46 protein-coding genes and 11 pseudogenes (1 of these 57 only partly in view) are annotated in these 57,363 nt (G+C 75.0%); 26 read left to right on the top strand and 31 right to left on the bottom strand.

The window, feature by feature from the left end; genetic code table 11:
* Positions 1-805, bottom strand: a pseudogene (locus BJF88_RS21020) (alpha/beta hydrolase domain-containing protein); it reaches 1,117 nt to the left of the window's first position.
* Positions 806-997: 192 nt separating this feature from the next.
* Here BJF88_RS21020 and BJF88_RS02640 point away from each other — a divergent pair.
* A complete protein-coding gene (locus BJF88_RS02640) occupies positions 998-1,387 on the top strand; it encodes a phage holin family protein (RefSeq protein WP_075827650.1) in 390 nt (129 codons plus the stop codon).
* A 135-nt stretch (positions 1,388-1,522) separates the two neighbouring features.
* Here BJF88_RS02640 and BJF88_RS02635 read toward each other — a convergent pair whose 3' ends face one another.
* Together BJF88_RS02635 and BJF88_RS02630 are read right to left on the bottom strand one after the other, a co-directional pair.
* Positions 1,523-2,248 carry a hypothetical protein gene (locus tag BJF88_RS02635; RefSeq protein WP_075827649.1) on the bottom strand — a complete coding sequence of 242 codons (726 nt, stop codon included), beginning with the start codon at positions 2,246-2,248 and terminating at the stop codon, positions 1,523-1,525.
* An 861-nt stretch (positions 2,249-3,109) separates the two neighbouring features.
* Positions 3,110-3,421 (bottom strand): hypothetical protein, encoded by a 312-nt coding sequence (locus BJF88_RS02630; protein ID WP_075827648.1) that lies wholly within the window; start codon positions 3,419-3,421, stop codon positions 3,110-3,112.
* A gap of 186 nt (positions 3,422-3,607) precedes the next feature.
* Between BJF88_RS02630 and purB the strand changes: the two are divergent.
* Positions 3,608-5,097: pseudogene (gene purB, locus BJF88_RS02625) on the top strand (adenylosuccinate lyase); the annotation flags it as partial.
* Between the two features lie 1,316 nt (positions 5,098-6,413).
* Here the strand turns inward: purB and BJF88_RS02620 are convergent.
* Entirely contained in the window at positions 6,414-6,806 is a 393-nt protein-coding gene (locus BJF88_RS02620; protein WP_075827673.1) for a PadR family transcriptional regulator, read from the bottom strand.
* Positions 6,807-7,066: 260 nt separating this feature from the next.
* Between BJF88_RS02620 and BJF88_RS02615 the strand changes: the two genes are divergently transcribed.
* From BJF88_RS02615 to BJF88_RS02605, 3 genes are read left to right on the top strand one after another with little or no spacing between them, the layout of a single operon-like run.
* Entirely contained in the window at positions 7,067-8,551 is a 1,485-nt protein-coding gene (locus BJF88_RS02615) for an arylsulfotransferase family protein (protein WP_075827647.1), read from the top strand.
* A gap of 45 nt (positions 8,552-8,596) precedes the next feature.
* On the top strand, positions 8,597-9,070 hold the full coding sequence (locus tag BJF88_RS02610; protein ID WP_255371692.1) for an NUDIX domain-containing protein: 474 nt from the start codon (positions 8,597-8,599) through the stop codon (positions 9,068-9,070).
* Positions 9,071-9,104: 34 nt separating this feature from the next.
* Entirely contained in the window at positions 9,105-10,490 is a 1,386-nt protein-coding gene (locus tag BJF88_RS02605) for a CoA transferase (protein ID WP_255371691.1), read from the top strand.
* Between the two features lie 15 nt (positions 10,491-10,505).
* On the opposite strand, the gene BJF88_RS22920 is transcribed toward BJF88_RS02605, so the two are convergent.
* A complete protein-coding gene (locus tag BJF88_RS22920) occupies positions 10,506-12,869 on the bottom strand; it encodes a glutamyl-tRNA reductase (RefSeq protein WP_083648805.1) in 2,364 nt (787 codons plus the stop codon).
* Positions 12,870-12,909: 40 nt separating this feature from the next.
* On the opposite strand from BJF88_RS22920, the gene hemE reads away from it, so the two are divergent.
* From hemE to hemL, 8 genes and pseudogenes are all read left to right on the top strand, one after another.
* Positions 12,910-14,118 carry a uroporphyrinogen decarboxylase gene (gene hemE, locus BJF88_RS02590; protein ID WP_075827646.1) on the top strand — a complete coding sequence of 403 codons (1,209 nt, stop codon included), beginning with the start codon at positions 12,910-12,912 and terminating at the stop codon, positions 14,116-14,118.
* Positions 14,115-15,191 (top strand): NAD(P)/FAD-dependent oxidoreductase, encoded by a 1,077-nt coding sequence (locus BJF88_RS02585; protein ID WP_369824448.1) that lies wholly within the window; start codon positions 14,115-14,117, stop codon positions 15,189-15,191. Before hemE ends, BJF88_RS02585 begins: the two co-directional genes overlap by 4 nt.
* Complete coding sequence (locus BJF88_RS22915) at positions 15,188-15,556, top strand: hypothetical protein (protein ID WP_369824447.1); 369 nt, start codon at positions 15,188-15,190, stop codon at positions 15,554-15,556. The genes BJF88_RS02585 and BJF88_RS22915 overlap by 4 nt, the downstream gene beginning before the upstream one ends.
* Before the next feature lie 155 nt (positions 15,557-15,711).
* Positions 15,712-16,866, top strand: a complete 1,155-nt coding sequence (gene hemC / locus BJF88_RS02580) for a hydroxymethylbilane synthase (RefSeq protein WP_255371690.1) — start codon at positions 15,712-15,714, stop codon at positions 16,864-16,866.
* The gene (locus BJF88_RS02575) at positions 16,863-17,432 is read left to right on the top strand and encodes a uroporphyrinogen-III synthase (protein WP_075827645.1); all 570 of its coding nucleotides are present in this window, start codon (positions 16,863-16,865) and stop codon (positions 17,430-17,432) included. The genes hemC and BJF88_RS02575 overlap by 4 nt, the downstream gene beginning before the upstream one ends.
* Positions 17,365-18,000: a uroporphyrinogen-III synthase gene (locus tag BJF88_RS02570; RefSeq protein ID WP_369824446.1), complete on the top strand. Its 636-nt coding sequence runs from the start codon at positions 17,365-17,367 to the stop codon at positions 17,998-18,000. The genes BJF88_RS02575 and BJF88_RS02570 overlap by 68 nt, the downstream gene beginning before the upstream one ends.
* Positions 18,001-18,023: 23 nt before the next feature.
* Positions 18,024-19,062 (top strand): annotated as a pseudogene (hemB, locus tag BJF88_RS02565) (porphobilinogen synthase).
* Positions 19,062-20,471, top strand: coding sequence for a glutamate-1-semialdehyde 2,1-aminomutase (gene hemL / locus BJF88_RS02560; RefSeq protein WP_083648802.1), 1,410 nt, complete (start codon positions 19,062-19,064; stop codon positions 20,469-20,471). The pseudogene hemB and the gene hemL overlap by 1 nt, the downstream one beginning before the upstream one ends.
* Before the next feature lie 78 nt (positions 20,472-20,549).
* Here hemL and BJF88_RS02555 read toward each other — a convergent pair whose 3' ends face one another.
* The 3 genes from BJF88_RS02555 to BJF88_RS02545 form a co-directional block, all read right to left on the bottom strand.
* Positions 20,550-21,152, bottom strand: coding sequence for an HdeD family acid-resistance protein (locus tag BJF88_RS02555; RefSeq protein ID WP_075827643.1), 603 nt, complete (start codon positions 21,150-21,152; stop codon positions 20,550-20,552).
* A 101-nt stretch (positions 21,153-21,253) separates the two neighbouring features.
* Positions 21,254-22,366: a DUF2330 domain-containing protein gene (locus BJF88_RS02550; protein ID WP_083648801.1), complete on the bottom strand. Its 1,113-nt coding sequence runs from the start codon at positions 22,364-22,366 to the stop codon at positions 21,254-21,256.
* 127 nt (positions 22,367-22,493) lie between these two features.
* Entirely contained in the window at positions 22,494-22,976 is a 483-nt protein-coding gene (locus tag BJF88_RS02545) for a hypothetical protein (RefSeq protein ID WP_075827642.1), read from the bottom strand.
* Positions 22,977-23,160: 184 nt separating this feature from the next.
* Here BJF88_RS02545 and BJF88_RS02540 point away from each other — a divergent pair, with 184 nt between their 5' ends.
* From BJF88_RS02540 to BJF88_RS02530, 3 genes and pseudogenes are all read left to right on the top strand, one after another.
* On the top strand, positions 23,161-23,502 hold the full coding sequence (locus BJF88_RS02540) for a metal-sensitive transcriptional regulator (RefSeq protein WP_075827641.1): 342 nt from the start codon (positions 23,161-23,163) through the stop codon (positions 23,500-23,502).
* Between the two features lie 22 nt (positions 23,503-23,524).
* Positions 23,525-23,884 (top strand): heavy-metal-associated domain-containing protein, encoded by a 360-nt coding sequence (locus BJF88_RS02535; RefSeq protein ID WP_075827640.1) that lies wholly within the window; start codon positions 23,525-23,527, stop codon positions 23,882-23,884.
* 301 nt (positions 23,885-24,185) lie between these two features.
* Positions 24,186-26,746 (top strand): annotated as a pseudogene (locus BJF88_RS02530) (heavy metal translocating P-type ATPase).
* A 148-nt stretch (positions 26,747-26,894) separates the two neighbouring features.
* Here BJF88_RS02530 and BJF88_RS21010 read toward each other — a convergent pair.
* Together BJF88_RS21010 and BJF88_RS02520 are read right to left on the bottom strand one after the other, a co-directional pair.
* Positions 26,895-28,078 (bottom strand): annotated as a pseudogene (locus BJF88_RS21010) (amidase); the annotation flags it as partial.
* Between the two features lie 152 nt (positions 28,079-28,230).
* On the bottom strand, positions 28,231-29,289 hold the full coding sequence (locus BJF88_RS02520) for a hypothetical protein (RefSeq protein WP_139315882.1): 1,059 nt from the start codon (positions 29,287-29,289) through the stop codon (positions 28,231-28,233).
* Positions 29,290-29,600: 311 nt separating this feature from the next.
* Between BJF88_RS02520 and BJF88_RS21000 the strand changes: the two genes are divergently transcribed.
* Positions 29,601-29,756 carry a hypothetical protein gene (locus tag BJF88_RS21000; RefSeq protein WP_255371699.1) on the top strand — a complete coding sequence of 52 codons (156 nt, stop codon included), beginning with the start codon at positions 29,601-29,603 and terminating at the stop codon, positions 29,754-29,756.
* Here BJF88_RS21000 and BJF88_RS22910 read toward each other — a convergent pair.
* The 10 genes and pseudogenes from BJF88_RS22910 to BJF88_RS02475 form a co-directional block, all read right to left on the bottom strand.
* Positions 29,735-30,454 (bottom strand): annotated as a pseudogene (locus BJF88_RS22910) (ABC transporter substrate-binding protein); the annotation flags it as partial. The gene BJF88_RS21000 and the pseudogene BJF88_RS22910 sit on opposite strands and share 22 nt — an antisense overlap.
* A gap of 198 nt (positions 30,455-30,652) precedes the next feature.
* Entirely contained in the window at positions 30,653-32,188 is a 1,536-nt protein-coding gene (locus BJF88_RS20990; RefSeq protein WP_075827639.1) for an MFS transporter, read from the bottom strand.
* Positions 32,185-33,133 (bottom strand): annotated as a pseudogene (locus tag BJF88_RS20985) (carbon-nitrogen hydrolase family protein). The gene BJF88_RS20990 and the pseudogene BJF88_RS20985 overlap by 4 nt, the downstream one beginning before the upstream one ends.
* A 56-nt stretch (positions 33,134-33,189) precedes the next feature.
* Positions 33,190-34,119, bottom strand: a complete 930-nt coding sequence (locus BJF88_RS02500) for a hypothetical protein (protein WP_075827638.1) — start codon at positions 34,117-34,119, stop codon at positions 33,190-33,192.
* Complete coding sequence (locus tag BJF88_RS20980) at positions 34,116-34,247, bottom strand: hypothetical protein (RefSeq protein ID WP_255371687.1); 132 nt, start codon at positions 34,245-34,247, stop codon at positions 34,116-34,118. Before BJF88_RS20980 ends, BJF88_RS02500 begins: the two co-directional genes overlap by 4 nt.
* On the bottom strand, positions 34,220-35,053 hold the full coding sequence (locus BJF88_RS02495; protein ID WP_075827637.1) for a polysaccharide deacetylase family protein: 834 nt from the start codon (positions 35,051-35,053) through the stop codon (positions 34,220-34,222). Before BJF88_RS02495 ends, BJF88_RS20980 begins: the two co-directional genes overlap by 28 nt.
* A gap of 94 nt (positions 35,054-35,147) precedes the next feature.
* Positions 35,148-36,035 (bottom strand): ABC transporter permease, encoded by an 888-nt coding sequence (locus tag BJF88_RS02490; RefSeq protein ID WP_075827636.1) that lies wholly within the window; start codon positions 36,033-36,035, stop codon positions 35,148-35,150.
* Entirely contained in the window at positions 36,035-36,835 is an 801-nt protein-coding gene (locus BJF88_RS02485) for an ABC transporter permease (RefSeq protein WP_075827635.1), read from the bottom strand. Before BJF88_RS02485 ends, BJF88_RS02490 begins: the two co-directional genes overlap by 1 nt.
* A complete protein-coding gene (locus tag BJF88_RS02480; RefSeq protein ID WP_075827634.1) occupies positions 36,832-37,641 on the bottom strand; it encodes an ABC transporter ATP-binding protein in 810 nt (269 codons plus the stop codon). Before BJF88_RS02480 ends, BJF88_RS02485 begins: the two co-directional genes overlap by 4 nt.
* 135 nt (positions 37,642-37,776) lie before the next feature.
* Positions 37,777-38,547 (bottom strand): IclR family transcriptional regulator, encoded by a 771-nt coding sequence (locus tag BJF88_RS02475; protein WP_075827633.1) that lies wholly within the window; start codon positions 38,545-38,547, stop codon positions 37,777-37,779.
* Between the two features lie 185 nt (positions 38,548-38,732).
* On the opposite strand from BJF88_RS02475, the gene BJF88_RS02470 reads away from it, so the two are divergent.
* A complete protein-coding gene (locus tag BJF88_RS02470) occupies positions 38,733-39,533 on the top strand; it encodes an SDR family NAD(P)-dependent oxidoreductase (RefSeq protein WP_075827632.1) in 801 nt (266 codons plus the stop codon).
* On the opposite strand, the gene BJF88_RS22905 is transcribed toward BJF88_RS02470, so the two are convergent.
* From BJF88_RS22905 to BJF88_RS02450, 3 genes are read right to left on the bottom strand one after another with little or no spacing between them, the layout of a single operon-like run.
* Positions 39,497-41,344, bottom strand: coding sequence for an ATP-binding cassette domain-containing protein (locus BJF88_RS22905; protein WP_369824445.1), 1,848 nt, complete (start codon positions 41,342-41,344; stop codon positions 39,497-39,499). The genes BJF88_RS02470 and BJF88_RS22905 overlap by 37 nt on opposite strands.
* Entirely contained in the window at positions 41,341-41,646 is a 306-nt protein-coding gene (locus tag BJF88_RS02455; protein WP_075827631.1) for a transcriptional regulator, read from the bottom strand. The genes BJF88_RS22905 and BJF88_RS02455 overlap by 4 nt, the downstream gene beginning before the upstream one ends.
* Positions 41,639-42,334 (bottom strand): hypothetical protein, encoded by a 696-nt coding sequence (locus BJF88_RS02450; RefSeq protein WP_075827630.1) that lies wholly within the window; start codon positions 42,332-42,334, stop codon positions 41,639-41,641. The genes BJF88_RS02455 and BJF88_RS02450 overlap by 8 nt, the downstream gene beginning before the upstream one ends.
* 297 nt (positions 42,335-42,631) lie before the next feature.
* Between BJF88_RS02450 and BJF88_RS02445 the strand changes: the two are divergent.
* The 4 genes and pseudogenes from BJF88_RS02445 to BJF88_RS02430 all read left to right on the top strand — a co-directional run.
* Positions 42,632-43,696 (top strand): annotated as a pseudogene (locus BJF88_RS02445) (cation:proton antiporter); the annotation flags it as partial.
* A 167-nt stretch (positions 43,697-43,863) separates the two neighbouring features.
* Entirely contained in the window at positions 43,864-44,709 is an 846-nt protein-coding gene (locus tag BJF88_RS02440; RefSeq protein ID WP_369824444.1) for an SPFH domain-containing protein, read from the top strand.
* Entirely contained in the window at positions 44,706-45,026 is a 321-nt protein-coding gene (locus BJF88_RS20975) for a toxin-antitoxin system HicB family antitoxin (protein WP_255371686.1), read from the top strand. The genes BJF88_RS02440 and BJF88_RS20975 overlap by 4 nt, the downstream gene beginning before the upstream one ends.
* 201 nt (positions 45,027-45,227) lie before the next feature.
* Positions 45,228-46,028 (top strand): CPBP family intramembrane glutamic endopeptidase, encoded by an 801-nt coding sequence (locus tag BJF88_RS02430; protein WP_075827666.1) that lies wholly within the window; start codon positions 45,228-45,230, stop codon positions 46,026-46,028.
* Between the two features lie 36 nt (positions 46,029-46,064).
* Here BJF88_RS02430 and BJF88_RS02425 read toward each other — a convergent pair whose 3' ends face one another.
* Together BJF88_RS02425 and BJF88_RS02420 are read right to left on the bottom strand one after the other, a co-directional pair.
* Positions 46,065-46,397, bottom strand: coding sequence for a hypothetical protein (locus BJF88_RS02425; RefSeq protein ID WP_139315873.1), 333 nt, complete (start codon positions 46,395-46,397; stop codon positions 46,065-46,067).
* A 292-nt stretch (positions 46,398-46,689) separates the two neighbouring features.
* Entirely contained in the window at positions 46,690-47,313 is a 624-nt protein-coding gene (locus tag BJF88_RS02420; protein WP_075827628.1) for a GAF domain-containing protein, read from the bottom strand.
* A gap of 171 nt (positions 47,314-47,484) precedes the next feature.
* Here BJF88_RS02420 and BJF88_RS02415 point away from each other — a divergent pair, with 171 nt between their 5' ends.
* The 3 genes from BJF88_RS02415 (at position 47,485) to BJF88_RS02405 (ending at position 48,776) form a co-directional block, all read left to right on the top strand.
* Complete coding sequence (locus BJF88_RS02415; protein ID WP_139315872.1) at positions 47,485-47,808, top strand: hypothetical protein; 324 nt, start codon at positions 47,485-47,487, stop codon at positions 47,806-47,808.
* A gap of 32 nt (positions 47,809-47,840) precedes the next feature.
* Entirely contained in the window at positions 47,841-48,332 is a 492-nt protein-coding gene (locus BJF88_RS02410) for a hypothetical protein (protein WP_075827626.1), read from the top strand.
* Positions 48,333-48,440: 108 nt separating this feature from the next.
* Positions 48,441-48,776 (top strand): YnfA family protein, encoded by a 336-nt coding sequence (locus tag BJF88_RS02405; RefSeq protein ID WP_075827625.1) that lies wholly within the window; start codon positions 48,441-48,443, stop codon positions 48,774-48,776.
* Here BJF88_RS02405 and BJF88_RS02400 read toward each other — a convergent pair.
* Complete coding sequence (locus BJF88_RS02400; protein WP_139315871.1) at positions 48,751-48,984, bottom strand: hypothetical protein; 234 nt, start codon at positions 48,982-48,984, stop codon at positions 48,751-48,753. The two genes, BJF88_RS02405 and BJF88_RS02400, sit on opposite strands and share 26 nt — an antisense overlap.
* Positions 48,985-49,292: 308 nt before the next feature.
* Between BJF88_RS02400 and BJF88_RS02395 the strand changes: the two genes are divergently transcribed.
* Positions 49,293-50,108: a hypothetical protein gene (locus BJF88_RS02395; RefSeq protein WP_075827623.1), complete on the top strand. Its 816-nt coding sequence runs from the start codon at positions 49,293-49,295 to the stop codon at positions 50,106-50,108.
* A gap of 17 nt (positions 50,109-50,125) precedes the next feature.
* Here the strand turns inward: BJF88_RS02395 and BJF88_RS02390 are convergent.
* The 5 genes and pseudogenes from BJF88_RS02390 to BJF88_RS02365 all read right to left on the bottom strand — a co-directional run bounded on the left by BJF88_RS02390 (position 50,126) and on the right by BJF88_RS02365 (position 57,062).
* Positions 50,126-51,852, bottom strand: a pseudogene (locus BJF88_RS02390) (dipeptide ABC transporter ATP-binding protein).
* Positions 51,849-52,852, bottom strand: a pseudogene (locus BJF88_RS02385) (ABC transporter permease). Before BJF88_RS02385 ends, BJF88_RS02390 begins: the two co-directional pseudogenes overlap by 4 nt.
* Before the next feature lie 154 nt (positions 52,853-53,006).
* Complete coding sequence (locus BJF88_RS02380) at positions 53,007-54,110, bottom strand: ABC transporter permease (protein ID WP_075827622.1); 1,104 nt, start codon at positions 54,108-54,110, stop codon at positions 53,007-53,009.
* Between the two features lie 92 nt (positions 54,111-54,202).
* Positions 54,203-55,848: pseudogene (locus BJF88_RS02375) on the bottom strand (ABC transporter substrate-binding protein).
* Positions 55,849-56,255: 407 nt separating this feature from the next.
* Positions 56,256-57,062 (bottom strand): HdeD family acid-resistance protein, encoded by an 807-nt coding sequence (locus BJF88_RS02365; RefSeq protein WP_075827620.1) that lies wholly within the window; start codon positions 57,060-57,062, stop codon positions 56,256-56,258.
* Positions 57,063-57,363 lie beyond the last annotated feature (301 nt).

Raw genomic sequence — 57,363 nt, 5'->3', positions numbered from 1 at the left:
CGCTGTTCAGCTTGAACACGGGCGTGTCGATGTCGTCGCGGATCGACGCGCCCCCGCCGTGAAGCACGACCGCGTCCACCACGTCGGCGAGCGGGTCGACCGAGTTGACGTAGGTCCGCAGACGACCCGCCGACTGGGAGTGCCCGGTCGCGACGACGCGCTCGGCGTCGAGCGGCCCGAGCGGTGCCGTGCCCTCGGGGTCGCGCACCGCCTCGACGGCCTGGCTGAAGACGTCGTACGACAGGGAGTCGTCGGTGACGGTGCCGCCGTCGGTGAGGTCGAGCGCGCCGTAGCGCTCGGGGCTCCACGCGCGCAGGCCCGTCGTGGAGTGCACGCCCGCGCGCTGCGCCGAGACGCCGACCCACGCGTAGCCCTCACGCACGAGGTGCTCGTGCGTCTGGAACCAGTCGACCTCCTGGTCCCACTGGTTGGAGACGTTGTACCACTCGGCGATCACGGTCCCGTTGAACGCGTCGGGGTCGACCGGCCGTCGCACCACGATGCGGGTGCGGTAGTCGTGCCCCGTGCTGAGGACGGTCGCGTCGGTGACGCCGTCGGCCTGGTACCGCGTCGCCTCGCCCTCCAGGAAGAACTCCTCCTCCACGTAGCCGTGCCCGGCGAGGTCGTAGTCGGTCGCGAGGAACGGGTAGCCGTGCGCCGGGTCGCCGAGCGCCGTCGTCGCGGGGACGGGGCCGATCACCTCCGGGTCGGGGACCGCGGCGGAGGCGGGCAGGGCCGCACCGGACAGGAGCAGCGCCCCCGTCACGGCGAGGGCCAGCGGACGTCGGACGGGGGACTCAGCCATGGACGACTCCTTCGTCGGGACCGACCGCGCCGTCGGGACGTTCTGCAGCCTAGGGGCGACGCGCGTCTCTGTCGACAGGTGATCAGGTTCTGCTGCGTGACCGCCAGAAGTGGCCGTGGGCCGATGACACGCCCCCGTCGGCCCGGGCTGCCCGGATCGTGCGCACGACGGCCCGATGGCAGGATGCCCGGTATGAGCTTCGTCGTCCGCGTCCTCGTCACCGGCCTCGCGATCTGGCTCACGAGCCTGTTCATCGACGAGCACTTTCAGATCGTCGGCTCCGACACGCCCGGCGGGAGGCTCGTCATCGTCCTCGTCGTGGCGCTGATCTACTCGCTCGTCAACGCGGTCGTGAAGCCGATCGTGCAGGTCCTGTCGATCCCGCTCTACATCCTCACGCTCGGGCTGTTCTCGCTGGTCGTCAACGCGCTCATGCTCATGCTCACGGCGTGGATCACGGAGCAGACCGACTGGGGCATCCGCATCATCGGCGGGTTCTGGTGGGCGCTGCTCGCCGCGCTCATCATCGCGGTCATCAACTTCCTGGTCTCCGCCGTGGTGCCGGGACGCGACAAGCGCTGACCCGCCCCGGCGCGGCCCGCTCCACCGCTCACCGCACGCGTTCCGTCGTGCCGCCGTCCGGCCCGGGCGCGACCACCGTGGAGCCACCGACCCCGCCCGGCAGGAGAGCCCGCCGCACGAGGTCGCCCGCGTCCGTCACCCCCGGCGCACCGATGTCCGCGACACGGTCCGCCACCGCCTCCACGTCGAGCTCGAGCGTGCCCTGGTAGTACCGCGTCTCCACGCGACGGCCGTCGAGCGACCGCTCCAGCGCCTCGAGGTGCGCGCCCAGCCCGGGGTGCCCGATCGCCTCCGCGTCGGCGAGCGCCTGCACGTGGAACCCGACGCCGTGCGGGACGCGCCCGGGTCGCCGTCGCCGCCGACGTCGTGGTCGCGCGTCACGGTGACCTGGTAGGGACCGTCGGGATTGGGCCGCCCGTCCAGGCTCGACACGCCCTCCTGCCGGTTCTCGACGTGCGTACCGAGCACGGATGGGGGCAGGGGCAGCCCGCCGACCGGCGCCCCGGCGGTCACCACGTGCGTCACGCGGTACCGCGGCACGTCCCCCAGTGCCACGCCGCCGCCCGAGCCCGCGCCGCCTGCGCCCGCGCCACCTCGGCCCGCGGCGGTCGCCGCCGGACCCGCCGTCGCCGCGGCGACGGCCGCGGCGACCATGCCGCCCTGGCTGTGGCCCACGAGCACCACCTCGTCGTCGGCGTCCACCGCGGCGTCCTCGAGCGCGGCGAGCACCAGGGCGGCGCTGTCGGCCGCGGCCGCGACCTCGGCCGCCCCGCCACGCTCGGCGGCGACGAGCCCGTAGTTCGACGTCATGGAGAACGGCGTGCCCCACCGGCCGAGCTGGGTGCCCGGGATGGTCACCACCAGGTGGCTCGCCCGTCGTCGTGCACGATCTTCTCGAGCCCGATCGTCGAGTGCGGCACCGGGTTGTCCTCACTCCCGCCGGACACGACGTCGATCCGCCGCAGCAGGTCCTGCGCGTCGCGCGGGGCGGCATCAGCGCGGCGTCGGGCGAGCGCTCGGGCCCCAGCCGTTCCAGCCGGACGCCGTCGCGGAAGAGCCCGCGCCAGCCGCCGGCGAGGCCACGCAGGACGGCGGCCGCGTTCGCCGCCGTCGGGGCGGCGGACAGGTCGCGGTCGGGGTCGAGGAGGCCGAGCAGCGCGCCGGTGGACCCGACGGCCCGCTCGTGCATCGGCCCGCCGCCCGTGACGATCCGGTCCCACGCGAGCCCGTCGCCGGTGAGCGCCCCCGCGAGGAACGCCGCCTCGCCGACGAGGACGGCCGCCACGAGCCCGACGACCGGGATGTCGGCGACCGCGCCGAGCACCTGCCACGCGGCCGACTCGGCGGCGGCGTACGTCCCGGAGGCCTTCACCGTCCGCAGAGCGAGGTCGTCGAGCCGCGCCTCGAGGTCGGCGAGCGCGGCGTCGAGCACGTCGAGGGACTCGAGGACCACGGCGTGCTCGCGCGCGACCGCCCACGTCGTCCCCGGGAGCCCCGTCGCGAACGACGCGGAGCCGGACGTCCCGGCGGACAAGGGCCCCGCGTCCGCCCACCGCGCGCCCCCGACCCGCCGGCGTGCGGCGCCGCACGCCGCCCGCGCCTCGCCGACGAGGTCGGCCGCGGACCGCACGACGCCGGCCTGGGCGAGGATCGCCTCCGTGTCGACGGCGGCGACGGTCCCGCCCGTGACGCTCACCGTCGCCGTGGGGTCCGGCGGGCGGCTCACCACGCCCGCTCCCCCGCCGCGACGGCGCGCGCGTGCTCCGCGTCGAGGGCGCGCAGCCAGCGGTCGGCGGCCACGATCGCGTCCTGCGCGAGGGCACCCGCCGCCACGGCGCGAGCCACGGCGTCGTCGAGGACGCGGCCGTACCCCTCCGCCGCCGCACCGGCCCACCCGAGCGAGCGCGCGCCGTCGACGCGCCACCGCGCCGCGGCGACGGCCTCCCCGACGGCGCGCAGGGAGGGCGTGGGGTCGGCGACCGATCCCGCGAGCGGGACGAGGCACGCCGGTGGCGCGCCGTTCGAGGAGCTCATGCGGGCACGGTAGGAACCCGGCGGGGGCGGGCACCCGCCACGGGCGGTCCGGTGTGGACGGGACCGCCCGCTCCCGGGGCTGTGCACGTGCAGGCCGCGTGACCCGGCCGCGCGCATGGCCACCTCGACCGGGCTCGCCCTGGCAGTCGTCCCGGTCCCCGGACGGCAGCGGGGCCGCGTGGGAGAATCGGGGCCGTGCCCGAGAACTCCGCCGCCCACAGCCCTGCTCGCGCGAGCCTCGCCGAGGTCACGCCGCCCATCGCGCTCGGCCCGCTCGACGGCCGCTACCGGGGCGCCGTCGCCCCGCTCGTGGACCACCTCAGCGAGGCCGCGCTCAACCGCGAGCGCATCCACGTCGAGGTCGAGTGGCTGATCACGCTGTGCAACGGCGTGCAGGCCGTCGACGAGAACGCGGTCCGGCCGGTCGTCCCCGGCGCCCCGCAGCTGTCCGAGGCAGAGGTCGCGTACCTGCGGCAGATCCCCGCGGCGTTCGGCGGCGAGGAGATCGCCGAGCTCGGCGCGATCGAGCGCGAGACGGTGCACGACGTCAAGGCCGTCGAGTACTTCGTCAAGCGTCGGCTGGCGACGGCGCCGGAGTCGCTCGGCGCGGACACCGTGCTCCCCGGCGTCGGCGAGCTCGTCCACTTCGCGTGCACGAGCGAGGACGTCAACAACCTGTCGTACGCGCTCATGGTGCGCGGCGCCGTCGAGCAGGTGTGGCTGCCCGCCGCGACCGCGCTCGCCGACCAGCTCGCGGACATGGCGCGCGAGCACGCGGCCGTCCCGCTGCTGAGCCGCACCCACGGCCAGCCCGCGACGCCGACGACGCTCGGCAAGGAGCTGGCCGTGCTCGCGCACCGCCTGCGCCGCCAGCTCCGCCGCATCGGCGCCGCCGAGTACCTGGGCAAGCTCAACGGCGCGACGGGCACCTACGGCGCACACACCGTCGCCGTCCCGGGCGTCGACTGGCCGTCGGTCTCGAAGCACTTCGTCGAGGGCCTCGGCCTCACGTGGAACCCGCTGACCACGCAGATCGAGTCGCACGACTGGCAGGCCGAGCTCTACGCCGACGTCGCGCGGTTCAACCGCGTGCTGCACAACCTCGCCACCGACGTGTGGACGTACATCTCGCTGGGCTTCTTCACGCAGATCCCCGTGCCGGCGCGACGGGGTCGTCGACCATGCCGCACAAGATCAACCCGATCCGCTTCGAGAACGCCGAGGCGAACCTCGAGATCTCGTGCTCGCTCCTCGACACGCTCGGCGCGACGCTCGTCACCTCGCGCCTCCAGCGCGACCTCACCGACTCGACGACGCAGCGCAACATCGGCCCCGCGTTCGGCCACTCGCTGCTCGCGATCGACAACGTGCGCCGCGGCCTCGCCGCCCTCGCCGCGAACGCCGACCTCATGGCGGCCGACCTCGACGAGAACTGGGAGGTGCTCGGCGAGCCCATCCAGTCCGCGATGCGCGCCGCCTCCGTGGCGGGCGTGCCCGGCATGGAGAACCCTTACGAGCGCCTCAAGGAGCTCACGCGCGGGCAGCGGGTCGACGCTGTGCGGCTGCGGGAGTTCGTCGCCGGCCTCGGCCTGCCCGACGACGTCGCCCAGCGCCTCGCCGACCTCACCCCCGCGACCTACACGGGCCTCGCCGAGCGCCTCGTGGCGGACCACCTGCCTGACGGCTGGCCCCCGCGCCGCCGAACACGGGGTTGGTGTCGTTATCCGGCGGATAACGACACCAACCCCGTTCTCGTGGGCGAGCACGGTCGTGGTCGACGGCGAGCGACAACCCGATGCCGGAGGCCCACCCGCTCTCGGGGTGCCCGACGGCGCGGCCTCAGACGGCGGTCGGCTCGCCGGGGCGTGGCTCGCGAGGCCCGGCGATGCCGCCCGTCGCGGCGAGAACGGCGCGGTGCGAGGCCCGGGCGCCTTCAGCTCGCCCAGCCGGTTGACCACCCATCGGGTGGCCGCCGTCGCGGCGAGCGAGACCCCGAGCAGCGCAAGGACGTCTCCGAGGTGGACGGGCTCGATCCAGAGGCCCTCGGACCAGAAGAACGGCTCGCGGCCGAGGAACAGCGCGGTGGCGACGCCGGTGAGCGCGGGGACGGACTGGCGCGTGCGCTCCCACAGGAGCATGGCCCCGAGCACGACGAACGCGGGGCGGAGCAGGCCCGGGAGCGTCCAGGAGACGTTCCCCACGAGGATCGAGCTCGCCCAGAGACTGTCTCCGGTCGGCGCGGCGAGTGCGTGGAGGCCGACCGCGACGGCGGCCGAGAACACCGTCACGGTGACGGCGCGCAGCGTCATCACGCGCACCTCCAGTCGCGCGCGGTCCCCGACGACGAGCGCGAAGGCGGCGAGAGCGAGGACCCATCCCGCGGTCACGTACGCCAGGTACGTCCGCTCGGCGACGACGAGGCCCCCGACTGCGAAGGCTCCGGCGACCGCCGCGACGACGGCGAGCGCCGCCCCCGTCCTCGAGAGCCCGACGGCGAGCGAACCGACGCAGAGACCCCACGCGAGCCACGCGGGGGCGAGCGGCGCCGAGATCAGGGCGTTGACCCCGATCCAGAGCGGTTCGCCGGCGATCCCCAGGGCCTCGTGACGACTCTCGTTGCCCAGGAACAGCATCGTGGCGGACAGCTCACGCGCGGCCTGGACCGCGAGGAGCAGCATGAGCACGACGAGCAGCACCCCGCTCCCGTCGCGGCGCTGCCGCGCCGTCGAGCCGAGCGGGGCGAAGAGCCACTCGCGGGCGGCAGCACGCAGCAGGTCCCACCGCTCGGCGCGTGACGGGCGCGCCTGCCCCGGCGCCGCGCCGTCGAGGAGGTGGCCGAGCATCTCCGCCTCGTGCTCGCGCCGGTACGTGTACGGGAAGAGCCGCAGGAGCCTCCGGTAGTCGCGGACCAGCACCGGGGCGACGGGGAGCTCCCCGGCCTCGGGTGCCGTCGCGGGGCCGTCCACGGCACCGGCGCGGTCGTCGACGCCGCTCATGCCGGGACCACCCCGCCGTCGACCGCGCCGCCCACCGGCCGGACAGCTGCGCCCGGCGAGCGCCCGGACGTGCGCGACGCCAACCGCTCGAGCGCCCTCCGCGCCTGGGCCTCGGCGCGCTCGGCCTCGGCGGCGAGGCGGCTGCCGCCCTCGGCGGTGAGCCGGTAGTAGCGGCGCAGGCGCGAGTCGACGACCTCCTCGTGGTCGACCTCGACGAGGCCGGCGGCGACGAGGCGGTCGATCGCGCCGTAGAGCGTCCCGGCCCGGAGCGTGATGCGCCCGTCCGAGCTCGCCTCGACGTCCTGCGCGATCCCGTACCCGTGCAGCGGCTCGCGTGCGAGCGCGGAGAGGATGAGGAACGCCGGTTCCTGCAGAGGTCTCGATACCATGCCCGAGACCATACCCTCGCCACGAACCTATCTGCGACGGCGCGCCGATGACGCCGAGCACGAGATTGGTGTCGTTATCCCGCGGATTCCGTCATCAATGTCGTTCTCGGCCGCGCGCACCGTCGTTCTCGGCCGCGCGCCGGGTCGTGCTCGACCGCGAGCGGGTCGCCCCACGGCGGCGTGCGTCCGCGCGTGCGTTCTCGGGTGCGTCACCCGCGGAGTTGCGGCAGTCTCGTGCCATGCACGGCACTCGGGTCAGCATGCGGGCGGCCGTCGGCCTCGTCGCGACGGCGCTCGTCGTCGCGGGATGCACGGGGTCGCAGGACGACGCCGAGCCCACCGAGTCGGAGACGACCCCTCCCGCGGTGCACACGTTCCGCTCCACCGGGCTCGTCGCGCCGGTGCTGCCCGTCACGCAGGGCCCGGCCGCGACGGACGACGCCGAGGACGCGCTCTACGTGCTCGGGCCGAAGCGAAGCGAGGCGCCGAAGAAGGGGGCGCTGTTCGTCGACGGCGAGGGCGAGCCCGTGTGGATCTCGCCCGACGACACGCCTGCGTACGACGTGCGGGTCCAGGAGCTCGACGGCGAGCAGGTCATCACCTACTACGTGGGGCAGTCGGACTTCGTGGGGCACGGGTTCGGCGACATCGTCGTGCTCGACTCGAGCTACCGCGAGATCACGCGCGTGACGACCGGCGGGGACATCGAGCCCGGCAACGCCGACATGCACGACGCCACGATCACCCCCGACGGCACGATGCTGCTCCTGGCCTACGTCGCCGAGCAGACCGACCTGACCCCCGTCGGCGGCCCGGAGGACGGCTGGACGTGGGAGAACGTCGTCCAGGAGGTCGACGTCGAGACGGGCGACGTGCTGTTCGAGTGGCGCGCGTCCGACCACGTGGACCTCACCGACACGAAGACGTCCCCCGACGCCGACCCGGACGCGCCGAAGGGTGCGGAGGACGACCCCTTCGACTGGTTCCACATCAACAGCGCGAACCTCACCCCCGACGGCGACGTCCTCGTCTCGGCCCGCAACACGCACGCCGTGTACCGGATCGACCGCACCACCGGCGACGTCGCGTGGGTGCTCGGCGGGACGGCGAGCGACTTCGACATGGAGGGGCCCGACGACGGCACCGGCGCCCAGTTCGCGTGGCAGCACGACGCGCAGATGCACGAGGACGGCACGCTCACCCTGTTCGACAACCAGGGCGACCCGCCGGTCGGCGAGCGCTCACGCGGTCTGCGTCTCGCTCTCGACACCGACGCGATGACCGCGACGGTGGCCCAGGAGTGGCTGCCGACGGACCCGACGCTCATCGCGGGCAGCCAGGGGAACCTCCAGGTGCTCGACGACGGCAACGTCGTCATCGGCTGGGGCGACGCGCGCCTGACGAGCGAGTTCACCGCCGACGGCACCCTCGTGCGCGAGTTCCCGTTCGAGGCGGGCGAGTCCTACCGCGCGTACCGCTTCGACGACTGGGTGGGCACGCCGGCCGACCCACCGCTCGTCGTCATCGAGGGCGGCACCGCGTACGCGAGCTGGAACGGCGCCACCGAGGTCGCGACGTGGCGCCTCGTCGCCGGCTCCTCGGAGGCCGATGCCGAGCCCGTCGCCGAGGTCCCGCGCGACGGCTTCGAGACCGCGCTGGCGCCGGTGCCCGAGGACGCGGCGTACGTCGCGGTCGAGGCCCTCGACGCGGACGGCCAGGTGCTGGGGACCGGCGTCGCGGAGTAGCTGCACGGACGGGGTGCCCGCCGCCCGACGTGGCACCATCGACGCGTGACCCGCGACGACGCTCCCGCTGCCCTCCCGACGCCCGGCCCCCGCACCGCCTCCGACCTCGCTGCCGCGGAGGAGCCGCTGCGCACCGTCGGGTGGGTGCACGTGCGTGACGGACGGCTGCTCACCGTGCGCAGCACGGGCAAGGACCGGTTCTTCATGCCCGGCGGCAAGGTCGAGCACGGCGAGTCCGACGCCGAGGCGCTGGTCCGCGAGATCCGCGAGGAGCTGGGCGTGCTGCTCGACCCCGCGACGGTCCGCCCCGGCTTCGTGGCCGAGGCACCGGGCCACGGGCTCGGCGGGCGTCTCGTGCGGATGCACTGCATGGAGGCCGAGCCTCGCCCCGGCTCGCCGGAACCGGCGCCGAGCGCGGAGATCGCCGAGCTCGCATGGCTCACCCCGGCCGACGCCGGCCGCGTGCCGCCCGCGGGCCGCATCGTCCTGGACCGCCTCGCGGACGTGCTCGTCGGCTGAGCCGCCCGCCCGTGCCGGCCGAGCCATCCTGCCCGTGCCGGCCGAGCCGTCCGGCCGCGCCCTGCTGCCGGGTCGTCCCGGCGTCGGTACCGTCGGCGAGGTGAGCACGCCGACACCTCGCCCTGACGGGTACCTCGCCGCCACGCTGCCGGTCCTCGACCTCGCCGTGTCGTCCGTGCGGGCGGTCCAGGAGGCCGCGGCGCGCGCCGGCGGGTACGACGTCGGCCCGGCGCCCGACCCGGAGCGCGTCGCCGCCGCGTTCACGAGCGACCGCCTCCTGCGTCTCGACGGCGAACCGGTCGACGGCTTCGCGCCGATGTCGGGCTTCTTCCGTGCCGCGGACGGCTGGGTGCGCACGCACGCGAACTACCCGCACCACCGCGCGCGGCTGCTCGACCTGCTCGGCCTACCCGGGAACGCGTCCCGCGACGACCTCGCCGCGCGCCTGGAGGAGCGGACCGCGCAGGACGTCGAGGACGCCGCGGCCGAGGCCGGCGCGGTCGCCGTGCGGGTCCGCACCGAGGACGGGTGGGACGCCGCACCCGGCCGCGGCGCCGGGTCGGCGGACCCGGTGCGGACCCGTGCTCGCGACGACGCCGCCGCCCACCGCCCCCTCGCCCGGGCGCGCCGACCGCTCGACGGGGTGCGCGTGCTCGACCTGACGCGTGTCATCGCGGGCCCGGTCGCGACGCGCACCCTCGCCCTGCTCGGCGCCGACGTGCTGCGGGTGGACCCGCCGCACCTGCCGGAGATCGGCTGGCAGCACCTCGACTCGGGGCAGGGCAAGCGATCCACGCTGCTCGACCTGCGCGACCGCGGCGACCTCGACCGGGCGCAGGAACTGCTCGACGCGGCCGACGTGCTCGTCACCGGCTACCGGCCCGGCTCGCTCGAGCGGCTCGGGCTCCGGACGCCGCCCGGGGTCGTCCGCGCCCGCGTCGCCGCGTGGGACGACGGCCCGTGGCAGGACAGGCGCGGGTTCGACTCCATCGTGCAGGCCGCGACCGGCATCGCGCTCGTCGAGGGCTCGCGCGACGGGACGGACGGCCCGCCGGGGTCCGTGACGCCCGGCGCGCTGCCCGCGCAGGCGCTCGACCACGCGACCGGGTACCTCGTCACGGCCGCCGTGGTCGACGCGCTCGCCGACCGGGCCACGGACGGGCGCGGGCGCGACGTCGACGGCGTCCTCGCCCGCACCGCGACCGCGCTGCTCGCGGCCCCCGGACGCGACCCCGCGCACGCGCCGCCGACACCGCCCGGGGCGCACTGCGTCGTCGGGCACGACGTGAGCGTGGACGGGCGTACCACCACGGTGACCACGGCACGCCCCGCGCTCGACCACCTCGGGGACGAGGCCGTCGACGACCACCCCGCCCCCGCGCACGCCTGGGGCTCGGACCCGCCCGCCTGGAGGCGCTGAGCGGCGGGCGAGCGCTCAGATGTGGTCGAGCCGGCGCAGGATCGCGCCCTCGCGCAGCGCCCAGGGGCAGATCTCGAGCTCGTCGACGCCGAGGGCACGCATCGTCTCGACCGCGACGACGCCACCGGCGACGATCTGGACCGTCCGCTCGGGCGTGACCCCCGGCAGGGCGGTCCGCCCCTCGGCGGTGAGCCGCGCGAGGCGCGGCACCCAGTCCGCGAGCTGCGAGCGCCGCATCCGCCACCGCTCGTCCGGCCCGACGACCTCGTGCTGCATCCCCGCGAGGCGGGCGAGGGACCGGAACGTCTTCGACGTCGCGACGACGTGGTCGGGCCGGGGCAGCCGCTCGAACGCCGCGACGGTCGGGGCGAGCGTCGCGCGCACGTGCTCGCGCAGGGCGTCGACGTCCGCCGGGTCGGGCGGGTCGCCCGGGAGGAACGCCATCGTCATGCGACCCGCGCCGAGCGGGGCCGACGCCGCGAGGTCGGGCTCCTCGTCGACGCCTGACGCGATCTCGAGCGAGCCGCCGCCGATGTCGAGGACGAGCAGCCGTCCCGCCGCCCAGCCGTGCCAGCGGCGCGCGGCGAGGAACGTCAGGCGCGCCTCCTCCTCGCCCGAGAGCACCTGGACCGGGCGGCCGACGCGCTCGGCGATCGCGGCCAGGACGTCGGGACCGTTCGTCGCCTCGCGCAGCGCGGACGTCGCCATCGGCAGCATCTCGTCGACGTCCGACTCCCGGGCCAGGGCCATCGCGGCGTCGACCGCGTCGAGCATCGCCGCGACGCCCTCGGCCGAGAGGGAACCGTCGGGCTGCAGGTACCGCATGATCCGCACGACCGTGCGTGCGCCCGCGGCCTGCACGGGGCGCGCGCCGGAGGCGGCGTCGACCACCGCGAGGTGGACCGTGTTCGAGCCGATGTCCAGCACGCCGAGGCGCCGGGTGGCGCTGCCGCTGCCGATCACGTCCGTCGTCGTCACGACGAGCGAGGCTACCGTCGCCCGGGGGCGCGCGTCAGCGGACCTCGCGTCGGCCTCCGCGATCATCGCCTCCGCGTCCTCGACGACCGAGCGCTCGGCGGCGCGCGACTCCTCGACGGCGCTCGCCCGTGCCGCGACGATCGCCCGGTGCAGGTCGGCGTGCACGCGGCGGCGCACGCCGCGCGCCAGCTCCTCCACCTCGGCGTCGTCCGGGTCGTCCCCGTCCGCCCGGCGCAGCGCGACGACGTCGTCCACCTCGGCGCGGATGCGGCGCTCGGCGTCGGCGAGCAGGGCCACGACGGCGGCGTCCGCCGCCCGCCCGAGCCGGGTCTCCTCGAACTCGCGCGCCGCGTCGTCGACGATCCCCCGGGCGTGCGCCACGAGGTCCGACGCGATCGCGGGCGAGTGCGCCGCGAGCGTCCCGAGGTCGTAGAGCAGCACGCCCTCGACGTCGGCGACGTGCGGGTCGACGTCGCGGTGCAGCGCGAGGTCGAGCACGACCATCGGCCGCGCCTCGGGCTCGTCGCCGGCCGCGACAGCGGCCCGCTCGCGCGCCCGGACGACGGACGCGGCGTCGAGAACGTGCTCGATGGCCTGCTCGCGGTGCACGCCCTCGCCCGGCACCGCGACGACGCGCCCGCGGGCCCCGCTGCACGACACGACGAGGTCGGCGTCCTCGAGCGCCCCCACGAGGTCGGTGACGGCCTCCGCGCCCCGCGCCGCCGCGAACTCCTCGGCGCGGCCGGACTGCGAGTAGACGCGCACGTCGTCGCAGCCGAGCGCCCGCAGCGCGGCGAGGCTCGCCCCGGCGTACGACCCGGTGCCGATGAGCACGGTGCGGACCTGGTGCCAGGGCGGGAGCTCGGCGGACGCGAGGTCGAGCCCGAGCGCGACGACCGACCGGCCGGCCCCGCCGAGCGTCGTGCCGGTGCTCACGCGCTTGGACGTGCGCGACGCCGTCTGGAACAGCAGCTCGAGCGTGGAGGACGTCAGCCCGTCGGCGTGCGCGGTCTCGAGCGCGCGCTTCACCTGGCCGGCGATCTCCCGCTCCCCCACGACCATCGAGTCCAGGCCGGAGGCCACGGAGAACAGGTGCTCGGCGACCTCGCTGCCGGCGCGCGCGCGGAAGGACCGGGCGGCCTCGTCGGGCGCGACCCCCGACGCCTCCGCGACGAGCCGCGCGACGTGCTCGGTCGCGTGGCGCACCCCGGGTCCGTCGAGCGGGGCGTCCACGTCGAGGTACAGCTCGAAGCGGTTGCACGTCGCGAGGACGACCGCACCCGAGATGACGTCGCAGGCCGCGACCGCCGAGCCGCCGATCGAGTGGGCGCCGGTCGAGAGACGTTCGAGGGCGTCGAGATCGAGCTCGTGGTGGCTGGCCGTCAGGGAGAGAAGAGCCACAGTGCTTCGATTTAACCATCGGCGCGCGCGAGGGGCAGAATTGTCGATCGTGAAATTCCCCTCACTCGCGCCCACGCACCCGCTCGCGGACGGCCGCACGACGCAATCCCCGCTCGTGCGCGCGCTGCGCGCCGGGACGACCGGGGAAAGGCCGGAAATCACACCCGTGTGGTTCATGCGCCAGGCCGGGCGCTCGCTGCCCGAGTACCGGGCGGCGCGCGAGGGCGTGAGCATGCTCGACTCGTGCCTGCGCCCCGACCTCGCCTCGGAGATCACGCTGCAGCCCGTGCGGCGCCACGGCGTCGACGCGGGCATCTTCTTCTCCGACATCGTGGTGCCGCTGCGCCTCGCCGGGGTCGAGGTCGACATCGCGCCGGGCGTCGGCCCCGTCATGGGCCAGGCCTACCGCACGCGCGACGACGTGGCGCGTCTCGTCGAGTCCGAGATCACGCCCGAGGCGCTCGCCCCGATCACCGAGGCGGTCGCGACGACCGTCGACGCCCTCGGCACCACCCCCCTCATCGGCTTCGCCGGCGCCCCGTTCACGCTCGCGGCCTACCTCGTCGAGGGCCGCCCGTCGCGCGACCACCTCGCCGCGCGCGCCCTGCTGCGCGGCGACCCCGAGACGTGGCAGCGCCTCGTCGACTGGGCGGCCGACCTCACCGGCACCTTCCTGCGCGCCCAGGTCCTCGCCGGCACGAGCGCGGCCCAGCTCTTCGACTCGTGGGCGGGCTCGCTGTCGCTCGCGGACTACTCCGCCGGGGCGGCAGGGGCGTCGACCCGCGCGCTCACGCACGTCGCCGACCTCGGGGTCCCCGTCGTCCACTTCGGTACCGGCACGGGCCACCTCCTGCCCGCGATGCGCGACGCCGTCCTCGCGGCCGGGGTGCAGGACGTCGCCGTGGGCGTGGACTACCGCACGCCCCTCGACGAGGCGGCGGCGACGCTCGCGGCCACCGCGCCCGCCGTCCCGGGCACGCCGGGGGCCGACGCGCCCCGCGCCGTCGTCCCGCTGCAGGGCAACGTCGACCCGGCGCTGCTCCAGGCCCCGTGGGACGTGCTCGAGGCGCACGTGCGCGACGTCCTGCGCCGCGGGGCGGCTGCGCCGGGGCACGTGCTCAACCTCGGCCACGGCGTCCCGCCCGACACCGACCCGACGGTGCTCACGCGGGTCGTCGAGCTCGTGCACGCGACCGCGCCGGCGGGCGCGTCCCCCGAGGGCACCGGGGCGGCGGGCGGCGCACGGTGACCGGCGCGCCGGCGGTACCGGGCACGACGCACCCCGCCCCGGGCGGCGGGGTCGAGGTCGTGGACGCGGTCGTCGTCGGCGCGGGCGTCGCCGGGCTGACGGCGACGCGGACCCTGCGGGAGCGCGGGCTGCGCGTCGTCGTGCTCGAGGCGCAGGACGTGCCCGGCGGGCCGGTGCGCGGCGCGGCCCTGCCCGGGCTGGACGGCGTGCGGATCGACGTCGGGGCGGAGTCGTTCGCCGCGCGCGGCACCCAGGTCGCGGAGCTCGTGGCCGCGCTGGGGCTGGACGTCGTCGAGCCGTCGCCCGCGTCCGCGTGGGGCTACGCGGCCGGCCGCCCGTTCCCGCTGCCGCGCGCCGGCGTCCTCGGCATCCCGGCGCACCCGTGGGCGGCGGACGTGCGCCGTGCGGTCGGTGTCCTGGGGTCGCTGCGCGCGAGCCTGGACCGCGTGCTCCCCCCTCGGTTCGCGGACACCACGGACCTCGGGACGTTCGCCCGCTCGCGGATGGGCACGCGCGTCGCCGAGCGGCTGGTCGCGCCCGTCGCGACGGGCGTGCACTCGGCCCCGCTCGACCGGCTCGACGTCGACGCCGTCGCTCCCGGGCTGCGCGCCGCGTTCGAGCGCGAGGGCTCGCTCGCCGGCGCCGTCGCGTCCCTGCGCGCGCTCGCGCCCGCCGGCTCGGCCGTCCGGGGGATCGACGGTGGCGTGCACCGGCTCGTCGACGCCCTCGCGGCGCAGGCCGACGTCCGCACGCGGCACGAGGTCGTCGCGCTGGCGCGGGTGGAGAACGCGTGGCGCGTCACCGCCGTCGGCCCGCACGGCGAGACGCCGCTGCACGCCCCGCGGCTCGTCGTCACGACGCCCGCGCTCGTCGACCAGCTCTGGCCGCTCGTGGGCGGGCCGGCGGACGTCGTGCCGGACCCGGAGCCGGGCGCGGACGTGCGGCTCGTGACCCTCCTGCTGCGCGCGCCCGAGCTCGACGACGCCCCGCGCGGTACGGGGATGCTCGTCGCCCCGCCGCACCGCGACGCGGGCGCGCGCCGCACCGCCCCGAGGTCGAGGCGAAGGCGATGACCCACGCGACCGCGAAGTGGCCGTGGCTGCGCACCCGGGTGCGCGAGGCCCTCGGGCCCGGCCACCACGTGGTGCGCCTCAGCTACGGGCGCATCGGCGTGCAGAGCGAGCCGGAGCTGGCGCAGGTGGTGGCCGACGCGTCGCGCCTGTTCGGCGTCGACCTGCACGGGCGCGTGCTCGGCCACCTCCTGACGCGGTGGGACGGCGCGCTGCCGCCGCCCACGCCCGCGTACCGGCGGGAGGTCGCGGCCTTCGTCGGTCGCGTGGACGACGTGCCGGGGCTCGCGGTGACGGGTGGGTGGATCGCCGGCACCGGTCTCGCGGCCGTCGTCGCGCACGCGCAGGAAAGCGCGCGAAATGTGTGAGGCAATCCTTACCGCGGGCCGTCGGGAATGCGCTCGGAAATGGCGTCGTGACACATTGTCGGAATCGACGTGACCGCGCGTCACGACGCCGTCACACCTGCGCGGGAATGCGCCCCGCATTTCGAGATCGCGGACGCTCGGAGGACACTGGGAGGGTGAGCACCACGGCGAGCACCCTCACCACCCTCCGCGTCGGCACCCGGGGCAGCGCCCTCGCGACCACCCAGACAGGCCTCGTCGTGCGGCGCCTCCAGGAGCTGACCGGACGCCCGGTCGAGACCGTGCGCATCCGCACCGAGGGGGACGTGCTCACCGGGTCGCTGGCCCAGATGGGCGGCACCGGCGTGTTCGTCACCGCGCTGCGCGAGGCCCTCCTCGACGGGCGCTGCGACGTCGCGGTCCACTCCCTCAAGGACCTCCCGACGGCCCCGGCCCCGGGCCTGACCGTCGTGACCCCCGAGCGCGAGAACCCCCGCGACGCGCTGTGCGCGCGCGACGGGCGGACGATCGCGACGCTCCCGCGCGGCGCGCGCGTCGGCACCGGCTCCCCGCGCCGGGCCGCGCAGCTGCGCTCCGTACGGCCGGACCTCGACGTCGTCGACATCCGCGGCAACGTCGGCACCCGCCTGCGCCGCGCGCTCGGCGAGGACGCCGACCTCGACGCCGTCGTCCTCGCGTACGCCGGCCTCGCCCGCCTCGGGCTCCTCGACCAGGTCACCGAGGTCATCGACACGACCGTGATGGCGCCCGCACCCGGCCAGCGCGCTCGCCGTCGAGGTGCGCACGGAGTCCCTCGCCGACCCGGTGGTCGCCGAGCGCTCGACGCGCTCGACCACGAGGGCACCCGGGTCGCGGTCCTCGCCGAGCGGTCGCTGCTCGCCCGGCTCGAGGCCGGGTGCGCCGCCCCGGTCGGCGCCCACGCGGTGGCCGAGGACGGCGAGCTGCGGCTCACCGCCGTCGTGGCGCGCGTCGACGGCGCGGAGCAGCTCACGCACGCGGCGCGCGCCCCCCTCCCCTCGACGGGCCCGGACCGCCGGGCGGCCCGCGACGACGTGGCGCTCGCGCTCGGCCGGCGCGTGGCCGACGCCCTCCTCGCCGACGGCGCGGCGAACCTCGCCCCGCTGGGACCGACCGCCGACGCCGCCGAGGCCGCGGAGGCGACGCTGCCGGGCGCCGGGGCACCGGACGCCGAGGCCGCACCGGGCACCGACGCCCCGGCCGACGCCCACCCTCCCGCCCCGCCGCGCGGAGCCGTGGAGAAGGCGCGCGAGCACCTGCGTGACGGCGGCTTCCGCGGGGACGCCGGATGACGCCCGGCCCGCTGCGCGACCCGTCGCGCGGACCGGCCCCCGTCCTCCCGGCCGCCCCATCCGGCACCTCCGCCGGCACCTCCGCCGCCCCGGCCGACGACACGGCCCGGGCAGCGGACGCTGCGGACGAGCCCCTCGCCGGCCGGACCGTCCTGCTCCCCCGGGCTCCCGAGCGCGCCGCGGCCCTCGCACAGGAGCTGCGGGCCGCCGGTGCCGAGGTGCTCGTCAGCCCCGCGATCGAGCGCGCACCCGTCGAGGACACCGCCCCGGTCGACGACGCCCTCGCGCTGCTCGCCGACGGCCGCTTCGCCTGGGTGGTCGTCACGAGCGTCAACGCGATCGACGAGCTCGCCGCGAGCGCCGCACGCCGCGGCACCTCCCTGGCCGACGTGGCGCGCGCGGCCCGCTGGGCCGCCGTCGGTCCGGCGACGCGCCGCGCCCTCGAGCGCGGGCGTCACGGTCTCCCTCGAGCCGGCGGAGAACTCCGCCCGCGGCCTGGTGACCGCCTTTACCGCCCTGCCCGCAACGGCCGCACCCGCCGAGAACGCGCGGCGGTCGGCGGGTGAGACGGCAGCGGAGGCGGCGGGGTGGCCGGAGGATGCGAAGGGCGTGGCGGGCACCGACGGCAGAGCGGGAGTGAGCGCCGGTTCTGGCGCGGATGGTAGCCCGAGCACTTCCGGCCAACCCGCCGCCGCCCCGACCACATCGAGCCGCGTCCTGCTCCCCCAGGGCGACCTCGCCGCCCCCACCATGACCGACGGCCTGCGCGACCTCGGGTACGCGCCGGACGTCGTCACCGTCTACCGCACCGTCGCGCACGACCTCGCCCCGGAGGTCGTCGAGGCCTGGCGCGCGGGCGCGGTCGACGCCGTGGTCCTCACGTCCGGCAGCGTCGCGCGCGAGGTCGCCCGCCAGCTCGGACCGCGCGACGACGTCGCGGCCGTCGCGATCGGCGACCCGACCGCCCGGGCGGCGCGCGCCGTCGGGCTGCGGCTCGACGCGGTCGCCGACCGCCCGACGGACGCCGCGCTCGCCGCTGCCCTGACCACCGTCCTGACCGCGCCACGCGTCGCCCCGGCGGGCGCCGGCGACGGTCCCACCCATGGCACCACCCCCGGAGGAGACCCCTCGTGAACGTCCCGAGCCCGCACACCGGCCTGCCCGTCGGCCACCACCGGCCGCGTCGGCTGCGCAGCACCCGGCGGCTGCGCCGCCTCGTCGGCGAGACGCGCCTGCACCCGGCCGACCTGGTGCTGCCGCTCTTCGTCAAGGAGGGCCTGGAGACGCCGCGCGCGATCTCGTCGATGCCGGGGGTCGTGCAGCACACGGAGGCGACGCTCGCGGACGCGGTCCGCGCGGCCGCCGAGGCGGGGGTGGGCGGCGTCATGCTGTTCGGCATCCCGGAGCACCGCGACGCGACGGGGACCCAGGCGGACGCCGAGGACGGGATCCTGCAGCGCGCGATCCGGCTGAGCCGCGAGGTCGCGCGCGACGTCGAGTCGGCCACGGGCCGCGCGCCCGTCGTCATGGCGGACACGTGCCTCGACGAGTTCACCGACCACGGGCACTGCGGCGTGCTCGCGACGCGCCGGGACGGGTCGGCCGAGACGGTCGTCGTCGACAACGACGCGACGCTGGAGCGGTACGCGAGATGGCGGTCGCCCAGCGCGCGCGGGCGCGGACGTCGTGGCGCCGTCGGGCATGATGGACGGCCAGGTCGGCGTGATCCGCGAGGCGCTGGACACGGCGGGGTACTCCGACGTCGGCATCCTCGCGTACTCCGCGAAGTACGCCAGCGCGTTCTACGGACCCTTCCGCGAGGCCGTCGACTCGGCGCTGCAGGGCGACCGCCGCACGTACCAGATGGACGCCGGCAACGCGCGCGAGGGGCTGCGCGAGGCGGACCTGGACCTCGCCGAGGGCGCGGACATGGTCATGGTCAAGCCCGCGGGGTCGTACCTCGACGTGCTCGCCGCGGTCGCCGAGATGTCGCCGGTCCCGGTCGCGGCGTACCAGGTGTCGGGCGAGTACGCGATGATCGAGGCGGCGGCGGCGAACGGCTGGATCGACCGGCGCGCCGCGATCTCGGAGTCGGTGCTCGGCATCAGGCGGGCGGGCGCCGACGTCATCCTCACCTACTGGGCCGTCGAGCTGGCGGGCTGGCTGCACGACGAGACCTTCGGAGGGGCGCGCTGATGACGGAGTCGACGGGGTTCGGGGCGGCGGCGGCCGCCCAGGCGGAGGTGGTGTCGCCGAGCGCGACCGCGACGGGCAACCACGAGGCGTTCCTGCGCGCCCAGGGCGTGCTGCCCGGCGGCGTGAGCTCGCCCGTGCGCGCGTACGGGTCGGTGGGCGGCGACCCGCGCTTCCTCGCGTCGGCGCACGGCGCGTACGTCACCGACGTCGCGGGGCGCGAGTACGTCGACCTCGTGTGCTCGTGGGGCCCGGCGCTGCTCGGCCACGCACACCCGGAGGTCATCGCGGCGGTGCAGGAGGCCGCAGCGCGCGGCCTGTCGTTCGGCGCGCCGACGCTCGCCGAGGTCGAGCTCGGCGAGGAGATCCGGCGCCGCGTGCCCGCTGCCGAGCGGGTGCGGCTCGTGTCGACCGGCACCGAGGCGACCATGACGGCGGTGCGGCTCGCGCGCGGCGTCACGGGCCGCGACGTGATCGTGAAGTTCGCCGGCTGCTACCACGGGCACGTGGACTCGCTCCTCGCGCAGGCGGGCTCCGGCGTCGCGACGCTCGCCCTCCCCGGCTCGGCCGGCGTGACCGAGGCCAGCGCCGCGGACACGCTCGTCCTGCCGTACAACGACCTCGCCGCCGTCGAGGCCGCGTTCGCCGAGCGCGGCTCGCAGATCGCAGCCGTGATCACCGAGGCCGCGCCGGCGAACATGGGCGTCGTGCCGCCCGCGGAGGGATTCAACGAGGGCCTGCGGCGCATCACGGCGGACCACGGGGCGCTGCTGATCCTCGACGAGGTGCTCACCGGGTTCCGCGTCGGGCCGAGCGGCTGGTGGGGGGTCGAGAACGGGGCGCACGCCCCCGCGGCGCGGGGCCCCGAGGGCTACGTGCCGGACCTGTTCACGTTCGGCAAGGTCGTGGGCGGGGGCATGCCGGTCGCCGCGGTGGGCGGCCCCGCGACGGTCATGGACCAGCTCGCGCCGGCCGGCCCGGTCTACCAGGCGGGCACCCTGTCGGGGAACCCGGTCGCGGTCGCGGCGGGTCTCGCGACCCTGCGCCTCGCCGACGAGGCCGTGTACGCGCGGGTGGACGAGGTCTCGCGGACCCTGTCCTCCGCCGTCGGGGAGGCGCTCGACGCCGCGGGCGTCGCGCACCGCGTGCAGCACGCGGGCTCGCTGTTCTCCGTGTTCTTCGGCGACCTCGCCGCGAGCGCCGGCGTGCGCACCTACGCCCAGGCGCAGGCCCAGGAGGTGCACCGGTACCGGGCGTTCTTCCACGCGATGCTCGAGCAGGGCGTGAACCTGCCGCCGTCGCTCTTCGAGGCGTGGTTCGTCTCGGCCGCGCACGACGACGCGGCCGTCTCGCGGATCGTCGAGGCGTTCCCGGCCGCGGCGCGCGCGGCGGCGCGGTCGACGCCCGCCTGACCGCGCGCCGTCGGCCTCCTCTCCGCCGACCACGGGATCACCGGGCCGACCACGGGACCACCGGCACCGGGGGCGGCGTCAGTACGGGGCTGTCGCCGCCTCCCCGGCGCGGCGCCCGAGCGAGCGGACCTGGACGCCGAAGACGACCAGCATGACGCCCCAGACGATCGCGAAGATCCCGAGCAGCCAGACGATCGACACGAGGCCGGCCTCGACGTTGAACAGGACGAGCAGGCCGAAGACGATGCTCAGCACGCCGGCGAGCACGCCCCAGCCCCAGCCGCTGCCGGCGGCCCGGCGCAGGAGGAGGCTCGCGGCGGCCTGGACGAGCCCGTAGAGCACCGCCCAGAACCCGATGATCCACGTGAGCACGATGGCGGTCTTGCCCGGCCAGACGAGCAGCACGACGCCGACGGCCACGCTCACGAGGCCCATCGTCACGAGGAACGCGGTCCCGCCGCCGGTGCCGCGGCGTCGCACCCCTTCGATCACCAGGACGAGGCCGTCGACCACGGCGAAGACGCCGACGATCCACACGAACGCCGCGGCGGTGATGGCCGGCCAGGCGAGCGCGACGACGCCGAAGAGGACGGCGAGCACGCCGCGCAGCACGAGCCAGTACCAGACCTGGCGCGCGGTGCGCGAGAACGCGGTGAGGCCCGGGTCGGGGATGGTGGTCATGGTGTCCGCCTTCCGTGCGTGGCTGCCGGGCTGCAGGACCGCACGCCCGCTCGATCCTCATGGAACACCCGGGTGGCGCCCGTGTCGCGCGCGACCACGGCTCAGGCCCGTGCCGGTCGGGGCGCGACGGCGCGCACGGGGGCGTGGTGGCGCCGTGATCCCCACACGAGGAGGACCGACAGGACGAGGACTCCCCCGAACGCGAGCACGGGGCCCGCGAAGAACGGTCCGATCCGCTTGTCGGCGACCACGGCGTACGTGGGCGAGCGGGTCGCGTCCGACGGCGCGGTGACGAAGGCGAAGTCGGAGACGACCTGCGTCGCGGGGTCGGTGAACGTCTGCTCGTGGGCGGTGACGTAGTCGCCCGCCGCGAGCAGCGCGGCGAGCTCGGCCGAGCCGACGGAGCCCGGCGGCACGCGACCGGCGAAACGCACGCTCGGGGCGGCGAGGTCGGCCGTCGGGTCGGCGCGGTCCATGCGGTGGTCGGCGAGGACGTAGGTGCGCGTGCGCTGCGTCTGCTCGGCGGCGGCCGACATGCGCATCGGGTGCACGAGCGCGTCGGTCGCGAACGTGACGCGCAACGGCTGCAGCGTCCCGTCGAACGTCGTCGCCTCCTCGGGCGCCAGCCGGGCCGCGACGAACGACCACCCCTCCGCGACGTACGGGGCGATCGCGCCCCGGACCGACGCGGGGAGCTCGAAGCCCCGCTCGGCGAGCCACGCGTCGAGCGCGGCGGTGTCGGTCGCGGCGAGCGTCGCGACGTCGAGCGGCCCGAGCCGCACCTCGGTCAGCACGTCCACGCCCGGCGCCCCGCCGCCCGCGGACGCGGCGGACGTGCTCCCGAAGCCCAGGTCCGGCCACCAGCGGTACCCCGAGACGACGGCGCGGGGGGCCGTGATCGCGTCGAGCTCGCGGAAGATCTCCGGGTCGGCGAGCGCGACCTCCGCCGGTGTGGGCGTCGGCAGGATCAGCCCGACCTCGGGGGCGGTGGACAGCGTCTCGAGCTCGAGCACGAGGGTCTGCGTCGTGCCGTCCCACTGCAGCACCGCGGTCTCGGCGGTCACGGACGACTCGTCGGCCGGGCCGTCCACGATGCCGCCGCACGCGCAGGCCCCGGCGGGCGGGGCGACGGCGACCAGTCCGGCCGCGAGCAGGGATGCGGCGAGAGCCGTCCGGGCCCCCTGCCACGCCGACACGCGCCGTCGCGTCCCCATGCTTGGGAGGCTAGGACCGGCCGCGACCGAGCGCGCGGCGAGCGCGAGATCGTGATGCGTCCGTGACGCCGTCGTGACCCCGGCGGTGGTGCCGCCGTCAGGGCTCGCGCCGTCAGGGCTCGCGACATCAGGACACGGCCGCCTCGACGCCGAGGTGCACGAGCACGCCGAAGAGCACGGCCCAGAGCGCGACCGCGACGACGCCCCAGACGAACACGCGCCGGCGCGGCGCGCCGAAGCCGACCATCGCCGCGGCCGTGACGTGGCTGGGCAGCAGGAGCGGCCCGAGGAGGCTGACGCCCGGCACCCCGTACCGGTCGAACACGCGCTGCATGCGCTGGCGCTTCGGGCTCGCCTCGGTGGTCCGCCCGCGCGTGACGCCGGACCGCGCCGCCCCGATCACCCAGACGACGACCGCGAGCGCGATGGCGTTGCCGACGATCGCGACGGGGATCGCGACGAACGTGTCGATCCCGGCGACGATCCCGAGGATCGCGGCGCCCTCGGCCTCGACGTACGGGATCATCGCGGCCAGCAGGACGCCGACCCAGCGCAGCAGGGGCGGCAGGCCCAGCGTGAAGTCCTGCAGGGCGGTGACGATGTCGGTCATGGCGAGCCTCTCGTGTGGTGGTCCCTCCACCCTCGCGCCGCCGCCGCGCGCGCGGCAGTGCCTGCCGTCACCGCTGCGGGTGCTGTCCTCACGACGTCGGGGTGACAGCTGTCATGTGCGCGACCCCTGGCGCACCATACCCTCTGGGGGTATGGTGGTGGGCAGACGAGCCGAGGAGGACCACATGACCGCGACGGCACGCGAGCGCGCCCCCCACCACGACGGGCGCACGAGCCACGACGGCCCGCACGGGTACGCGTCCGACAAGGAGGCGTACCTCAAGCGCATGCGGCGGATCGAGGGGCAGGTGCGCGGCATCGCCCGCATGATCGACGACGACGTCTACTGCATCGACATCCTCACGCAGGTCTCGGCCGTGACGAAGGCCCTGCAGGCCGTGAGCATCGGGCTCGTCGAGGACCATCTCGGCCACTGCGTCGTCGACGCCGCGAAGCAGTCCGACGACGCGGGCGCGGCCAAGGTCAAGGAGGCCGCCGACGCCATCGCCCGACTCGTCCGCAGCTGACCCACCACCACCGAGGAGCACCATGAGCACCGTCACCACCCTGCGCGTCACCGGCATGACGTGCGGCCACTGCGTCGCGAGCGTCACCGAGGAGGTGGAGAAGGTCGAGGGCGTCGAGAACCTCAGCATCGAGCTGCACGAGGGCGGCACGTCCGAGGTCACCGTGTTCTCCGACGAGCCCCTCGACGAGGCCGCCCTGCGCGCCGCGGTCGACGAGGCCGGCTACACGGTCGAGTCCGTCGACGTGCAGCAGGACGCTCTCGCAGCCCAGTACCGCGAGCAGGCGCCGGAGAAGCAGGCCGCGCACGACCGCGCGTCCGAGAGCCTGCACGCCGCGACCTTCGCCGAGCGCTCCGAGGACTTCCAGGCGCCCACCGCCTGACCTCCCCGACGCGCGCCGGTCCGGTCACGGCCCGGCACCCGACGCGCGGCTCGGCCCCGCACCGGGCCGCGCGTCGCCCGCACCGCACGTCACCTGCCGCACGTCCCGCACCGCACGTCCCGCACGGCCGCGCCCGCCGTCGGGAACACCCTCCCGCGGACCGCCCGCCGACCATCGCCTCCGGCGACCCGGGCCCTCCGCGCCGCGCCGTCCCGACCGGGACCGGCGCCCCGCCGCGCCGTCCGCCACCCCGGTACGCCGCCGGTGACCTCCACCCGAGAACCTGTCGAGGAGTCACCCGATGCCTGCCCACCCCACGCCCGACCCGGCCTCGTCGCTCGGCGGCCCACCGGTCGCCGAGCTCGACCTCGCGATCGAGGGCATGACCTGCGCGTCGTGCGTCGCCCGCGTCGAGAAGCGCCTCAACCGCGTCGACGGCGTCACCGCCACGGTGAACCTGCCGCTGGAGAACGCCCACGTCGTCCTCGCGGCCCCGGTCGACGACGCCGACCTCGTCGCCGCCGTCGAGAAGGCGGGCTACACCGCCCGCGTCACTGCCCGCAGCGCCACCGCGGCCCCGGACCGGACCCGCACCACGGACACGGTGCGACGGCAGCCCCACCCACGACCGACACCGACACCGACACCGACACCGACGACACCTCCGCCCCGACGCGCGACCGCGGCGTGGACCTGCTGCGCCGCCTGCGCGTCGCGACGGTCCTCACCGTCCCGGTCCTGGCGCTGTCGATGGTCCCGGCGCTGCAGTTCCCGGCGTGGCAGTGGGTCGTGGCGGTGCTCGCGCTGCCGGTCGTGACGTGGGCGGCGTGGCCGTTCCACACGGCGGCGTCCCGGGCCGCGCGCCACGGGTCATCGACGATGGACACGCTCGTCTCGCTCGGCGTCGTCGCGGCGACGCTGTGGTCGCTGTGGGCGCTGCTGCTCGGCGGCGCGGGCGAGATCGGGATGCGGATGCAGCCGTCGCTGATCCCGTCGCGCGACCACGCCGGCCCTCCGGAGCTGTACCTCGAGGTCGCGGCGGTGGTGACGACGTTCCTGCTGGCGGGCCGGTACGCGGAGCACCGGTCGCGCCGCCGCGCGGGCGACGCGCTGCGCTCGCTGCTCGAGCTGGGCGCGAAGGACGCGGAACGGGTGCGCCTCGCCGACGACGGGTCTCCCGTCCTCGGGCCGGACGGCGCCCGGGTCTCCGAGCGTGTGCCGGTCGCCGCGCTGGGCGTCGGCGACGTGTTCGTGGTGCGGCCGGGCTCGACGGTCGCGACGGACGGCGTCGTCGTCGAGGGCTCGAGCGCGCTCGACATGTCGCTGCTCACGGGCGAGCCGGTGCCGGTGGACGTGGGCCCCGGCGACGACGTGACGGGCGCGACGGTGAACACGTCGGGGAGCCTGCTGGTGCGGGCGACGCGCGTGGGCGAGGAGACGACGCTCGCGCAGATCGGGCGGCTGGTGTCGCAGGCGCAGACGGGCAAGGCGCCCGTGCAGCGGCTCGCGGACCGCATCTCGGCGGTGTTCGTGCCGGTCGTGCTCGTGCTGGCGGTCGCCACGCTCGCCGGCTGGCTCCTCGCGGGTGCGGACCCGTCGTTCGCGTTCACGGCCGCGGTGGCGGTGCTCATCATCGCGTGCCCGTGCGCGCTGGGTCTGGCGACGCCGACGGCCCTGCTCGTGGGCACCGGACGCGGCGCGCAGCTCGGCGTGCTGGTGAAGGGTCCGGAGATCCTGGAGTCGACGCGGCGCGTCGACACGGTCGTGCTCGACAAGACCGGCACGGTCACCGAGGGTGCGATGGCGGTCGAGGCGGTCGTGACGCCGTCGGGCACCCTGGACCTGTCCGCGGTGCCCACCGGGACGGCGGGCGCCGGTCCCGCGCGCGACGCCATCGCGGTGCTGCGGCACGCGGGCGCTGTCGAGGCGCTGAGCGAGCACCCGATCGCGCGCGCGATCGCGGAGGCGGCGCGCGAGGCGACCGCGACGCACGAGGGGTCGGTGGGCGCCGACGGGGTCGCGATCGGCTCGCTCCAGGCGTTCGACTTCCGCAGCGTCCCGGGCGGGGGCGTCGAGGCCGTGGTCCGGACCGCGCACTCCGGGCTCTCGCTCGGTGCCGGCTCCGCGGGGCCCGGCTTGGAGACGGGCGCCGCGGGTGCGCTCAACGCGCGACGGGTCCTCGTGGGGCAGCCCTCCTGGCTGGCCGACCAGGGCGTCACGAGCGACGCCGCGCTCGACGACGCGTTCGCCGCGGCGGAGCGGACGGGCGCGACGGCGGTCGTCGTCGCGTGGGACGGCGCCGCGCGGGGTGTCCTCGTGCTGCGCGACCCGGTGAAGCCGACGTCGGCGGAGGCCGTCGCCGAGCTCCGGGCGCTCGGGCTGCGCCCGTACCTGCTCACCGGCGACGGCGAGGGCTCCGCCCGCGAGGCGGCGCGCGCCGTCGGGATCGCGGAGGAGGACGTCGTCGCGCGCGTGCTCCCGGACCAGAAGGTCGACGTCGTGGCCCGGCTCCAGGGCGAGGGCCGCGTCGTCGCGATGGTCGGCGACGGCGTGAACGACGCCGCCGCGCTCGCCACGGCGGACCTCGGCCTCGCGATGGGCACGGGCACGGACGTCGCGATCGAGGCGAGCGACCTCACGCTCGTGCGCGGCGACCTGCGCAGCGCGGCGACGGCGATCCGGCTCTCGCGCCGGACGCTGCGGGTGATCAAGCAGAACCTGTTCTGGGCGTTCGCGTACAACGTCGCGGCGATCCCGCTCGCGGCCGCGGGCCTGCTCAACCCGATGATCGCGGGGGCGGCGATGGCCGCGAGCTCGGTGATCGTCGTCGGGAACTCGCTGCGCCTGCGCTCGGCGGGCTGACCGACCGGCCGTCCGCCGCGCCGTCGAGCACGACCTTGCTCACGCACGACCACGCGGTTGGTGACGTTCTCGGCGCGAGAACGACACCAACCGCGTGGTCGGCGGAGAGCGGAGGCGGCGGAGAGCGGAGGCGGCGGACGGGCCGGGGTCAGGCCGCGGGGGCGAGGACGTCCCCGAGCAGACCGGCGCACGCGATGACGTGCCGGTCGTCGTACCGGCGGCCGACGAGCGACACCCCGACCGGCAGGCCCGACGGCCCGGTGAGCCCGGGCACGTTGACGACCGGCACCTGCAGGAGCGTCCACGGCGAGTTGAACACCGAGCTGCCGGTACTCTCCAGCCCCACCGGCGCCTCGCCCGTCGCGCTCGGGGTGAGCACGACGTCCACCGTCTGCTGCAGGTCGTCGATCCGGGCGCGCAGCGCGTCCGCGGTGCGGTACGCCGCGCGGTAGTCGTCCACCCCGAGCTCCGGGGCGGGACGGCCGTTGGCGTCCGTACCGGGACGGCCCTCGACGAGGTCGCGGAAGAACGACCCGATGCCGGGCGTCGTCACGACCTCGTTGAGGAACGCGGAGCGACCCTCGCGCCGCAGGACCGCCCGGTGCACGGCGTAGACGTCGTCGAACGCGGCGGGCAGGTCGAACGGGACGACCTCCGCGCCCGCCGCCCGCAGCGCCCGGGTCGCGGCGTCGAGCGCGTCCCGCGTGGCGGGCGTCGCGGCGCCCCACTCCGGCGTGCGGCACACGCCGACGCGCAGCCCCTCGAGCGTGGACGGCGGCGCGGCGGCGTCCGTCTCGACCCGGTACACGTCGGCGAGGAGCGCGAGGTCCCGCGCGGACCGGGCGTACAGGCCGAGCGTGTCGCACGTGACCGAGTACACCTTGAGGCCTTCGCGGCTGATCGTCCCCCACGTGGCTTCCACGCGTAGACGCCGGTGAACGACCCGGGCCGGATGGTCGAGCCGCCCGTCTGGGTGCCCAGCGCGAGCGCGCACTGCCGGTCCGCGACCGCGGCACCGGAGCCGCTCGACGACCCGCCCGGGGTTCGCGACGGGTCGTGCGGGTTGCGCGTCGGCCCGCCGACGCTCGTCGCGGCGAACTCGGTCGTCGTGGTCTTGCCGAGCACGAGCGCCCCCGCGGCGCGCAGCGTGTCGACGCACGCCGCGTCGACACCGGGCACGCTGTCCCGGTAGCGGGCCGTGTTGTGCCGCGTCGGCATGTCCGCGGTCGCGATGACGTCCTTCACGCCCACCGGGACGCCGTGCAGCGGTCCCTTCTCCGGCGCGGCGTCGAGGCGGTCCGCCTCGGCGAGCACCTGCTCCGGGTCGAGGTGCGCCCACGCCCGCACGGCGTCGTCGCGCTCGGCGACCCGGCGCAGCACGGCCTCGGCGACGTCGCGGACGGTCAGGCTGCCGTCCCGCACCGCCCGGGCGACGGCGCTCGCGTCGAGCGTGGCCGCATCGGTGGCGGTGGTCGTCCCTGTGCTCATGCGTCGCTCCTCGTCGTCGTGCCCCCGGTGCCCCAGGGGCGGTCCTGCGGTCCGCGCCATGCGCGGTGGTAGCGCGGCGGCGGCGCGATCGCGTCCTCGCGGCCCAGCGCCACGGCGGCGCGCCGCACCCAGTGCGGGTCGCGCAGCAGCTCGCGCCCGAGCAGCACGACGTCGGCGTGGCCGGCGTCGAGCACCGCCTGGGCGTGGTGCGGGTCGTTGATGAGCCCGACGGCGCCCGCCGGCACGCCCGCCGCGCGCACGGCCGCCGCGCCCGGGACCTGGTACCCCGCGAACGAGGGGTACTCCACGCCGGCCAGGAGCCCGCCCGAGGAGCAGTCCACGAGGTCGACGCCGCGCGCCGCCAGCCGGACCGCGAGGTCCGCCGTCTCGGCGACGGTGGTGCCGAGGTCGGGCCCGTCGGAGGCGGACAGCCGCACGAGGAGCGCCACCGTGCCGGGCAGCTCGGCACGCACCGCCGCGACCGTCTCCAGGAGCAGCCGCTCGCGTCCCTCCCGGTCGCCGCCCCAGCGGTCGTCGCGGTCGTTCGTCAGGGGCGAGAGCAGCTCGTGCAGGAGGTAGCCGTGCGCCGCGTGCAGCTCGACGGCGTCGAACCCGGCGCGCACCGCGCGACGGGCCGCCGTCGCGAAGTCCTCCACGACCTGGTGCAGCTCGTCCGTGGAGGCCCGCGCCGGGGCCGGCGCCGTGCCGAACGCCCGGCCGCTCGCGCCGAGCATCGTCCACCCGCCGTCCTCCGCGGGCACGGGCCCGCGGACCGCGTCCCCGGGGAGCCCCGGGTACTTCGCGCCCTTGCGGCCGGCGTGCGCGAGCTGCACCGCCATCGCCGCGCCCGCGCCGTGGACCAGGTCGGTGACGCGCTGCCACGGGTCGACCTGGTCGTCGGACCACAGCCCGGCGTCGAACGGGGTGACGCGCCCGTCGGGACGGACCGCCGTCGCCTCGGTGACGAGGAGACCGGTGCCCCCGAGGGCGATCGCCCCGTAGTGCGCGACGTGGAAGTCCCCGACCCGGCCGTCGGCGTCGCCGCACGCGTACATGCAACATCGGGGACAGCCACGCGCGGTTGCGGACCTCCAGCCCGCCGACGGTCACCGGGTCGAGCAGCGACGGGGCGGACGACGCGACGCGCCGCCCCGCCGCTGCTCGTGGTCTCGTGCAGATCCAGCACGGGCGCCTACTCCTCGGTCTCGTCGCCGTCGGCGGACGACGCCCAGGTGTCGTAGACTCCGGCAGGTAGACCTCGGCGGTCTCCTCCGGCGTGGCGTCGAGCACGCCCTGCTCGGTGAAGAACGCGGCGGCGGCCTCGATCTCGGCGACCCGCTCCGGGGTGAACGCCGACATCTCGTAGGTGATCTTGTCCTGGACGGTCTGCGCGAGCTCCTCGTCGTCGAGCCCGCTGTTCTCCATCGCGGTCGCGAGCACCTCGTCGGGGTTCTCGTCCATCCACGCGATCGTCTCGGCGATCGCGGTCAGCACGCGGTCGGCCACGTCCTGGTCCTCGTAGACGTCCGGGCTGGCGACGACGTAGCCGGCCACGTCGAGCGCCTCGTCGCTGTCGAGCACGACCGACGCGCCCGGCACGCTCTGCAGCGCCTTCGTGACGTTCGGCTCCCACATCGAGGCCGCGTCGTAGTCGCCGCGCGTGAGGCCCGTGATGAGCTGCGCCATCTTCACGTCCTGGTAGTCGATCAGGTCGACCGTCTCGTCGTGCATGTCGAGGAACGAGCGCACGTGCATGTCGAGGACGGTGGTGTGCTGGGCGGCGATCGACGCGCCCTCGAGGTCCTCGACCGAGGAGACGTCGCCCAGTCCCTCGTTGCCCACGACGGCGAACCAGCCCTGACCGACGAGGTTGCCGCCGATCGCCTTCGCCGGCGAGCCGCTGCCGGACAGCGACGCGATCGTCGTGGCCGTGGTGCTCGTCAGGTCGTTCTGCCCCGCGGTGATGGCCTCGGTCGCCTCGGACCCGGACGGGTACTCGGTGAGCGTCGCGTCGATGCCCTGCTCCGCGAAGAAGCCCTTCTCGACCGCCAGGTACAGGTGCGTGTAGAAGAAGTCGGGCGCGACGCCGACGTCGATCGAGGCGACGGGCTCGGGGTAGTCGCCCCCACCGGTCGCGCTGTCGTCCGAGCAGGCGGTGAGCGCCGCCGTCGCGACGATCGCGAGCGCCGCACCCGCGGCCAGGCTTCGGTTCCGTGTCATGAGAGCTCCTTCGAGGTGGTGAGCACCGCGCGCGGTGCGGGGAGGCTTGCCCGGTCCGTGGCCGGGCCCGGCCGGGGATCGCGGTGCGGTCCGAGTCTGCGAGGCCGGTGATTCTGGGTCGTAAGGGTTCTGTTTCGGCGCCCGGTCCGGCACGTTGCGGACGTGTGACGTGCCCGTGGGGAGGCCCGCCGGCGGCGGTCAGGGGTGGACGGGGACGCCGTCGGGGCCTCCCGCGGGCGGCCGTCCCGGGTCGGACGGCACCGGGCCGGGGGCCGCCCCGGGAGGAGTGGCGGGGGGAGCCGCGAGCGCCGTGCCGGGTGCCGGGCCACGGCCCCCGCTGAGCACCGCACCGAGCACGCCCGAGACGACGAGGACGAGCAGCGCGAGCTGGACCCCGGTGGCGAAGTGGGCCGCGTCGGCGCCGGTGAGGGGGAAGTCCCCGGCGTAGACGGCGCGGCGCCCGTCGGGTGTCAGGGTCGCGGTCGAGACCGCGAGGGCGACGGCCGTGGTGACCAGGTACCCGGCGTTGAGCATGGTCGAGCGGATGCCGTTCGACACGCCCCGGCGGTTGGTCGGGGTGATGAGCATGATGAGGCTCGTGTTCGGCGTCATGAACGTGCCGATGCCGAGCCCGAGGAGCGCGAGCGACACGTACGCGCCGACGGCGAGGGTGTCGGTGCGCACGGCGACGGCCAGCGTCGCCGCGGCGACGACGATCATCACCATCCCCGCGACGGCGAGGCGGGCGACGGGCACGCGGCCCACGAGCCGCCCGGCGACCTGCGCCGCGACGATCGTCGCCGACGGGGCGACGACGACCATCATGGCGACGTCGAACGCGCTCGCGCCCTCCGTCGCCTGCAGGTGCGTGGACAGCAGCAGGATGACCGCGTACTGGCTGAACCCGGAGACGAACACCGCGGCGTAGCGCCGTCCGAGGCGCGGCACGCGGAACAGCGCCAGGTCCACGAGCGGGCTCGCGACCCTGGTCTGGGTCCACACGAAGAACCCGAGGACGAGGAGCGCACCGCCGACGAGCAGCGGGGCGGTGGGCCCGGACCAGCCGGCCGCCGAGCCGACGGACATGCCGGCGACGAACAGCGAGAGGCTGCTGACGAGCGTCACCGCGCCGGCGACGTCGACCCGTTCCCGGCCCGTCCCCGGCCGGCCCGGCACGAGCCGGAGCGAGACGAGGAGGCTGAGCAGGGCGAGCGGCCCGGACACGAGGAAGATGGCGCGCCAGTCCGCGAGCTCCGCCGCCACCCCGCCGACGACGGGGCCGAGGGCCTGGCCGAACGCCGCGGACGTCGCGTTCATGCCGAGCGCGGTCGGCAGGCGCTCGCGCGGGAAGACGTCGGTGAGGATCGCCGTCGTGTTCGTGATGATCGCCGCGGCTCCGACGCCCTGCACCAGCCGGGCGCCGACGAACGCCCCCGGCTCCTGAACCAGGCCGGCCGCGAGGCTGCCGACGAGGAAGACCAGCACCCCGACGACGTAGATCCGCTTGCGGCCGAAGATGTCCGACAACCGCCCGAAGACGATGATGAGCGCGGTCATGACGAGCTGGTACGCGAGGATGAACCACGTCGTCTCGGCGGGGCTCGCGCCGAAGTCGCGAGACACCTGCGGCAGCAGGATCGTGAGGCTGGTCGCGCCGACGAAGACCAGGACGACGTTCACGCTGGTCGCGACGAGGACCGGCCAGGCGCCGCGCTCCCGCGCGGCGCGCCTCACGAGGCCAGACCTGCGGGCGCCGGTGCCGTCGCGCGCTGGGCGCGCTTGAGCCGGGCGATGTGCTCGAACACGGCGGGGACCTTGTCGCGGGCGAAGGGGAACGTCGTGCGCAGCTCCTCGACGCGGCCGAGGTCGAGCGAGGCGTGCAGGACGTGCGGGGCGGTGTGCGCGGGCGCGACGTCGACGAGCTCGCCGTGCGGGCTGACGATGCACGAGAGCCCGAACGAGCTCGTCGTGCGGCCCTGGACCGTCTCCTCGCCCGCGCGGTTGGCGGCGACGGTCCAGGCCTGGGCGTCCTTGCCGCGGATCTGCAGCTCGTGGACGAAGTGCCCCTCGCGGGCACCCATCGAGCTGACGAGCACGAGGACGACCTCGGCGCCGAGGGTGCGGGCCGCCTCCCAGTACTCGGGGAAGCTGCGGTCGTAGCAGATCAGCGTCGCGAGGCGCGTGCCGAACGCGTCGAAGACGACGGGGCCGACGCCCGGCTCGAAGAACTGCTTCTCGTCGACGGGGACGCCGGAGCCGGAGCTGCGGGATGGAGGTCTTGCGGTAGGCGGGCACGGTCGACCCGTCGAGCGCGGTCCCGGGCACGAGCCGCCCCTCGGCGTCGATCACGACGGCGGAGTTGTAGAGCGTCCCGTCGGCCGCGCGCTCGTACATCCCGAGGACGACGCCGACGCCGAGCTCGGCGGCGACCGCCGCGAAGGCCTCGGTGGTAGGGCCGGGCACGGGCTCGGCCCAGTCGGTGAACGCGTCGTCGCCGGTGAGGCCGAAGTACGGCGTGGTGATGAGCTCGGGGAAGAGCACGACGTCGGTGCCCGGGACGGCGGCCTCGCGGAAGAGCCCGAGAAGACCGGCGACGGCCTCCTCGCGGTCCGCGGGGATGCTTCCGGTCTGCACGACGGCGACGTCCAGCGTCGCGGTGGGCGGTGCTGTGGACGGCATGACGGGGTCCTCTCGTTGGGGGAGCCGGGGTGCCGGCGGGCGACCCGGTGGGGTGGTCAGGCGGCGGGGACGACCTGCGACGGCAGGACGACGCGGACGTCCGGCTCGGCGGCGAGGCGCGCGAGGAGACGCTCCGCGACGTCGGCGTAGCAGGCCTGCCCGAGGACCCAGCCGGCCCAGCTGAGGCCGAGGAAGCGGGGTCCGACGACGGCCGCGTCGGCGAGGAGCTGGTCGACGGTGTCGTTCAGCAGCTGCTCGTAGTCCTGGAAGGTCCCGCCGCGCACGTAGAGCTGGAACGAGTCCTCCGTGTCGAGGGAGAACGGCACCGCGCACAGCCCGGCGGCCGGGCCGTCGAGCACGACGGGGCGCTCGTCGACGCTCCAGTCGCCGAACCAGGTGATGCCGGACTCGCGCAGCACCTGCGTGGTGCGGTCGGTGCACCCACGCTCGGGACCGAACCAGCCGGTGGCCTCGACGCCGGTGGCCGCGCGGACGGCGTCGACCGACCGCTCGACGTAGTCCCGCTCCTCGGCCTCGGACATCTGCGCGTCGATGACGGACGTCGCCGCCTCCCCGCGCACGACGACCTCGCCGGCCGCGCGGGCGACGCGCCGTGCGAGCCCGGGGACCTCGCGGCAGCCGTACGCGTCGAGCGCGACGGCGACGGGGACGCCGTGACGGTCCGCGGTCCGCAGCAGGCGGTCGAGCCCGTTGGTCAGGCCGAACTCGTACTGCGACACCTTGGCGACCTGGCCGCGCTCCGGTCCGCCCTTGGGCTCCGGGTACGACCCGCCCACGCCGCCCGGCATGCTCGCGGCGCGGTACTGCCCCTCGAGGTTGACGTCGAGGTAGTACGGCGCGTGCAGGAGGACGGAGACCGTGAGCGGGGCGGGCGCGTCCCAGGGCTCGCGGTGCGTGTCGTACCCCGACGGCAGGGTGGGCGCGAAGACGGTCGCGTCCGACGGGTTGATGGCGATGTGCGTCATGCGTGCGCTCCAGCGTGCTCGTCCAGCAGGGCGCGCGAGAAGGCGACCTGCTCGTCGTAGAAGTTCTCGAGGTAGTGGTCGGTGATGGCGCCGGCCGTGGTCACCCAGACGCGGTCGTCGCTGCGCACGTGGTCGAAGATCGCCTCGAGGTACGCGGCGGCGTTGGGCTGCCCCATGACGAACGGGTGCGTGGCGAGGCACACGACGCGTCCCTGGCCGTCCTCCTCGGCGTCGCGCAGCAGGCGGTCCACCTGCGCCTTCGCGAGGTCCACGAGGTACTGCTTGGGGTGCTGCGCGCGAGCACGGCCGGCACGTCGTTGAGCGTGAACGTGTACGGCACGGTGACGAGGCGCTTGCCGGACTCGGTGAGGATCGGGCGCGGGTGCTCGTCGTGGACGAAGTCGGCGAAGTACGTCATCCCGTGCTCGACCATGATGTCCGCGGTGCGGTAGGTCGAGGAGATGCGCGGGCCGAGCATGCCCTTGATGGGCCGGCCGGCGTAGTGCGTGAGCGCGAGCTGCTGGCTCGTCGCGAAGAACTCGTGCTCCTCCTCGGGCGTCATGCCGTACAGGGGGCGCAGGTTGGAGATGCCGTGGCTCATGATCTCCCAGTCGCGCTCGAGCATCGCGTCGCGGATCTCGGGCTGCTCCTGGAGGAGTGCGAGGCTCAGGGACACGGTCGACGGCATCGCGTAGCGGTCGACGGCGCGCAGCATCCGCCAGAACGCCACCCGGTTCCCGGAGTCGCGGTGCATGTAGTGCTCGGCGTCGGGCGGGGTGACGCGCGCCGCCATGCGCCGGCCCTGCGGGGCGAGCCAGTCGTAGTGCTCGACGTTGGGGGCGTGCCAGAAGGCGACCGTCTTCCCCTCGGGCCACGTGACGCGCGGCCGTTCGGCCATCGGTGAGTAGAGCATGCGCTCGTTCGGGGTGAGCATCGGTACCTCCGTTGCTGGGCAGGGCGGAGCAGGCCTCGCGCGGGGACGCGAGCGCCGTGCGGGTCGGGAGAGAGCGTCGGGGCCGCTGGGATCGTCAGGGCCGCCGGTCGGGCGGTGCCGCGGGAGGGTCAGGCGACGTCGGCGGAGCCCACGCCGCGGAACCGCTTGCCGACCGTGTTGAGCAGGAGCACGAACAGCCGGTCGGCGACGAGGCCGAGGGCGCCGAGCACGAGGATCGCGGAGAAGCGTCCGGGACGTTGGTCGACGTCATGCCGTTGTTCACCATGACGCCGAGACCGGCGGACGCACCGAGCATCTCGGCCGAGACGACCGTCATGAAGGCGTTGCCCATGGCCACGCGCGCTCCGGCGGCGATGTACGGGACGCTCGCCGGGAGCGTCACCCAGGTCGTGCGCTGCCACCAGCTCGCGCCGGCGACGCCCGCCATGCGGACCATGTCGCGCGGCACCTTGGTGGTGCCCTCGATCGTGTTGAGGGCGACGACGAACACGCTCGTGTAGACGATGAGCAGGATCTTCGCCGTCTCGCCCGTGCCGAACCACACGAGGACCGGGCCGAACCAGGCCAGCGGCGGCACGAAGCGGAAGAACGTCACCAGCGGCGCGGCCAGGCCGGCGGCGATCCTGCTCCCGCCGAGGAGGAGCCCGAGGAGCACGCCCGCGAGGGAGCCGACGAGGAAGCCGGCCGCGATGCGCGTCAGGCTCGCGCCGACCGCGTCGACGAGGGTGCCGTCCGCGAGGTTGTCGGCGAACGCCTCGGCGACCGCGAGCGGGCCGGGGAAGAGCAGCGGCACGCCGTAGGCGCGCGCACCCCACTCCCACAGCGCGACGAGGACGACGAGCGAGCCGAGCAGCACCCCGGTCCGGCGCAGCGCGCGCGCCGCCGCGGGCCTGGGGACGACGAGCCGCCGCGTCGCGCGCCCGGCCGTCGAGGTCGTGCCGAGCGTGGTGGAGACAGCCATCACCGGACCTCCCGTCCTGCGTAGTACTTCTCGAGGAACACCCTGCGCAGCGCGAGGAACGACGCGTCGAACAGGTAGCCGACGACACCGAGGACGAGGATCCCGGCGAACATCGTCGCCGTGTCGGAGAACGTCCTCGCGCTGTAGATGACGAACCCGAGGCCGGACTGGCCGATGATCATCTCGGCTCCGATCACGGCCATGAACGACAGCCCCAGGGCGAGGCGCGCGCCGGCCATGACGTACGGGACGGCGTTGGGCACGAGGATCCGCACGAACGTGCCGGCGGGCGACGACCCGACCGCCCGCGCCATGCGCAGCTTGTCCGGCTCGACCGCGGCGATGCCGCTGATCGTGTTGATCGCGACCGGGAACAGCGCCGCGTACACGACGACGAAGAGGATGGACGGCTCCCCCACGCCGAGCCAGATCGTCGCCGGGACGATCCACGCGATCGGCGCGACCATGCGCAGGAAGTTGAGGTACGGGTTGAGGACCGTGCGCACCGGGCGGAACGACCCGATGGCCGCGCCGACCAGGAGACCGGCGAACGCCCCGAGGGCGAAGCCGACGACCGCGCGACGCAGGGTGTCGACCACCTGCGGTCGCGTCGCGGGGTCGGCGACGAGCTCGCCGAGCGCGACCGCGACCTCGGTGGGGGCGGGCAGCACCAGCGGGTTCGCGGTGACCGTGGCCGCGGCCTGCCACACCACGACCGCGAGGGCGACACCACCGACCCCGAGCAGGGCCCGCCCGACGCGCGGCGAGGTGATCGGCGACGGCAGGGCCGGGGCGCTCATGCCGCCTCCGTCAGGTCCGCCACGGGCCGCCGCGCCTTCGCCGCGGTGACCGTCGCCTCGAGGCGGTCGACGAGCGCGTTGAGCTCGGGACCGCGGCGGCGCGGCCGCGGGAGGTCGACGTCCACGACCGAGTGCAGGTACGCGCGCGGGCCGGCGCTCATCACCCCGACCCGGTCGGCGAGGATGACCGCCTCGGAGATGTCGTGCGTGATGAACAGGACGGTGCGTCGCTCGCGCTCCCAGATGCTCGACAGCTCGAGCTGGAGCGACGCGCGCGTCTGGGCGTCGAGCGCCCCGAACGGCTCGTCCATGAGGAGCATGCGCGAGTCCGTCACGAGCCCGCGCGCGATCTGCACGCGCTGCTTCATGCCGCCCGACAGCTCGTGCGGGAGCTTGTCCGCCTGGTGCGCGAGCTCGACCAGCTCGAGGACGTGCTGGCCGCGCCGGCGGCGCTCCGCCGTCCCGACGCCCGCGACCTTGAGCGGGAACTCCACGTTCTGCCGCACCGTGAGCCATCCCAGGAGCGACTCGTGCCCCTGGAAGACGACCGCGCGGTCGGGCCCGGGCGCGGTGATGCGCTCCCCCGCGACGAGCATCTCCCCCGCCGTGGGCCGCTCGAAGCCGGCGACCTGGTTGAGGATCGTCGTCTTGCCGCACCCCGACGGGCCGAGGAGGACGAAGAACTCGCCGGAGCGGATCGACAGGTCGACGTGCTCCATGACGGGCGGCAGCGAGCTGCGGTAGCTGTAGGAGACGTCGCGCACCTGGAGCAACGGCGCGGCGGACGTCGTCGGGGGAACAGTCATGGGACACCGTCCTGGGTCGGGAGGACGTCCCGGCGGGGAACGCCGGCGACGCGCCCACGCTAGGAGGGCGACGTTGCCCGGCCCTTTCCCGACCGTTTCCGGACCGTGCCCGTCACGTTTCGCCGGTGTAACCCCTTACGCGTCGAGGTCGCGCAGCCGCGCGGAGGCCTCCGCCGCGGCCTCGACCACGACCTCGGCGAGCTGGGCGATCGTCGCGTCGTCGGCCCGTTCCGCCAGGTAGGCCACGGACAACGACCCCGCCGGCCGCCCGTCCCGGTCGAGCACCGCCGCCGCGATCGACGCCGAGTGCTTGACCCGCTCGCCGTCCGAGCGGGCCCACCCGCGCTCGCGCGCGACGGCGACGCGCTCGCGGATGACCTGCTCGTCCGTGATCGTCGACGACGTCAGCCGCGGTCGTGGGAGCCGCAGCACCTGCTCGACGTCCTCGTCGGGCAGCGCCGCGAGGATGACGATGCCGTTCGCCCCCACGACCAGGGAGACGCGCTCGCCGAGCGTCACCGAGATGCGGATCTCCTGCATGCTCTCGACCTGGCCGACGTAGCACCGCTCGTAGCCCTGACGGGCGCTGAGGGTCGTGGTCTCGCCGGTGAGCGCGGCGAGGCGCGCGATGACGGGCGTGCCCGCCGTGCGCAGCGCGTCCCGGCGCCGCGCCTCCTGCCCGAGCCCGACGGCGGCGTGGCCCGTCCGGTAGCGGCCCGTCGCCGGGTCCTGCACGGCGAAGCCGAACTGGCGCAGCTCGCCGAGGACCCGGTGCACCTCTGCGGTGGCCATGCCGGTCGCGGACGCGATCTCCGGCACGCTCAGGGGGTGCGCCGCGTTCGTGAGCTGCTGCAGGACCAGCAGCGTCCGTGCCGTGGTCGTCGCTCCCGAGGGGCCGCCGTCCATGTGGTCTCCCGCCTCCCGAGCCGTCGTGCGCGACGAGCAGCCTATCGCCGCTCGGGGTGCGAGCCCGGCGGCCGGGAGCGCACGATGGCCGGACGCGACGCGCCCGGCTCACTCCCCCTGCCGGGCGCGCGCGTGCACCGGCGCGCCGTCGGACCTCGCCGGCGCGGGAACGGAAGGGAGCACTCGTGGACCTGGGCATCGAAGGACGCGTCGCCGTCGTCACCGGGGCGGACTCGGGCATCGGCCTCGCGACGGCGCGCGAGCTGCTGCGCGAGGGCGCGCGCGTCGTCCTGACGGACGAGGACGCGACGTCGGTGCGGCGCGCCGCCGAGTCGCTCGACGCACCCGAGGGCACGTGGGCGACGTGCGGGGCGGACCTGCGCTCGGCGCAGGACGTCGAGGAGCTGGCACGCGTCGTCGAGCAGACGTTCGGCGGGGCGCACGTGCTCGTGCACTGCGCCGGCGTGCACGGCGCGCAGGGCCTGTTCCACGAGATCGACGACGAGGGCTGGCTCGAGACGTTGCAGGTCGACCTGCTCGCCGCGGTCCGCGTCGTGCGCGCGCTGCTGCCCGGCATGCGCGCGGCCGGGTGGGGGCGCATCGTGCTCGTGTCGTCCGAGGACGGCGTCCAGCCCTACGTCGACGAGCTGCCGTACAGCGCCTCGAAGGCCGGGATCCTGTCGCTCGCGAAGGGGCTGTCGAAGACGTACGGGCGCGAGGGCGTGCTGGTCAACGCCGTGTCGCCGGCGTTCGTCGCGACGCCCATGACCGACGAGATGATGGACGCCCGTGCCCGCGAGCTCGGGGTCGACCGCGACGAGGCCGTCCGCAGCTTCCTCGCCGAGGAACGTCCCGGCATCGTCACCGACCGGCGCGGGAAGGCCGAGGAGGTCGCGGCGGCGATCGCGTTCCTGTGCTCGGCGCGGGCGAGCTACGTGAACGGGTCCAACTACCGGGTCGACGGCGGCTCGGTCGCGACGATCTGAGGAGGCGTCGCGGCGGCGCCCCGGGGCCGGGGCGCCGCCGCGACGGGCGCGTCAGCGGAACCGTCGGCCCTCGTCGCGCCGGTAGGCGGCGACGGCGAGGACGGCGAACAGCAGCGTCCAGCCGAGGAGCACCGGCCACGCCCACGGGTTCGCCGCGTCCCCCGTGAGGCTCTGGACGAGCAGGTCCCGACCGCCACGCGTCGGCGTCGCCTGGGAGATGCCGTCGAGCCAGTCGGGGAACAGCAGCGGCGGGAGGAACAGACCGCCCGCGACGCGAGCGGGAAGAGGATGACCTGCACGACGGGCAGCGCGGCCTTGGCGGACAGCGAGTACCCGACCGCCATGCCGAGCAGCACGAACGGGACCGACACGAGCAGGATCGTGCCCACGCCCGCGACGAGCTCGGTCGCCGTGACGGACGCGTCGGTGAAGAGCCACCCGATGAGGATGAGCGGCACGAGGCCGAAGAGCGCGAAGATGCCGCCGTTGAGGACGCGCGCGATCATCCGTGGGGCGGGGCCCGCGGGCAGCGACCGCAGGAACGGGTCGAACGGGAGCTGACGGTCCTCCGCGACCCCGAGCCCGTAGGTGAACAGGCTCGCCGAGCAGACGGCGAACAGGCCGAGGGAGGCGACGGCGGTGGTTGCCGCGACGGGGTCCTGCGCGACCGCGGGCTGCGGCACGACGAAGAAGAACATCGCGAGCGCGGGGAACAGCAGGTTGCCCAGGACGGCGATCGGTACGCGCACGGTCTCGAGGAACTGGTACCTCAGGTGCAGCCAGGTCAGCCGCACGGGCCGGGCGGGGCGTGCGTCGCGGTGCCGGCGGTGGTGCCGGCGGTGGTGCTGGTCGTGGTGCTCATCGTGCTCCCTCCACGTCGCGGGCGACCATCTCCTCGAACGCCTCCTCGAGCTGGCGCCACGGATCTCGAGGTCGCTGAAGTCGGTGCCCGAGGTGACGAGGTCGCGGACGAACGCGTCGGCGCCGGGCGTGTACAGCTCCTGGCGGCCGTCGGCGAGCGCCTCGGCCCGCACGACGCCGGGGCGGCTCGCGAGGTCGGTGGCCGACCGCACCGCGACCCGGCGCAGCGAGACGCGGCGCAGGATCGCGTCGAGCGCGTCATCCGCCTTGACGACGCCCTGGTCGATGACGACGACCCGCTGCGCGAGCGCCTGCACCTCCTCGAGGTAGTGGCTCGTGAGCAGGACCGTCCCGCCGTCCGCGTGGTAGGCGCGGATCGCGTCCCACAGCGCCTGGCGGGCCCCGACGTCGAGGCCGGTCGTGGGCTCGTCGAGCAGGACGACGCGCGGGCGCCCCACGAGCGACAGGGCGACGGCGAGGCGACGCTTCTGCCCGCCGGACATCGCGCCGGCCTGGCGCCCGGCGAGCTCGGTGAGGCCGAACTGGTCGAGGAGCGCGGCGGTCGGGACCGGGTCCGGGTAGTGCCCGCCGACGAAGTCGACGACCTCGCGCACCTTGAGCGTCGCGGGCGGGCCCGTCTCCTGCGGCGTGATGCCGAGACCAAGCCGGCTGCGGGCGTCGCGGGGGTCGCCGCCGAACAGGCGGACGGCTCCCTCGTCCGGGCGCCGTTGGCCGCTCACGAGCGACAGCAGGGTCGACTTGCCGGCGCCGTTCGGGCCGAGGAGTCCGACGAGCTCGCCGGTGCCGACGGTCAGCGAGACGTCGTCGAGCGCGACCACCGTGCCGAAGCGCTTGGTCACGCCCTGCGCCGCCACGAGCGGGGCGGCGGCGTCGGGCGTCGTCCGTGCGGCCCGCGCGGCCGGGGGCGGCGACGTGGGTGGTGCGGTCATGATGCGGTTCCTCTCAGGAGGGTGGTCAGTGCGGTCGTGTACGCCTCGAACGCGGCGCGGCCGGCACCGGTGAGGCGGAGGTAGGTGGCGGGGGTACGGCCCTCGTGCGTCTTGGTGACGTGGACGTAGCCGGCGTCCTCGAGCTTGCGCAGGTGGGTCGAGAGGTTGCCCGCAGTCATGTCGAGCAGCTTCTGGAGCTTGGGGAACGACAGCTCGTCCCCGGGTCCGAGCGCGGCGAGGGTCGCGACCACCCGGAGCCGTGCCGGGGCGTGGATCACGGGGTCGAGCCCGCCGTCAGGCATCGGCCACCTCCGTCGTCGCGCCCCGGCCGGTAGGCCCGGCGTCGGCGGCGAGACGTCGTCGTCGGACGCGCAGCAGATGCTCGGTACCCGCCATGACGAGGAAGCCGCCCCCGCCGAGGAGCGCCATGACCAGGTACGTCAGGGGCAGTCCCGCGAAGGTGGCGACGGCCGCCACGAGGAGGATCCACACGCCGAGCACGAACAGGCGCGTGTCCTGGAAGGCGGCCGCGCCGCCGAGGTAGAGCAGCCCGACGACGACGCACGCGAGCGCGTTGCTGGCGAGCGACATGACCTCCTCGGACGCCCCGGCCCGCGCGAGGCCGCCGAGGACGGCGGCGAGGGCGACGAAGCCGAGCATCCAGGACCAGCCGTAGAGCATCCCGGTGCGGGCGCTGACGCCACGGGTGCCGGCCGTGCGGCTCACGCTGTGGACGATGGTGAACGCCACCGCGGAGACGATGGCCCCGCCGAACACGGCGAACGCCCACGACGCGGGCTGCCCGTCGGCCCCCTGGCGGGCGCTCGTCCACAGGCTGAGGTAGCCGACGAGCCAGGCGACGCCCCACGCGAGGTAGAGCAGGCGACCGTCCGGCTCGGTCGCCGAGCGCGCGCGCTCCTGCTGAGCGCGGATGAGCCGCAGCGACTCCGCCGGGTCGAGGGGAGCGTCGTGCGGTCGGTCGTCGGTCATGCACGCCTCCGGCGTCAAAGTGGTTTGCGCTGCAAAGTGCTTCCATCATGGCCCGCCGGACCCCGGTCTGGCAAGCATGCGAGGCGGGCGCGCGCGTCCTAGCGTCGGACGCACGCCGGACGGGCTCCGGCGAGGAAGGAGACGAGGTGGGACTGGCCTGGGTGTACGCCGTGCTCGGGGTCGCGAGCGTGGGGCTCGCCCTGTGGAGCCGACGGCTGCGCAGCCTGCCGGTCACCGAGCCTCTCGTGGCGCTCCTGCTCGGCGTCGCGCTCGCGCAGACGGGGCTGCTTCGGCGGCTCGGGCGCGCTCGGCTGGGACGCCGAGCAGCGGGACACCCTCCTGCTCGAGGTCTCGCGCCTCCTGCTCGCCGGCTCCGTCATGGCCGCGGCGCTGCGCTTCCCCGCGACGACGCTGCGGGCGATCTGGCGCCCGGTCCTCTGGCTGCTCGTCGTCGTCATGCCCGTCGCCGCGGTCGTGTCCGGCGCGCTGGCGCTGACGCTCGGCCTCCCCCTCGCGCTCGCCGCGGTCGTGGGGGCGTGCCTGAGCCCCACCGACCCCGTGCTCGCCGCCTCCGTCGTGACGGGCGACGTGGCCCAGCGGTCGCTCCCGCAGCGGCTGCGCGCGGTGCTCACGGCCGAGAGCGGCGCGAACGACGGGCTCGCGCTGCCGCTCGTCGCGATCGCCGTCTCGTTCGCCCTGCCGTCGCGGGACGTCGCCCACGAGCTCGTGCGCCTGCTGTGGGAGGTCGGTGGCGCCGTCGCGATCGGCGCCGCCCTCGGGCTCGCCGTCGCGGCGGGCCGCCGCGCGGCGACCCGCCACCGGGACCTCGACGACGGCCCGGCGCTCGTGCTGACGCTGCTCCTCGCCGTCGCGACCCTCGGCGTCGCACGCCTCGCGCAGACCGACGGCGTGCTCGCGGTCTTCGTCGCCGGCATCGCCTACGGCGCGCGCACCGGCGCCTCGACCCGCTCGCGCCAGGACACCGTCGACGAGGCGGTCAACCGGTACGCGGTCGTGCCGTTCTTCGCCCTGGTGGGCGCAGCGCTCCCCTGGTCGGAGTGGGCGCGGATGGGCCCTGGGGTCGTGCTCGTGGTCGTCGGCGTGCTCCTCCTGCGGCGGCTCCCGGCCGTCCTCGCGTCGCGCGTGCCGCTGGGCATGCGGTGGCGCGACGCGGCCTTCGCCGGATGGTTCGGCCCGATGGGCGTCTCCGCGGTGTTCTACCTCGCGCACGCGCGCGACGAGGGCGTGGACGACCCGCGGGTCTTCGCGATCGGGATGCTGGCCGTGGCCGCGAGCACGGTCGTGCACGGCACGACGGCGGCCCCGTTCGTCCGTCTGTACGCCCGCCGCTCCGCCGATTAATGTGATATCACTTTGCTATCCACATGATCGGCGGCCGGCGCGGCCGCAGGAAGGACTGCGACCATGACCGAGACCGTCACCCCACCGCAGGAGTCCGTCGGCGGCGAACCGACCGGGCGGCCCGTCGGCCACGCGGGCACCCGCGTGGACGTCACCGAGCGTCCCGCGTGGTCGCTCGCGCCGGCGGCGCGATCGTCGCGCTCGTCCTCGCCTTCGCGCTCGCCGGTCTCGGCATCGTGCTGTTCGCCGTCGCGACGCCGGCGTCCGCCGTGGCCGCGGTCGTGTGCCTCGTGGTGGGGATCGGGCTCTTCACCGGCATCTCGGTCGTGAGCCCGGGCCAGACGCTCGTCGTGCAGCTCTTCGGCCGGTACCTCGGCACCATCCGTCGCACCGGCCTCGTGCTGACGGTGCCGCTCACCACGCGCCGCCGCGTGTCCGTGCGCGTGCGCAACTTCGAGACGAGCGAGCTCAAGGTCAACGACGCCGACGGCAACCCCATCAACATCGCGGCGATCGTCGTGTGGCAGGTCGCCGACACCGCGAAGGCCAGCTTCGCCGTCGAGGACTACGACGACTTCGTCGTGGTGCAGGCCGAGTCCGCGCTGCGCCACGTCGCGATGTCCCACCCGTACGACGACGCCGACGCCGGCGAGGAGTCGCTGCGCGGCGCGACGGAGGTCGTCTCCGCCGAGATCGCGGCGGAGGTCGCCGAGCGCGTCGTCGTCGCGGGCGTCGAGGTCATCGAGGCGCGCATCTCCAACCTCGCCTACGCGCCCGAGATCGCGCAGGCGATGCTCCAGCGCCAGCAGGCGGGCGCGATCATCGCGGCCCGCTCGCGCATCGTCGAGGGTGCGGTGTCGATGGTCGAGGACGCGCTCGCGCGGCTCGAGCGGGACGACGTCGTCGTGCTCGACGACGAGCGCCGCGCCACGATGGTGTCCAACCTGCTGGTCGTGCTGTGCGGCGAGAGCCGCGCGACGCCCGTCGTCAACGCGGGGTCGCTCTACCAGTGACCTCTGCGGACCCGGACCTGCCCGGCGACGGCGAGCGGCCGTCGTCGGGCACCGGCGCGCCCGGGGCCGACGGCGACGGCGGAACCGTCGGGGAGGAGGAGCGAACGGCCCGGCCGCGGAAGGCGCAGCGCAAGTCGGTGCTGCTGCGGCTCGACCCCGCGGTGCACGACGCGCTCGCCCGGTGGGCCGGCGACGACCTGCGCAGCGTCAACGCACAGGTCGAGATGTTGCTGCGCCGGGCACTCTCGGACGCCGGGCGGCTGCCGCGCGACGTGGCGCCCGTGCGCCGTCCGGGCCGCCCGCCGCGCGAGCCGTGACCCGCCCCGCCGCCGAGCACGACGTTGCTGCCGTATTGCGGCTCCTGGCGGCACCGACATCGTGCTCGACGGCGACCAGGGACGTGATCGGCGTCCGGCGGGCTCTCAGCCGACGTCGAGGCCGCGTCCCGGCGGCGGTGCTATAACCGGACGGTGCCCCACCAGCCCGCCGACGCCGCCGCGTCCACCGTCGCGTCGCCCGTGCCGCCCGACGCCCCCGCGCCACGGCCGGACCGGTCCGCGCGACGCCGCACCACCGCCGAGATCTGGATCGTCCTCGGCCTGAGCCTCGGCCAGTCGGCGGTGTACGCGCTCATCAACATCGTCGCGCGGCTCACGGCCGGGACGGCGCTGCGCGACCAGTCGGCCAGCCTCAACGTCAGCCAGTCGGCGCGCCCGTACCTCGACCTGACGTACCAGCTCGTCGGGATCGTCTTCGCCGTGCTGCCCGTCGCGCTCGCGCTCTACCTGCTCAGCGCGCGCGGCCGGTCTGCCGTGCGGGCCATCGGTCTCGACGGCGCCCAGCCCGTCCGCGACGTCGGCTGGGGGTTCGCGCTGGCCGCGGCGATCGGCATCCCCGGGCTGGCGTTCTACCTGCTGGGACGCGCGCTCGGCATCACCGTCGAGGTGCAGGCGTCCGCCCTCAACGCCGCGTGGTGGACCGTCCCCGTCCTCATCCTCTCCGCGCTGCAGAACGGGCTGCTCGAGGAGGTCATCGCCGTCGGCTATCTGTACGAACGCACGCGCGACCTCGGCTGGGGGCGCGTGCAGTTCGTGGTCTGGAGCTCGCTGCTGCGCGGCGCCTACCACCTGTACCAGGGCATCGGGCCGTTCATCGGCAACGTCGTCATGGGCGTCGTCTTCTCCTGGTGGTACACGTCCCGCTGGGGGCGGCACCGCGTCATGCCGCTCGTCATCGCGCACACGCTGCTCGACGTCGTCGCGTTCGTCGGGTACGCGCTCCTGCGGCTGGAGTGGAAGCAGTCGCTCGGGCTGGCGTGACGACGGCGGACCGCGCCGGGTGCAGCGCTGTGAGCATCAGGTGTTGACGGCCAGGCAGGGGTCGACGACGCGGTAGGAGCCTGGTGCCCGACGCTCGACGTCGCCCTTCACGTCGTACACGACACCGACGCCGACGCCGCCGCCGTCGAGACCCGCCCACAGATCCACGGTCTGCGAGCTGCACCCGCTCGACAAGAAGGCCGCATCCTGCTCGACCCACACGCAGACCTGACCTCGCGTCTCCGGCTGCTCGACGAGGAAGAACGCGAACGCACCCTCCTCGTGCAGCAGGCGTGCCTCTCCGAACTCGTCGGCCGCCTCGGCCGAGGTGTCGATCGCGTCCTCCGGCCCGGCCTCGGTCTCGAACACGTCCGACGGAGCGCACCCCGGACCCCCGCCGCTGCACGCCGCAAGAGCGCCCAGCGCGAGGACCGCGATCGCCGGGGCGAGTCGTGCCGTCAGAGGGCGAGCCTGGCCGAGACGCCGCTGCATTCGTCATCCCGTCGTCGTGTCCGATGCTCACGCAGGACATCAGACGGTCAACGATTCGGCAAATCGCTGTCCGTGCCAGCGCCCGTCCGACCTGTGTCGCCCACCCGCGTCGCCCGGCCGTCCCCGACGGCGATCGCCCGAAGGACCGACTCGGCGATCGCCCGAGGACTCACGCCCCGGCGCCGCGCAGCTCCGTGATCGTCTGCCGGGCCGCTTCGGGCGTGCAGGCGTTGGCCTCCATGATCGTGCCCACGGCACGCTCGACCGCCGTGTCGTCGGACATCCTGCGGTACATGCCCGCCGCCGCGTCCTCCACGTCGGCGAAGCGCAGATGGAGTCGCACGTCCGTCGCGACCAGGTCGGCCATCGCCCGCGCCGTGCGCAGGAGCCCGGGGTTCCACTCGGCGTCCGCGCGGGAGTAGACGTCGAGCGCGACCATCGTCCCCGGGCCCACCTTCGCGGGCACCGCCACCGTCCGGTGGAACCCCTCGCGCACGGTGGCGTCCCGCCACTCCCGCCATCGCCGCTCCCGCGGCACGCTCGACACGACCTGGACCTTCCGGTGGGTCATCGCCTCGATGCACGGCCCGTCCTCGGCGCGCGCCTCCACCTGGTCGCAGCGCCCGGCTGCCGGTGAACTGCTGCCGGCGAGCAGCGTGACGCCGTGGTCCCGCACGATGATGGACACCTCGACGCCCTCGCCCAGCGCGCCCGCGGCACCCGTCGCGTGGTCGTTCAGATAGGTGGCGAGCGCCATCACGTCCTCCAGGTCGGCGGTCCCGGTGCCCGCCACGACCCCGCGGACGGAGCGGTGACGGGGTGGCGACGATCGCTCGGGTTCCGCCCTTCCCCTGAACCTACGCCTGGGACCGCCCGTTCTTCGCCCGCGGCCCTGCACGGCCGGGTCGACGACGCCGCCGGGCTGAGCGTCTGGCACGATCCGCCCATGACCCGCGATCCGCCCATGACCATCGCCGACCGACGGAGCGGACGACTCTCCGGCCTGGCCCGGTGCTGTCGAGCGGTCGCTCTGGTGCTGGGTCTGCTGAGCGCCGGGCAGCTGATCGCGTGGGCGAACCGCTGGTACGTGACGGAGCAGCTCGCGCGGTCGCTCGGGAGCGAGGACGCCGACTTCGCCGTGTGGGTGTACGAGCGCATGGCCCTCGCGCACGAGGCCCTTCTCACCGGCGTCATCCTGGGCGTGGCTGCGGCTACCCTGCTCGCGGCGGGAGCCCGCCTCGACGCGCGGGCGGTGCGGCGCGACCTCCTCCGCGACGCCGACGTGTGAAAGATCTGGTCCGGCGACGACATGGTCCGGTCATGACCACCTGGACACGTCGCGCGGTGACCGGGCTCGTCGTCGCGGCGTGGTGCGGCGTCGCCGGCGGCTGCGCATCCCCCACGGAGAGCCCCGCCCCGGCCGAGCCGACGGGCACGGTCGCCGACACGTGGAGAGCTCCCCTCCCCGGCGTGCTCAGCGAGCCCCCTGCCGCGGTCGTCCGGGGCGAGCAACCGGACGAGCTCGTCGTCGTCACGTGGGGCAGCGGCTCGTGCCCGGCTCTCCCGGTCGAGGTGTTCTGGTCGACGACGGCGATGCTCCCGCCCACGCCCGCGTCCCTGCGCATCGACGTGAGCCCCGACGTGTGGGGAGACGTCCCGTGCACCGAGGACTACGGCCCCAGTGCGAGCACCGTGACCGTCTCGAACCTGCCGGACGACGCCTTCTCGGTGACCGTCGCGCCGGCGTCGACCGCGAGCGACGCCGGACAACGCCGAACAGTGACGCTCACGGTTTCCGCTGCCGACTCCTGACGCAGATCGGCCGGCCCGGAAGGTCAGCGGGACGTCACCGGGGTCGGACGCCGCCAGCCCGTAGTCTCGGGCCGAGCGAGCCGCCGCCGACCACGTGAGGACCGACCCATGACCCTGACCCGCTCGATCCTGCTGTTCGCCGCCGCCGCGCTGTTCGAGATCGGCGGCGCGTGGCTCGTGTGGCAGGGGGTCCGTGAGCACCGGGGCTGGATCTGGATCGGCGCGGGCGTCGTCGCGCTCGGCCTCTACGGCTTCTTCGCGACGCTCCAGCCGGACGCGAACTTCGGGCGCATCCTCGCCGCGTACGGCGGGGTGTTCGTCGCCGGGTCGCTCGTCTGGGGCATGGTCGTCGACGGGTTCCGGCCCGACCGGTGGGACGTCACGGGCGCGTTGATCTGCCTCGTCGGCGTCGCCGTCATCATGTACGCGCCGCGGCCGGCCTAGGGCCACGCCCCGTCTCCGCGGGCTCCAGCGTCACCTCGCCGTCGCGGATGAGGATCTCCTCGTCCGGGCACACCGGACCGTCGACCACGACGACGTCGCCCGCCTCCAGCTCCACCGTGACGTCGCCCGGCGTGCACCCGTAGTCGAGGAGGACGGTCCCGCCGGACTCGTCGATCTGGAGCTTTTCGTCCCCGATCAGGACCGTCACCGCGCCAGGGCCCTCGTTGAAGACCGACAGGTGCCGGCGTCGCTGCACCCGGCCATGCCGACGGCCATGCCCACGACGACCAACGCCCGCACGGCGATCGACCGACCGCACGCAGCCCTCGACCGTCGGGTCACCCGGCACCTCCCTGCCCGCTCGACACGCCGCCTCTCCGAGGCTAGCCGCAGCGGCACCGCTCCGACGGCGCCCCGCGCGGGCCGCTGGTACGTTCGCGAGATCTGCTGGTGCGACGTGCCACGGAGAGCGTGACAGCCCGTCACGCCCGACCGACCCACCGCAGGAGGACGACCATGGCCGACCACGACCTGATCCGCTCCGTGGCGCTGGGCTCCGCGTGCACGGCGTTCGTCACGGTCCCCACGCTCGGCCCGCTGGTCGGCGGGGGTGAGCAGACGGCCCGCTACGACACCGTGATCACCCCGCCCGACTACGCGTTCGTGATCTGGGCCCCGATCTTCGCCGGCTGCGCGGCCGCGACCGTCGCCCAGGTCCGGCCCGCGGGACGAACGGCCGCGAGCAGCCGCCGCACCGGATGGCTCCTCGCCGGCGCGTTCGCGACGAACACCGCGTGGTCCGTCGCAGCCCAGACCGACCGGTTCGCGCTCACCCCGGCCCTGCTGCCGGTCGCCACCGCGTTCGCTGCCGGCGCGCACTCCCGGCTCCAGGGCGTGCCGCCGACGGAGCCCGCCACCCGCGTCACGGCGGCGGCCACCGGGCTGCTCCTCGGCTGGACCGCGGTCGCGAGCGCCGTGAACGTCGCGGCGGGCGCGCTCCTGCTCGGCGCGCGGAAGACGTCGTCGCGGACGGTCACCGCGTCGACCGTCGGGCTTCTCGGCGTCTCGGCAGCGCTCGCCGGCGCCGTCGCGCGGACGAGGACGGGCGCCCTGCCCCTCGCCGCCGGTCCGGTCTGGGCACTGGCGACCACTGCCGCGACCCGGGATCGTCCCGGACCCGTCCGTGCCGCCGCCGCGGTCGGCGCCCTGGCGATCGCCGCCGCGGCACGGCGGTCCGCACGGGGCTCCCGCCGCGGACCCGCCGCGCCGCATGGACGCCGACCGTCGCCCGGTCCGTCACACCGCCCGCGTGGTGCGACGGACCGCGGTTAGCCGAAGCCGGGGGGCGTTCAGCCGCGGAGCTCGCGCAGGGCCTCTCGCCGCTCGGCCTGCGCGACCGGGTCGGGCACGGGCAGCGACGCGAGCAGACGCCGCGTGTACTCCTCGCGCGGGTTGCCCAGCACCTCCTCGCCCGTGCCCTCCTCGACGAGCCGCCCGCGGTACAGCACGGCGATGCGGTCGGAGAGCAGGTCGACGACGGCGAGGTCGTGCGATACGAACAGGCTCGCGAAGCCGAGCTCGCGCTGGAGCTCGGCGAACAGCTCGAGCACGCGCGCCTGCACGGACACGTCGAGCGCGGACGTCGGCTCGTCGGCGACGAGCAGCTCCGGGTCGAGCGCGAGCGCCCGGGCGAGCGACGCGCGCTGGCGCTGCCCGCCGGACAGCTCGTGCGGGAACCGGTCGCCGTACGAGCGCGGGAGCTGCACGGCCTCCAGCAACTCGTCGACGCGGCCGCGCGCGTCTTCCGGGGAGGCGGCGCGCCCGTGCACGACGAGCGGCTCCGCGACGCAGTCCGCGATGGTCAGCAGCGGGTTGAAGCTCGTCGCCGGGTCCTGGAACACGAACCCGATGCGCGGGCGCATCGGCTGCAGGTCTTTGGGCCGCACGCCCTTCATCTCGACGCCGAGCACGCGCAGCGACCCGTCGGTGACCGGGGTCAGACCCGCGACGGCGCGCGCGATCGTCGTCTTGCCCGAGCCGGACTCGCCCACGAGCCCGAGCACCTCGCCAGGGCGGATGGTGAGCGAGACGTCGTCGACCGCGGTGAAGCCCGGGCGTCGCAGCCGGCCCGGTAGGTGATCGTCAGGCCCTGCGCCTCGACCACCGGCTCCGCGCTCTCCCAGCCGGCAGCGCGGGCCGACGCACGGGCCTCGGCGCGGGCGACGCCCTCGCCGATGCGCGGCACGGCGGCGAGCAGCCGCTTCGTGTAGTCGGCCTGCGGAGCCGCGAACAGGTCGTGCGCCGTCGCCTGCTCCACGACCTTGCCCTGGTACATCACGGCGACGCGGTCGGCGAGGTCGGCGACGACGCCCATGTTGTGCGTGATGAGCACGATCGCGGTGCCGAACTCGTCGCGGCAGCGGCGCAGCAGGTCGAGGATCTCGGCCTGGACGGTGACGTCGAGCGCCGTCGTCGGCTCGTCCGCGACGATGAGGCCCGGGTCGAGCACGAGCGCCATGGCGATGACGATGCGCTGCTTCTGCCCGCCCGAGAACTGGTGCGGGTAGTGGTCGACGCGCGTCTCCGGGTCGGGGATGCCGACGCGCCGCAGCACGTCGATGGCCCGCCGGCGCGCCTCGCGGCGCGAGACCTTGGCGTGCGCGCGCAGGCCCTCGACGATCTGCCACCCGACGGTGAAGACCGGGTTGAGCGCGGCGGACGGCTCCTGGAACACCATCGCGACGTCGGTGCCGCGCACCTGCCGCAGCCGCTCGCCGTCGAGCGCGACGACGTCGTGCTCCGCGGTGCCCGCCTTGTTCGACAGCACGACGGCGCCGCGCGCCGTCGCGGTCGACGGCAGCAGGCCGAGGATCGTCTTCGCCGTGACGGTCTTGCCCGAGCCGGACTCGCCGACGACGGCGAGCACCTCGCCGGGCGCCACCTGGAGGTCGACGCCGTCGACCGCCCGCACCGCCCCGGCGTCGGTCGCGAACGACACCGCCAGGTCCTGGATGGTGACGACGGGGCGGCGCGTGGCGTCCGCGGTCGAGGTGGTCGTCTCGGTCGGCGCACTCATCGCCGTTCCTCCGTCTCGTCCGACGGTCCGCTCGTGGGCGGACCTGCTTCGTCGTCGCGCGCTGCCCAGCCCTCGAGGTCGTCGAGGCCGGCCGGGCCCGCCGTGAGCGTGCCGCCCGGCACGACCGACGTCTCGGCCACGTCGCCCGAGACCTCCGCCGACGCGCGGCGCGAGCGCAGGCGCGGGTCCGCGAGGTCGTTGAGGCTCTCGCCCACGAGGGTGATGCCGAGCACGACGAGCACGATCGCGAGGCCCGGGAACAGGGCGGTCCACCAGATGCCGCTCGTCACGTCGGACACGGCCTTGTTGAGGTCGTAGCCCCACTCCGCGGCCGCCGTCGGCTCGATGCCGAAGCCGAGGAAGCCCAGGCCGGCGAGCGTGAGGATCGCCTCGGACGCGTTGAGCGTCACGATGAGCGGCAGCGTGCGCGTGGCGTTGCGCAGCACGTGGCGCACCATGATGCGCCGGTGCGGCGTGCCGAGCACGCGCGCCGAGTCGACGAACGCCTCGCCCTTGATGCGCACGACCTCGGCGCGCGTCACGCGGAAGTACTGCGGGACGAACACGACCGTGATCGACAGCGCGGCGGCGAGGATGCCGCCCCACATGCTCGACTGGCCGCCGGAGATGACGATCGCCATGAGGATGGCGAGCAGCAGCGACGGGAACGCGTAGACCGCGTCCGCGACCACGACGAGCAGGCGGTCCGCCCAGCCGCCGAAGTACCCGGACACGAGCCCGAGCAGCACGCCGATGACGATCGAGGCGAGGATCGCGACGACGATGACGAGGATCGCCGTCTGCGCCCCCCAGATGACGCGCGACAGCACGTCGTACCCGCCGACGGTGGTCCCGAGCAGGTGCTCGGCCGACGGCGGCTGCTGCGCGCCGAAGGCGCCTCGGACGTGCGGAGCTGGCTGTACCCGTAGGGGGCGAGCACGGGCGCGAGCGCCGCCGTGAGGGCGAAGAGCGCCGTGATGACGAGGCCCGTCACGAGCATGCCGCGCTGCAGGCCGACGCTCTGGCGCAGCTGGTGGACGACGGGCAGGCGCTTCCAGCGCGGTCCGCGACGGCGCCCGGCCGACGCGGAGCCGGACGCCGCGGCCGTCGAGGGGCCGGCGCCGGCGGAGGTGGTGCTGGTCTCGGCGACCATCTCAGTACCTCACCCTCGGGTCGATGAGCGCGGCGACGACGTCCACGAGGAAGTTCGTCACCGCGACGATCACGGCCATGAGCACGACGATCCCCTGCACGGCGACGAAATCGCGCGCCTGGAGGTACTCGGCGAGCTGGAACCCGAGGCCCTTCCACTCGAACGTCGTCTCGGTGAGGACGGCACCCGCGAGGAGCATCGCGACCTGCAGGCCGATGACGGTGATGATCGGGATGAGCGCGGGGCGCCACGCGTGCGTGCGGACCAGCCGCGACTCGCGCACGCCCCGCGAGCGGGCCGCGTCGACGTAGTCCGTCGACAGCGTGCCGATGACGTTGGTGCGCACGAGGCGCAGGAACACGCCGGCCGTGAGCAGGCCGAGCGCGACGGCGGGGAGCACGGCGTGGGCGAGCACGTCGCCGATCACCTCGGGGTCCCCGGTGCGGAACGCGTCGACGAGGTAGAAGCCCGTCGGGTCGTCGAGGAGCTGCATCTCGATCTCCGCGTCCGTCGACGCGCGGCCCGAGACGGGCAGCCAGCCCAGCCAGACGGAGAAGACCAGCTTGAGCAGCAGGCCCGCGAAGAACACGGGGGTCGCATAGGCGAGGATCGCGCCGATGCGCAGCGCGGCGTCGGGCACGCGGTCCCGGAAGTACCCGGCGACCATGCCGAGCGGGATGCCGACGACGAACGCGACGAGCAGCGCGTACAGCGCGAGCTCGAGCGTGGCGCTGCCGTACGTCGCGAGGACCTCGACGACGGGCCGGTTGTCGCTGATCGTCGTGCCAAAGTCGCCGCGCACGATCCCGCCGAGGTACTCGAGGTACTGCACGAAGACCGGGCGGTCATACCCGGCCTCGGCGATGCGCTCGGCGAGCTGGTCGGGCGTGAGGCGTCCGCCGAGCGCGGCGGTGATCGGGTCGCCGGTGGCGCGCATGACCACGAAGACCGTGGTCACGAGGATCAAGACGGTGGGGATGATGAGCAGCGCGCGCACGAGGATGTAGCTCCCGAGCCCGCCGCCCGATCGGCGTCGGCGGCCGGCGGCGCGGGGTGTCGCCGCCCGGTCCTCGCCGACCTGCTGGTCCGCGGTGGTGGTGGTCATGTCGTCTCTTCGTCGCAGGGTTCCTGGGGCGTCCGCGGGCACGGACGCAGCCCGGCCTCCCCGCAGCGTGCGCGGGGAGGCCGGGCGGCGCGTCAGCCCTTGGACAGGGCCGCGTAGCGGAACTTGAAGGACGGGTCGAGCGTGTCCTCGGCCCCCTCGACGTCGGTACCGACCACCGCGACCTGCGCACCCTGGAGGTACGGCAGCGTCGAGAGGTCCTCGGCGACCTTCGTCTGGATCTCCTCGATGAGCGCGGTGCGCGCGTCGGCGTCCGCGGTCACGGCCTGCTCGAGGATGAGGTCGTTGACCTCCTGGTCGGCGTAGTGGTTGACCAGGAAGTTCTCCTCGAGGAAGAACGGCGTGAGGTAGTTGTCCGCGTCGGAGTAGTCCGGGAACCAGCCGAGCTGGTACGCCGGGAAGACGTCGGCGGTGCGCTCCTCGGCGTACGTGACCCACTCGGTCGTCTGCAGGTCGACCGTGAACAGGCCGTCCTTCTCGAGCTGGTCCTTGATGAGCGCGTACTCGTCGGCCGACGAGGGGCCGTAGTGGTCGTTCGAGTACTGGAGCTTGAGCGTGACCGGCGTCTCGACGCCCGCGTCCGCGAGGAGCTGCTCCGCCGCGGCCGCGTCGGGCGCGCCCGCGCCGTCCCCGTACATCTCCTTGAGCGGCTCGATCGCGCCCGTCAGGCCCGCCGGGACGTAGGAGTACAGCGGGGTGTAGGTGCCCTTGTAGACCTGCTCCGACAGCTCCTCGCGGTCGAGGAGCGACGCCGCGGCCTGGCGGACGGCGAGCGCCTTGGCCGGGTCGGCCTCGGGGGTCGCGGCGCCGTACGGCTGCGTGTCGAAGTTGAAGGTGATGTAGCGGATCTCGCCGCCGGGACCGTCGAGCACCTTGACGTCGTCGTTGCCGCGCAGGTCCTCGATGTCCGTCGCGGACAGGCTGCGCCACGCCACGTCGATGTCGCCCTGCTGGATCTCGAGCTTCATGTTCGACGCGTCGGCGTAGTACTTGACCGCGACCTTCTCGGTCTTCGCCGCGCCGAGCAGGCCCTCGTAGCCCTCGTACGCCTCGTACGTGACGAGGTTGTTGAAGTCGTAGTTCGTGATCGTGTACTGGCCCGCGAACGCGTTGCCGTCGACGATCTCCTGGTCCGACGTCAGGGCGTCGGCCGCGAACACGTCCTCGTCGACGATCGGGCCCGCCGGGCTGGACAGGATCTGCGGGAAGACCTGGTCGTCCTCGCTCTTGAGGTGGAAGACGACGGTCGTGTCGTCCGGCGCCTCGACGCTCTCCAGGTTGTACAGCAGCGACGACGGCCCGTTGGGGTCGGCGATCGCGATCTGGCGGTCGAACGTGAACTTCACGTCCGACGACGTGAGGTCGTTGCCGTTCGCCCACTTCAGGCCCGGCTTGAGCGTGACCGTGTACTCGGTCGGCGCCGTGAACTCGGCCGACTCCGCGATGTCGGGCTCGACGTCGGGGCTGCCGTACGGGGTGTTCATGAGGAACGGGAACACCTGGTTCATCACGGCGAACGACCCGTTGTCGTACGAGCCGGCCGGGTCGAGCGTCGTGACCTTGTCGGTCGTGCCGATCGTCAGCGAACCGCCGCCGGTCGAGCCGCCGTCGCCGTCGCGTCGTCGCCGGAGTCCCCGCCGCCGCACGCCGTGAGGGTGAGCGTCAGCGCCGTGATGCCGGCGGCCGCGGCGAGGAGCCGCTTCCTGGACATCGCTGTCATGGGTCTACCTCTTTCTCGGAGTTCTCGGGGTACGAGACGCAGGTGGTGCGACGGTGCACGCACCAGGACCCCGGCCTGGTGGCCAAGTGCGGTGATTTCTAGCACGCCACTGTGTCGAGCATGTGTCAGAACGCACAGAAAACGGGCGATACCGCCACGTCTGTTACCCGGTCGTAACCCGCCGCCCCGGGCAACCGTCGTGGCGCGAGACACGCCCGCAGGGCCGGGCTGCCCGGTGTACTGTTCCGCCCCCTCGTCGGGGGCCTAGACGGACGTCGAGCCGTCCCGCGGGGAGCGGTCGTCGCGCGAGGGGATACCGGGCCTCGCCGACGGTCCCGCCGACGGCCGCGCCGTCGGCGGACCGACGTCGGGCCGGGCCGCCGCCGCCCCGAGGACGGACCCGCCCGTCACCACCACGCCCGCCTCCGCGGCCTGCGCGCGCAGGTCCGCGAGCTCGCGCGCCACCGCGCGCACCGCGAACCCCGACACCACGTGGATCGATCCTGCGACGAACGCGTAGGGGCGAAGACGACCGCGACGAGCCGCAGCACGTCGAACGAGTCGAGCGGACGCGTCACGAGCAGGATGCCGAAGAGCACCGAGACGATGCCGAACGCGAGCATCCACGCCCAGCCCAGGTCCCGGTTGCGCGCGAGCGCCGCTGCGCCCGCGATCGTCGTGATGCCGAGCACGAGCACCCACACGGCGAGCACGTAGTACAGGGCGGTGGGCGAGAGGTCGGGCCAGAGCGCGACCACCACGCCGAACACGACGTTCACGCCCGCCTGCGCCAGCCACCACGCCGACCCCACCTGCCGCCGGTGGACGAACCCCTGCACGGCGACCAGCACGCCGTCGGCCACGAGGAACGCACCGAGGACGAGGCGCAGCGTCCCCAACTGCTCGAGCGGCTCGATCATGAGCAGCAGGCCCAGCACGACCAGCACGACGCCGCGCACCACAGGCAGCCACCACACCCGCCGGAACGGGTTGCGCTCGTGCGCCTCCTCCTCCGCCTGGGCCTCCGCCGGGGCGGAGGTCGGCGCGGCGCCCGGGCGCTCGGAGCCCGGCCGGTCGGAGCCCGGGCGATCGGAGCCCGTGCTCGGGCCCGGGCGCGCGGCGCCGGGCCGGTCGGGGCCGCTGCGCTCGGGGCCGGTCGGCGCGGGGCCGTCCGCACCGTGCCGAGCCGTGGGCGACGTCGGGTCGTCCGTCATGCCACCTCCCTGCGTCGGGCTCGCGGGAGCCGTCGGTCCCACGAGCGCTCTCATGCTAGGGAGGGCTGGGTCACACTCGCGCGTCGGAGCAGGGTGGGGAGCGCGGTCCCGCCCCCGGCAGAGCGGGACGAACGTCGCGAACCGCACCGCGCGCGCCGTCACGCGCCGCCGACGGTGCCCGGGGGCGCCGTCGCGACCCCCGACGCGCGGAGGAAACGGCCAAATACCGCGCTCCTCCCAGGGCTGCGCCCTAGACTCGCGGCATGTCCTCGCCCGCTCCCGAGCCGCCCGGGAGCCACCC

The sequence above is a fragment of the Cellulosimicrobium sp. CUA-896 genome (genome assembly GCF_001942335.1).
Taxonomy (GTDB): Bacteria; Actinomycetota; Actinomycetes; order Actinomycetales; family Cellulomonadaceae; genus Cellulosimicrobium.
This window is presented reverse-complemented; position numbering and strand designations above follow the sequence as displayed.

Bases quoted from the DNA above. Each gene is read 5' to 3' on its own strand.
- BJF88_RS02640 (WP_075827650.1), top strand. From the start codon at position 998: ATGAGCTTCGTCGTCCGCGTCCTCGTCACCGGCCTCGCGATCTGGCTC.
- BJF88_RS02630 (WP_075827648.1), bottom strand. From the start codon at position 3,421: ATGAGCTCCTCGAACGGCGCGCCACCGGCGTGCCTCGTCCCGCTCGCG.
- BJF88_RS02620 (WP_075827673.1), bottom strand. From the start codon at position 6,806: ATGGTATCGAGACCTCTGCAGGAACCGGCGTTCCTCATCCTCTCCGCG.
- BJF88_RS02615 (WP_075827647.1), top strand. From the start codon at position 7,067: ATGCGGGCGGCCGTCGGCCTCGTCGCGACGGCGCTCGTCGTCGCGGGA.
- BJF88_RS22915 (WP_369824447.1), top strand. From the start codon at position 15,188: ATGACCCACGCGACCGCGAAGTGGCCGTGGCTGCGCACCCGGGTGCGC.
- BJF88_RS02575 (WP_075827645.1), top strand. From the start codon at position 16,863: ATGACGCCCGGCCCGCTGCGCGACCCGTCGCGCGGACCGGCCCCCGTC.
- hemL (WP_083648802.1), top strand. From the start codon at position 19,062: ATGACGGAGTCGACGGGGTTCGGGGCGGCGGCGGCCGCCCAGGCGGAG.
- BJF88_RS02555 (WP_075827643.1), bottom strand. From the start codon at position 21,152: ATGACCACCATCCCCGACCCGGGCCTCACCGCGTTCTCGCGCACCGCG.
- BJF88_RS02550 (WP_083648801.1), bottom strand. From the start codon at position 22,366: ATGGGGACGCGACGGCGCGTGTCGGCGTGGCAGGGGGCCCGGACGGCT.
- BJF88_RS02545 (WP_075827642.1), bottom strand. From the start codon at position 22,976: ATGACCGACATCGTCACCGCCCTGCAGGACTTCACGCTGGGCCTGCCG.
- BJF88_RS02540 (WP_075827641.1), top strand. From the start codon at position 23,161: ATGACCGCGACGGCACGCGAGCGCGCCCCCCACCACGACGGGCGCACG.
- BJF88_RS02535 (WP_075827640.1), top strand. From the start codon at position 23,525: ATGAGCACCGTCACCACCCTGCGCGTCACCGGCATGACGTGCGGCCAC.
- BJF88_RS02520 (WP_139315882.1), bottom strand. From the start codon at position 29,289: ATGTACGCGTGCGGCGACGCCGACGGCCGGGTCGGGGACTTCCACGTC.
- BJF88_RS02500 (WP_075827638.1), bottom strand. From the start codon at position 34,119: ATGACGCACATCGCCATCAACCCGTCGGACGCGACCGTCTTCGCGCCC.
- BJF88_RS02495 (WP_075827637.1), bottom strand. From the start codon at position 35,053: ATGCTCACCCCGAACGAGCGCATGCTCTACTCACCGATGGCCGAACGG.
- BJF88_RS02490 (WP_075827636.1), bottom strand. From the start codon at position 36,035: ATGGCTGTCTCCACCACGCTCGGCACGACCTCGACGGCCGGGCGCGCG.
- BJF88_RS02485 (WP_075827635.1), bottom strand. From the start codon at position 36,835: ATGAGCGCCCCGGCCCTGCCGTCGCCGATCACCTCGCCGCGCGTCGGG.
- BJF88_RS02480 (WP_075827634.1), bottom strand. From the start codon at position 37,641: ATGACTGTTCCCCCGACGACGTCCGCCGCGCCGTTGCTCCAGGTGCGC.
- BJF88_RS02475 (WP_075827633.1), bottom strand. From the start codon at position 38,547: ATGGACGGCGGCCCCTCGGGAGCGACGACCACGGCACGGACGCTGCTG.
- BJF88_RS22905 (WP_369824445.1), bottom strand. From the start codon at position 41,344: ATGACCGCACCACCCACGTCGCCGCCCCCGGCCGCGCGGGCCGCACGG.
- BJF88_RS02455 (WP_075827631.1), bottom strand. From the start codon at position 41,646: ATGCCTGACGGCGGGCTCGACCCCGTGATCCACGCCCCGGCACGGCTC.
- BJF88_RS02450 (WP_075827630.1), bottom strand. From the start codon at position 42,334: ATGACCGACGACCGACCGCACGACGCTCCCCTCGACCCGGCGGAGTCG.
- BJF88_RS02415 (WP_139315872.1), top strand. From the start codon at position 47,485: ATGACCATCGCCGACCGACGGAGCGGACGACTCTCCGGCCTGGCCCGG.
- BJF88_RS02410 (WP_075827626.1), top strand. From the start codon at position 47,841: ATGACCACCTGGACACGTCGCGCGGTGACCGGGCTCGTCGTCGCGGCG.
- BJF88_RS02405 (WP_075827625.1), top strand. From the start codon at position 48,441: ATGACCCTGACCCGCTCGATCCTGCTGTTCGCCGCCGCCGCGCTGTTC.
- BJF88_RS02395 (WP_075827623.1), top strand. From the start codon at position 49,293: ATGGCCGACCACGACCTGATCCGCTCCGTGGCGCTGGGCTCCGCGTGC.
- BJF88_RS02380 (WP_075827622.1), bottom strand. From the start codon at position 54,110: ATGACCACCACCACCGCGGACCAGCAGGTCGGCGAGGACCGGGCGGCG.
- BJF88_RS02365 (WP_075827620.1), bottom strand. From the start codon at position 57,062: ATGACGGACGACCCGACGTCGCCCACGGCTCGGCACGGTGCGGACGGC.